The sequence below is a fragment of the Trinickia sp. EG282A genome, assembly GCF_040965455.1.
Lineage (GTDB): Bacteria > Pseudomonadota > Gammaproteobacteria > Burkholderiales > Burkholderiaceae > Trinickia > Trinickia symbiotica.
The window spans coordinates 742,615-789,601 of record NZ_JBFRCC010000005.1; the positions used below are offsets into that span (position 1 = coordinate 742,615).

At 63.2% G+C, this 46,987-nt stretch carries 43 protein-coding genes and 1 pseudogene (1 of these 44 cut by a window edge); 32 read left to right on the top strand and 12 right to left on the bottom strand.

Going from position 1 to position 46,987, the window contains the following annotated elements; translation table 11 throughout:
- Positions 1-742: the 5' portion of an ABC transporter substrate-binding protein gene (locus tag AB4Y31_RS26265; protein ID WP_018439548.1), read on the bottom strand. Its footprint begins 224 nt before the window's first position; 742 of the gene's 966 nt are visible here — the first part of the coding sequence; its start codon is at positions 740-742; its stop codon lies off the left edge, out of view.
- Between the two features lie 342 nt (positions 743-1,084).
- On the opposite strand from AB4Y31_RS26265, the gene AB4Y31_RS26270 reads away from it, so the two are divergent.
- On the top strand, positions 1,085-2,827 hold the full coding sequence (locus AB4Y31_RS26270) for an IlvD/Edd family dehydratase (RefSeq protein ID WP_368676540.1): 1,743 nt from the start codon (positions 1,085-1,087) through the stop codon (positions 2,825-2,827).
- A 22-nt stretch (positions 2,828-2,849) separates the two neighbouring features.
- Here AB4Y31_RS26270 and AB4Y31_RS26275 read toward each other — a convergent pair whose 3' ends face one another.
- Positions 2,850-3,578, bottom strand: coding sequence for a FadR/GntR family transcriptional regulator (locus tag AB4Y31_RS26275; RefSeq protein WP_018439550.1), 729 nt, complete (start codon positions 3,576-3,578; stop codon positions 2,850-2,852).
- Between the two features lie 376 nt (positions 3,579-3,954).
- Between AB4Y31_RS26275 and AB4Y31_RS26280 the strand changes: the two genes are divergently transcribed.
- From AB4Y31_RS26280 to AB4Y31_RS26295, 4 genes are all read left to right on the top strand, one after another.
- Positions 3,955-4,101, top strand: a complete 147-nt coding sequence (locus tag AB4Y31_RS26280; RefSeq protein ID WP_189595297.1) for a hypothetical protein — start codon at positions 3,955-3,957, stop codon at positions 4,099-4,101.
- Positions 4,102-4,130: 29 nt separating this feature from the next.
- Positions 4,131-4,712 carry a sigma-70 family RNA polymerase sigma factor gene (locus AB4Y31_RS26285; protein ID WP_368676541.1) on the top strand — a complete coding sequence of 194 codons (582 nt, stop codon included), beginning with the start codon at positions 4,131-4,133 and terminating at the stop codon, positions 4,710-4,712.
- Positions 4,712-5,524: an anti-sigma factor gene (locus AB4Y31_RS26290; RefSeq protein ID WP_368676542.1), complete on the top strand. Its 813-nt coding sequence runs from the start codon at positions 4,712-4,714 to the stop codon at positions 5,522-5,524. Before AB4Y31_RS26285 ends, AB4Y31_RS26290 begins: the two co-directional genes overlap by 1 nt.
- A gap of 180 nt (positions 5,525-5,704) precedes the next feature.
- Complete coding sequence (locus AB4Y31_RS26295) at positions 5,705-6,481, top strand: HAD family hydrolase (protein ID WP_368676543.1); 777 nt, start codon at positions 5,705-5,707, stop codon at positions 6,479-6,481.
- 49 nt (positions 6,482-6,530) lie between these two features.
- Here AB4Y31_RS26295 and AB4Y31_RS26300 read toward each other — a convergent pair whose 3' ends face one another.
- Positions 6,531-7,259, bottom strand: coding sequence for a LuxR family transcriptional regulator (locus tag AB4Y31_RS26300; RefSeq protein WP_368676544.1), 729 nt, complete (start codon positions 7,257-7,259; stop codon positions 6,531-6,533).
- A 413-nt stretch (positions 7,260-7,672) separates the two neighbouring features.
- Here AB4Y31_RS26300 and AB4Y31_RS26305 point away from each other — a divergent pair, with 413 nt between their 5' ends.
- The 4 genes from AB4Y31_RS26305 (at position 7,673) to AB4Y31_RS26320 (ending at position 13,150) form a co-directional block, all read left to right on the top strand.
- Positions 7,673-9,331 carry a methyl-accepting chemotaxis protein gene (locus AB4Y31_RS26305; protein ID WP_368676608.1) on the top strand — a complete coding sequence of 553 codons (1,659 nt, stop codon included), beginning with the start codon at positions 7,673-7,675 and terminating at the stop codon, positions 9,329-9,331.
- A 122-nt stretch (positions 9,332-9,453) separates the two neighbouring features.
- The gene (locus tag AB4Y31_RS26310) at positions 9,454-10,536 is read left to right on the top strand and encodes a TauD/TfdA family dioxygenase (protein WP_368676545.1); all 1,083 of its coding nucleotides are present in this window, start codon (positions 9,454-9,456) and stop codon (positions 10,534-10,536) included.
- A 117-nt stretch (positions 10,537-10,653) separates the two neighbouring features.
- A complete protein-coding gene (locus AB4Y31_RS26315) occupies positions 10,654-11,688 on the top strand; it encodes a LeuA family protein (protein WP_368676546.1) in 1,035 nt (344 codons plus the stop codon).
- Between the two features lie 22 nt (positions 11,689-11,710).
- Positions 11,711-13,150 (top strand): MFS transporter, encoded by a 1,440-nt coding sequence (locus tag AB4Y31_RS26320; protein WP_368676547.1) that lies wholly within the window; start codon positions 11,711-11,713, stop codon positions 13,148-13,150.
- A 277-nt stretch (positions 13,151-13,427) separates the two neighbouring features.
- Here AB4Y31_RS26320 and AB4Y31_RS26325 read toward each other — a convergent pair whose 3' ends face one another.
- Complete coding sequence (locus AB4Y31_RS26325; RefSeq protein ID WP_368676548.1) at positions 13,428-13,970, bottom strand: hypothetical protein; 543 nt, start codon at positions 13,968-13,970, stop codon at positions 13,428-13,430.
- 357 nt (positions 13,971-14,327) lie between these two features.
- On the opposite strand from AB4Y31_RS26325, the gene AB4Y31_RS26330 reads away from it, so the two are divergent.
- The 6 genes from AB4Y31_RS26330 to AB4Y31_RS26355 all read left to right on the top strand — a co-directional run bounded on the left by AB4Y31_RS26330 (position 14,328) and on the right by AB4Y31_RS26355 (position 22,478).
- Positions 14,328-15,017, top strand: coding sequence for a response regulator transcription factor (locus AB4Y31_RS26330; protein ID WP_368676549.1), 690 nt, complete (start codon positions 14,328-14,330; stop codon positions 15,015-15,017).
- A complete protein-coding gene (locus AB4Y31_RS26335; protein ID WP_368676550.1) occupies positions 15,007-16,338 on the top strand; it encodes a sensor histidine kinase in 1,332 nt (443 codons plus the stop codon). The genes AB4Y31_RS26330 and AB4Y31_RS26335 overlap by 11 nt, the downstream gene beginning before the upstream one ends.
- 85 nt (positions 16,339-16,423) lie before the next feature.
- Positions 16,424-16,717 (top strand): hypothetical protein, encoded by a 294-nt coding sequence (locus AB4Y31_RS26340; RefSeq protein WP_368676551.1) that lies wholly within the window; start codon positions 16,424-16,426, stop codon positions 16,715-16,717.
- Between the two features lie 114 nt (positions 16,718-16,831).
- Positions 16,832-18,220: a TolC family protein gene (locus AB4Y31_RS26345; protein ID WP_368676552.1), complete on the top strand. Its 1,389-nt coding sequence runs from the start codon at positions 16,832-16,834 to the stop codon at positions 18,218-18,220.
- Positions 18,217-19,284, top strand: a complete 1,068-nt coding sequence (locus AB4Y31_RS26350) for a metal transporter (RefSeq protein ID WP_368676553.1) — start codon at positions 18,217-18,219, stop codon at positions 19,282-19,284. Before AB4Y31_RS26345 ends, AB4Y31_RS26350 begins: the two co-directional genes overlap by 4 nt.
- Before the next feature lie 41 nt (positions 19,285-19,325).
- Positions 19,326-22,478, top strand: coding sequence for an efflux RND transporter permease subunit (locus AB4Y31_RS26355; protein WP_368676554.1), 3,153 nt, complete (start codon positions 19,326-19,328; stop codon positions 22,476-22,478).
- Between the two features lie 87 nt (positions 22,479-22,565).
- Here AB4Y31_RS26355 and AB4Y31_RS26360 read toward each other — a convergent pair whose 3' ends face one another.
- Positions 22,566-23,033: a winged helix-turn-helix transcriptional regulator gene (locus AB4Y31_RS26360; RefSeq protein ID WP_368676555.1), complete on the bottom strand. Its 468-nt coding sequence runs from the start codon at positions 23,031-23,033 to the stop codon at positions 22,566-22,568.
- 57 nt (positions 23,034-23,090) lie between these two features.
- Between AB4Y31_RS26360 and AB4Y31_RS26365 the strand changes: the two genes are divergently transcribed.
- From AB4Y31_RS26365 to AB4Y31_RS26385, 5 genes are all read left to right on the top strand, one after another.
- Entirely contained in the window at positions 23,091-23,975 is an 885-nt protein-coding gene (locus tag AB4Y31_RS26365; RefSeq protein ID WP_368676556.1) for an SDR family oxidoreductase, read from the top strand.
- 115 nt (positions 23,976-24,090) lie between these two features.
- Positions 24,091-24,951 carry an SDR family oxidoreductase gene (locus tag AB4Y31_RS26370; protein WP_018439571.1) on the top strand — a complete coding sequence of 287 codons (861 nt, stop codon included), beginning with the start codon at positions 24,091-24,093 and terminating at the stop codon, positions 24,949-24,951.
- 12 nt (positions 24,952-24,963) lie between these two features.
- On the top strand, positions 24,964-27,180 hold the full coding sequence (locus tag AB4Y31_RS26375; RefSeq protein WP_368676557.1) for a VTT domain-containing protein: 2,217 nt from the start codon (positions 24,964-24,966) through the stop codon (positions 27,178-27,180).
- A gap of 13 nt (positions 27,181-27,193) precedes the next feature.
- Positions 27,194-28,012 (top strand): endonuclease/exonuclease/phosphatase family protein, encoded by an 819-nt coding sequence (locus tag AB4Y31_RS26380; RefSeq protein WP_368676558.1) that lies wholly within the window; start codon positions 27,194-27,196, stop codon positions 28,010-28,012.
- Positions 27,999-28,493 (top strand): phage protein NinX family protein, encoded by a 495-nt coding sequence (locus AB4Y31_RS26385; protein WP_368676559.1) that lies wholly within the window; start codon positions 27,999-28,001, stop codon positions 28,491-28,493. The genes AB4Y31_RS26380 and AB4Y31_RS26385 overlap by 14 nt, the downstream gene beginning before the upstream one ends.
- A gap of 67 nt (positions 28,494-28,560) precedes the next feature.
- Here AB4Y31_RS26385 and AB4Y31_RS26390 read toward each other — a convergent pair whose 3' ends face one another.
- Together AB4Y31_RS26390 and AB4Y31_RS26395 are read right to left on the bottom strand one after the other, a co-directional pair.
- Entirely contained in the window at positions 28,561-28,812 is a 252-nt protein-coding gene (locus AB4Y31_RS26390; protein WP_368676560.1) for a hypothetical protein, read from the bottom strand.
- Positions 28,813-29,339: 527 nt separating this feature from the next.
- Entirely contained in the window at positions 29,340-30,656 is a 1,317-nt protein-coding gene (locus AB4Y31_RS26395; RefSeq protein WP_368676561.1) for an MFS transporter, read from the bottom strand.
- A gap of 120 nt (positions 30,657-30,776) precedes the next feature.
- Here AB4Y31_RS26395 and AB4Y31_RS26400 point away from each other — a divergent pair, with 120 nt between their 5' ends.
- The 9 genes and pseudogenes from AB4Y31_RS26400 to AB4Y31_RS26440 all read left to right on the top strand — a co-directional run bounded on the left by AB4Y31_RS26400 (position 30,777) and on the right by AB4Y31_RS26440 (position 37,891).
- Positions 30,777-31,127, top strand: coding sequence for a BON domain-containing protein (locus AB4Y31_RS26400; RefSeq protein ID WP_368676562.1), 351 nt, complete (start codon positions 30,777-30,779; stop codon positions 31,125-31,127).
- A gap of 18 nt (positions 31,128-31,145) precedes the next feature.
- A pseudogene (locus tag AB4Y31_RS26405) lies at positions 31,146-31,247 on the top strand (AraC family transcriptional regulator); the annotation flags it as partial.
- A 122-nt stretch (positions 31,248-31,369) separates the two neighbouring features.
- The gene (locus AB4Y31_RS26410; RefSeq protein WP_368676563.1) at positions 31,370-31,981 is read left to right on the top strand and encodes a hypothetical protein; all 612 of its coding nucleotides are present in this window, start codon (positions 31,370-31,372) and stop codon (positions 31,979-31,981) included.
- Positions 31,982-32,027: 46 nt separating this feature from the next.
- A complete protein-coding gene (locus AB4Y31_RS26415; protein ID WP_368676564.1) occupies positions 32,028-33,068 on the top strand; it encodes a patatin-like phospholipase family protein in 1,041 nt (346 codons plus the stop codon).
- A 22-nt stretch (positions 33,069-33,090) separates the two neighbouring features.
- Positions 33,091-34,020: an adenylate/guanylate cyclase domain-containing protein gene (locus AB4Y31_RS26420; protein WP_368676565.1), complete on the top strand. Its 930-nt coding sequence runs from the start codon at positions 33,091-33,093 to the stop codon at positions 34,018-34,020.
- 152 nt (positions 34,021-34,172) lie between these two features.
- Entirely contained in the window at positions 34,173-35,327 is a 1,155-nt protein-coding gene (locus tag AB4Y31_RS26425; protein ID WP_368676566.1) for a substrate-binding domain-containing protein, read from the top strand.
- Entirely contained in the window at positions 35,324-37,456 is a 2,133-nt protein-coding gene (locus tag AB4Y31_RS26430) for an ATP-binding protein (RefSeq protein WP_368676567.1), read from the top strand. The genes AB4Y31_RS26425 and AB4Y31_RS26430 overlap by 4 nt, the downstream gene beginning before the upstream one ends.
- 119 nt (positions 37,457-37,575) lie before the next feature.
- A complete protein-coding gene (locus AB4Y31_RS26435) occupies positions 37,576-37,698 on the top strand; it encodes a hypothetical protein (protein WP_018439583.1) in 123 nt (40 codons plus the stop codon).
- Position 37,699: 1 nt separating this feature from the next.
- Complete coding sequence (locus AB4Y31_RS26440; protein WP_018439584.1) at positions 37,700-37,891, top strand: hypothetical protein; 192 nt, start codon at positions 37,700-37,702, stop codon at positions 37,889-37,891.
- Positions 37,892-37,913: 22 nt separating this feature from the next.
- Here the strand turns inward: AB4Y31_RS26440 and AB4Y31_RS26445 are convergent, their stop codons facing one another.
- Positions 37,914-39,716 carry a PHA/PHB synthase family protein gene (locus AB4Y31_RS26445; protein WP_368676568.1) on the bottom strand — a complete coding sequence of 601 codons (1,803 nt, stop codon included), beginning with the start codon at positions 39,714-39,716 and terminating at the stop codon, positions 37,914-37,916.
- Between the two features lie 205 nt (positions 39,717-39,921).
- Here AB4Y31_RS26445 and AB4Y31_RS26450 point away from each other — a divergent pair, with 205 nt between their 5' ends.
- The gene (locus AB4Y31_RS26450; RefSeq protein WP_368676569.1) at positions 39,922-40,281 is read left to right on the top strand and encodes a cupin domain-containing protein; all 360 of its coding nucleotides are present in this window, start codon (positions 39,922-39,924) and stop codon (positions 40,279-40,281) included.
- Between the two features lie 19 nt (positions 40,282-40,300).
- On the opposite strand, the gene AB4Y31_RS26455 is transcribed toward AB4Y31_RS26450, so the two are convergent.
- Positions 40,301-41,593: an MFS transporter gene (locus tag AB4Y31_RS26455; protein ID WP_368676570.1), complete on the bottom strand. Its 1,293-nt coding sequence runs from the start codon at positions 41,591-41,593 to the stop codon at positions 40,301-40,303.
- Between the two features lie 157 nt (positions 41,594-41,750).
- On the opposite strand from AB4Y31_RS26455, the gene AB4Y31_RS26460 reads away from it, so the two are divergent.
- Positions 41,751-43,043 (top strand): NRAMP family divalent metal transporter, encoded by a 1,293-nt coding sequence (locus AB4Y31_RS26460; protein WP_368676571.1) that lies wholly within the window; start codon positions 41,751-41,753, stop codon positions 43,041-43,043.
- A 196-nt stretch (positions 43,044-43,239) separates the two neighbouring features.
- Positions 43,240-44,775, top strand: coding sequence for a methyl-accepting chemotaxis protein (locus AB4Y31_RS26465; RefSeq protein ID WP_368676572.1), 1,536 nt, complete (start codon positions 43,240-43,242; stop codon positions 44,773-44,775).
- A 195-nt stretch (positions 44,776-44,970) separates the two neighbouring features.
- Here the strand turns inward: AB4Y31_RS26465 and AB4Y31_RS26470 are convergent, their stop codons facing one another.
- The 3 genes from AB4Y31_RS26470 to AB4Y31_RS26480 all read right to left on the bottom strand — a co-directional run.
- A complete protein-coding gene (locus AB4Y31_RS26470) occupies positions 44,971-45,159 on the bottom strand; it encodes a CsbD family protein (protein ID WP_018439590.1) in 189 nt (62 codons plus the stop codon).
- 211 nt (positions 45,160-45,370) lie between these two features.
- On the bottom strand, positions 45,371-45,652 hold the full coding sequence (locus AB4Y31_RS26475) for a hypothetical protein (RefSeq protein WP_368676573.1): 282 nt from the start codon (positions 45,650-45,652) through the stop codon (positions 45,371-45,373).
- Positions 45,653-45,771: 119 nt separating this feature from the next.
- Positions 45,772-46,987: mannuronate-specific alginate lyase (locus AB4Y31_RS26480; protein ID WP_368676574.1), on the bottom strand; the 1,216-nt coding region annotated here is incomplete at its 5' end.

Sequence of the window (46,987 nt, forward strand, 5' to 3'; positions counted from 1 at the left end):
CCTTGCCCGGCTTCATGCCGGCTTCTTCCATCGCCTGGATTGCGCCGAGCGCCATATCGTCGTTATGCGCATAGACGACGTTGATCTGCTTGCCGTACGTCTTGGCGAACGCTTCCATCACTTGCTTGCCGCCGGCGAGGGTGAAGTCGCCGCTTTGCGAAGCGATGACCTTGAACTTCGGATCGTTCTTGATGATCTCCATCAGCCCGGCATGGCGGTCGTTCGCGGGGGCCGATCCGACGGTGCCTTGCAATTCCACGATATTGATCGGGCCCTTATCGTCCTTGTAGTGCTCCTCGAGCCAGCGTCCGCCGCGACGACCTTCCTCGAGGAAGTCCGAGCCGATCATCGTGACATAGAGCGAGGGGTCCTTCGCGTCGATCATCCGGTCCGTCAGCACGACGGGAATGTGCGCGCGCTTGGCTTCCTCGAGCACCGGCTCCCAGCCCGACTCCACGACGGGCGAGAACGCGATCACATCGACTTTCTGCGCGATGTACGAACGGATCGCCTTGATCTGGTTTTCCTGCTTTTGCTGCGCATCCGAGAACTTGAGCGTGATGCCCGCGTCCTTGGCCGCCGATTTGACGGAGACCGTGTTGGCCGTGCGCCACGCGCTTTCGGCGCCTACCTGAGCAAAACCGAGGACGATCTTCTTGTCCTCGGCGTGGCCGGCGGCGGCTGCCCCGACGAGGGTGACTGCGAGCAATGCTTGAAGCGCCTGGCGTAGGGTGCGTCTCATTTCAAGTCTCCGATAGCTCTGTTGGTTTGTCGTTGTTGCTACTGCTTGCTCTTGCTGCCCGACCCGAGCGCGTCCCACGAGAACGAACTCGGAAATAGCCAAACTATAGGCACACGCGACCCCGGCGGCGATTAGCGTTTTCCCCAGATCACGTGAGCAAATAGTAATGCTATTTCTCGGGGGTCGAAGCGCTGGAAATCCGCATGGAGCTGGCATTTTCCGTGCCGGTCAGACCCTGACTGCTGCTTCAGTGTTACGAAAAGTTTGCTTTTCTCAAATAGTGGTCAAGAGACGCTAGTCGATATATAGTAATACTACTTTAGGTCATCACCTGACGCCAACATGACTGACAAACCCCGCAAGCTGCGCTCCGCCGAATGGTTCGGCAGAGCCGACAAGAATGGCTTCATGTACCGAAGCTGGATGAAGAACCAGGGCATCCCCGATCACGAGTTCCAGGGCAAGCCGATCATCGGCATCTGCAACACCTGGTCCGAGCTCACCCCCTGCAATTCGCATTTCCGCAAGCTCGCCGAGCACGTCAAGCGCGGCGTCTTCGAAGCGGGCGGCTTCCCCGTGGAGTTTCCGGTGTTCTCCAACGGCGAATCGAACTTGCGCCCGACGGCGATGTTCACGCGCAATCTCGCGAGCATGGACGTCGAGGAAGCGATCCGCGGCAATCCGATCGACGCGGTCGTGTTGCTTGCGGGATGCGACAAGACCACGCCCGCGCTGCTGATGGGCGCGGCGAGCTGCGACGTGCCGGCCATCGTCGTCAGCGGCGGTCCGATGCTCAACGGCAAGCACGAGGGCCGCGACATCGGCTCGGGCACGATCGTCTGGCAACTGCACGAGCAGGTGAAGGCCGGCAAGATCACGTTGCACGAGTTCATGTCGGCCGAAGCCGGCATGTCGCGCTCGGTCGGCACCTGCAACACGATGGGGACCGCATCGACGATGGCTAGCATGGCCGAGGCGCTCGGCGTCACGCTGCCGCACAACGCGGCGATTCCCGCCGTCGACTCGCGCCGCTACGTGCTCGCGCATCTGTCGGGCATGCGTATCGTCGAAATGGCGCTCGAAGACCTGCGTCTTTCGAAGCTGCTGACGCGCGAGGCATTCGAGAACGCGATTCGCGTCAATGCCGCAATCGGGGGCTCGACGAACGCGGCCATCCACCTGAAGGCGATCGCGGGCCGCATCGGCGTGCCGCTCGAGCTCGACGACTGGACGCGCATCGGCCGCGGCACCCCGACGATCGTCGATCTGCAGCCGTCGGGCCGTTTTCTCATGGAAGAGTTCTATTACGCGGGCGGCTTGCCCGCCGTCGTGCGCCGCCTCGGCGAACAAGGCCTGGTGCCGTATCCCGACGCGTTGACGGCGAACGGGCGCTCGCTGTGGGACAACTGCAAAGAGGCACCGATCTACAACGACGAGGTGATCCGGCCGCTCGACAAGCCGCTCGTCGCCGACGGCGGGCTTTGCGTGCTGCGCGGCAATCTCGCGCCGCGCGGCGCGGTGCTTAAGCCTTCGGCGGCGACGCAGTCGCTCTTGCAACATCGCGGCCGCGCCGTCGTGTTCGAGAACTTCGACGACTACAAAGCGCGCATCGCGGATCCCGATCTGGACGTGACGGCCGACTCGATCCTCGTCATGAAGAACTGCGGGCCGAAGGGTTACCCGGGCATGGCGGAAGTGGGCAACATGGGGTTGCCGCCGAAGCTGCTCGCGCAGGGCGTCACCGATATGGTGCGGCTCTCCGATGCGCGGATGAGCGGCACGGCGTACGGCACCGTCGTGCTTCACGTCGCGCCGGAGGCCCGCGCGGGCGGCCCGCTCGCCGTGGTCCGCAACGGCGACTGGATCGAGCTCGATTGCGAGAACGGGCGGCTGCATCTCGAGATCGACGATCGGGAACTGGAAGCGCGTCTTGCCGAGTGGAGGGAAGGGCAGCGCCCGTTGGCGGCCGATGCGAGCGGCTACCGCAACCTCTATGTCGACCATGTCCTGCAAGCCGACGAGGGATGCGACTTCGACTTCCTGGTCGGCTGCCGCGGCGCCGAAGTGCCGCCGCATTCACACTAGAAGAAACAGGCCCTAGGCCGACTCAACGAGCGCTGCGCGTGGCGACTTCGAGAATCGTCTCGGCGTCGGCGCGCGCGTTCTCGAGTTGCACAAGGCTCGCCTGGCGAGCGCCGAGCGGATCGTGGTTCTCGATGGCCGTGAGAATGGCCTTGTGCCGCGGCAGCGAGAGCGCGTGCGTATCGGGGTGGCGGCTCGTCAGCTTGATCGACTCCGAGAGCGCCAGCGACATCATATTGCCGATGAAGGCGAGCATGTCGTTGTGCGTGGCGGCCATGATCGCCCGGTGAAACTCCAGGTCCGGCTCCAGCAATTCGGACGCCGTTTCCGCCCGTTCCATCCTATCGAAGGCGCTGCGCAGGCGCGCCAAATCCTCTTCCGTGCTTTCGGTCGCGGCAAGCGCGGCCGCCGCCGGCTCGATAATGCGCCGCACGGTCAGCAGCGAGCGGAAGAAATCCCCTTCGGGCGTGCTGCTGATCGTCCAGAAGAGCACATCGGGATCGAGCATGTGCCATTCTTCACGCGGCTTCACGACGCTGCCGACACGCGGCTTCGACGTGACGAGTCCTTTCGCGACGAGCACGCGCGTGGCCTCCCGCAAAACCGGCCGGCTCACGCCATACGATTCGCAGAGACCGGGCTCAGGGGGCAGGCGCTCTCCCGGCGCGAATTTGCCGCTGACGATCTCGATACCGAGTTCCTGCACGATTCGCGCGTGCATGCTCTTGCGATTCTTGAGATGCCGATAGTCCATAGTATTGAGAGTGCGGTTCGCTCGTCCGCTTGATGCGAACCTTGCGGCGCGCTGACGCCGGCGAGGTGTTCGCAGCATAGCACAGGGGTCCGGCACCGAGAGCGGCGCCAAAACCCGCAGTAGTGCATTCGGCGCTTCTCGAATAGCGATTTCAGGGTTTCACCTAGGCCCGTTTTTATTTCGTGCCGACAAAAAATGACCAAAGAATCCGCTCCGACGAAGGAATAAACGGCGGCGTTGCTCCGTTAAGTCGTGAGGAGACCATTGCGAAGTAGCGTTCAACCCTTGAAGCATCGATCTTCCTTCGACCTTGAACCTTCAACCGCCGGCCGATTACGCGCGCGAATCGCAATCGTTGGTCGGCAAGGAGATGCAAATGAAGTCGCACCGAATACTATCCGCCGTTTTTGTCGCGCTGATGTTGGCCGTGTCGACGTTGTCCGCAACGGGATGCTCGTCGACGGACGGCAATCCGCCGCAACAAGGCAACAACGGCGGCTCGAACAGCAGCGGCGGTTATTGAAATCACTCGCCATTGCGGGCAACGACGGAGTGAGTTTCGAAAACGACGTGGTTTTGGGGCTTCCGCGACTGCGCCGCTATGCGCGTGCGCTGACGGGAGACCCCGCATGGGCCGACGATCTCGTGCAGGATACGGCGGAGCGGGCGCTCGCGCGTCATCGGGCGTTCCGTGCCGGCAGCAACTTGCGCGCGTGGCTCTATACGATTCTGAGGAACATTTATATCGATCAATTACGGGCACGGCGTGAAATCGCCGTCGACGATGAAACAGCGCCGTGGCGAAGTCTCGAAGCGCCGCGCACCGAAGTTGACGGTCTCGTATTGCGCGACGTCCAGCATGCGCTTTATCACCTGCCGGTCGAGCAACGGGAGGTGCTCTTGCTGGTAGGCGTGGAGGAGTTGACCTATCAAGAAGCAGCGACGGTGCTCGGTGTGCCGATCGGTACAGTGATGTCGCGGCTTTCGCGTGCACGCGAGCACATGCGGACATTGCTCGCGGGGGAGACGGTCGCGGCTAAGGCCGCCGCGGCCAAGGCGGCCCCACCTAAGCCGGCCGCGCCTAAGGCGGCCCCGCCTAAGCCGGCCGCGCTCAAAGTAGTGAGAGACAAGTGATGAACGACTATCGCGATTCCGGCTCTTCGGAGCGCCTCGACTTGCAGACGCTGTCCGCATTCGTCGACGGCGAGCTGCCCGATGCGGCGCATGCCGCCGTCGGCGCCGAGCTCGAACGCGATCCCGAGTCGATGGCCCGCGTCGCGGACTGGCGGGCCCAGAAGGCGGCGCTGAAGGCTTTGTTCGGCGACGTCGAAAACGAGGCCCCGTCGGTAGTGGTGTTGCGTCGGCCTCATTCGCGGATGCAGCGCATGGCCGTGGCCGCCGGCTGGCTCTTCGTCGGCGTCGCGCTCGGCACGATAGCCGGCAATCTCCTGCCGCGCGCGCTCCACAGCGCGCACGAGCCGGCCACGTTCGCGCGTCGCGCCGACATCGCCTACGCCGTGTATGCGCCCGAAGTTCGGCATCCCGTCGAAGTCGGCGCGCAGGACGAGGCGCATCTCGCGAGCTGGCTCTCCAAACGGCTCGGTCGGTCGCTGTCGATTCCGTCGCTGCAAGAGTACGGCTACACGCTCGTCGGCGGACGATTGCTGCCGGGCGACAGCGGGCCTGCCGCGCAATTCATGTACGAGAGCCGGCAAGGGGCGCGGCTGACGCTTTACGTCGCCGCGATCCCGACCGATGAAACGGCGTTCCGCCTCTTGCGCGACGGCGATCGGCGAACGTTCTATTGGGTCAGCGACCATTTCGGCTATGCCCTGTCAGGGGCGATTTCCGAAGAGAAACTGCGATCGATCGCCATCGACGTCTGCAGCGAGCTGGGCGGCCGTCCCGAATCGTGGTCGGAGTCGTCGTCCGACTCGTCGCGATAGCGATCGCGCGCATTCAGCGTTTCTTAAGCAGAACCAAAGAATTCGTGAATTCACGACCCGTCTGCGCCTGCCTATTCTGGTGACTTTGAAGCGGAGCGGGACCAGCGAGCGAAGCGTGGCCATGCGGCCATGCGCGCGTGGCTGCTTGCGCTTCGCCGCGCCTGAGAACGGGAGGAGCGCATGGAAGCCTTGATTTTCGATGTCGACGGGACGCTCGCGGATACCGAGACCGCGCACCGCGAAGCCTTCAACGCCGCGTTTGCTGAGGTGGGGCTCGATTGGCATTGGGATGAAGCGCTCTACACCCGACTGCTGGATGTAGCCGGTGGCAAGGAACGCATTCTGCACTATTGGCGCTGCATCGAGCCTGAGGAAGCGAGCGGCCCCAAGGCGTGGGAAACGGTGGAAGCGCTTCACGCGGTCAAGACACGGCACTACGCGCAACGCGTGCGGGGGGGCACGTTGCCGTTGCGCCCTGGCGTCCAGCGCCTCATCGAAGAGGCGAACCGAACCGGGGTGCCGGTTGCAATCGCGACGACCACGACGCCGGCGAACCTCGATGTATTGCTGAGCGCACCGTTCGGCGGCGATTGGCGCAAGCGCTTTGCAGCGATCGGCGACGCGTCGACCACCCCGGTCAAGAAGCCCGCGCCCGACGTTTATTTGGCAGTCCTCAACGAATTGAATATCGAGGGCTCACGCTGCGTCGCGTTCGAAGATTCGGAAAACGGCTTGCATGCCGCCACGGCCGCTGGCGTACCGACGATCGTGACGCCCACGGCCTATACCCGCCATCACCGTTTCGATGAAGCGCTCGCGGTTCTCGCGCACCTGGGCGATCCGGAGATGCCCCTCGATGTCGTTCGCGGACACGATTGCCGGTGGATCGATTTGCCGACATTGCGGCGTTGGCATTCCGATGCCGCACACGCCAACGTCCACGCCCACGTCCGGTGATGCGAAAACCGCGCCGCACTGCCGGCTACGATGGCCGTCGGGCGGCGGCTCAGATCAGCTTTTGCGCGAGCGCACGAGCGGCGGCGACGTGACGGCTCGTGCAATCGAACTTACGCATGACGTTTCGGATGTGATGCGTCACGCCGTGCTCGGAGATGTTCAGAATGCAGCCGATCTCCCATGTGCTCTTTCCGGCTGCGATCCAGCGGAGGCACTCGCGTTCGCGCTTGGTCAGGTGGACCGTCGGCGCCGCCCGCGCTTTCACAGAGCGCGTCACGAAGTGGTGCAACTGCACCGAAAGCAGGCACAGATGCGGCAGCACCGAGAGGAGGTGCCGGCGTGCCGCGGGGACAGGCACGCGGCGCGAGTCGACGAATGCGCTCAAGCTGCCGAGCCCACCGTCCGGCGCATGAATAGGAATCGTCACGCCGCAGTCCATCCCGTGGCGGCGAGCCTCGGCGCGCAACGCCTGCGGCGCCTCGCCCGCATAGAGCGCATCGTCCCATAGGAGCGGCGCGATGCCGGTGAGCGCATGAGCGACCGTCGGATCGATGGCCCTGAAACCGTTTTCGGCATAGACCCTGTGCCACGTCTCGTCATAGCTCGAAATCGTGAGCTCACTCGCCTTCGCCTTACCCTCGGCCGCTCCGGTCCAGTACAAAAAGCCGTCCAGATTCAGCAACCGGCAGATTTCGGTGAGCCGCGTTTTTGCATCGGCCTCGTCTTCGCATGCTTCGAATGCCGTCAGGCACGCGACGCTCAACGTGTCGACATTCATGGATCGGGCCTGCATCGCAATCAGCCGTAAGGAAAGGAAATATTGGAAATTTGAGCCAGTGAAGCAAACGATGTTTGACAAAAATCAAAGAAGTAATCGAAATAGCGCATAACGGAACGCACAATTCGACTTTGCACCTTGGTCAGCATGTAAACGGCAAAAGCCGAGCGCACTTTAGTGCGCCCGGCGCAGTTGTTTTCGAGGCCCCCACGGGCTTTCAAACGCTGGTTCGCCGCATCAGACGGACGTGAGAGCTTCGTCGCGATTTTCCAGGCAGGTGAGTCTGTCCACTACTACATGGATATGTAGGTAGCCGAACTCAAGTTATTAAGGGAAGTTACCGATATCCATTAAGAAGCTCGATAGGGTCGATCGGGCGAGGACAAAATAGGTGGATAACGATGAAGCAGGAAATGAATCGAGGGCTCTCGATGAGAGCGCAATTGACGGCGGCAATCGGCGTCGCGTGCGGGGTCGCATTGGTGATCGCTGTCATCGCATTCGTCGGCATGCGCCTCGCCAATGAGCGGCTGCGATCGGTGTACGAAAACGACACGATGGCGCTGCAAAGTCTCTCGAAGCTCGAATATCGTCTTTTCGAGGCGGCCGCCGTCGCAACGAACGTTTCGATCGATACCGATCACTCGCGCGTAGGCGAGGGCGTCAAGCTCATCGACACTGATCTGACCGAGTTCGAGCCGTATTGGGAAAGCTACCAGAAGACCACCGCGGACGCCCACGAGCGCGAGGTCGCGCAAACGTTCCGCAGCGCATATGACGCGATGGTGGCGCAAGGGATACGCCCGATCGTGACCGCGCTGAAAGCAGGCGACGCGGCGAAGGCGGCCGATCTCGCGCATGTCACGCTTCCGCCGCTCGTGCTCAAAACGAAGCTGGCTTTGCGCGCGCTCAAGGTGCTTCAGCTCGATGCCGCCAAGACCGAATACGAGGAGGCGCGCGCCGAGGCGTCGACGCTGATCCAAGTGTTGTCGGTCGTGGCCTTCATCGGCATTGGTTTCGCGATCGCCTGCGGCATATGGATTCGCCGCAGGCTCTACGCCCAACTAGGCGGAGAGCCCGCCTACGCCCGGCACGTCGTCGCAACGATTGCGCAAGGCGATCTCAGCGTGCGCCTGGAGACGGCCGAAGGCGATTCGCGAAGCGTACTCGCCGCAATGGGACAGATGCGCGATGCGCTGCGCGACATGGTCGTTCGCATCAAGGAATCGGCGGACAGCATTTCGGTTGCGACGGAGCAGATCGCAAGCGGCAACGCCGATCTCTCCTCCCGCACCGAGCAGCAGGCGGCCTCGCTCGAGCAGACGGCGGCGAGCATGGAACAGTTCTCGGCAGCCGTGAAACAGAACGCCGACAATGCGCAGCAGGCGATGCAACTGGCCGTGGCCGCCTCGGATGTCACGAAGGAAGGGGGCAACGTGGTCGCCCAGGCGGTGCAGACCATGCAGGAGATCTCGAGCGAATCGCAGCAGATGGTCGACATCATCACGGTCATCGAGGGCATCGCGTTCCAGACGAATATCCTGGCGCTCAATGCCGCGGTCGAAGCGGCGCGCGCGGGTGAGCTCGGCCGCGGCTTCGCGGTCGTCGCGGGTGAGGTGCGCTCGCTCGCGCAGCGCAGCGCGACGGCCGCGAAGGAGATTCGAGACCTGATCCAGGGCTCGGTCGAAAAAATCGTGTCGGGCACGCGGCTCGTCGATCGCGCCGGCGAACTGATGCACGATGTCGAGCGCTCGAATGCGCGCGTGGTCTCGATCATGAGCGAGATCTCGACCGCTTCGAATCAGCAAAGCACGGGCGTCGAGCAGATCGGTCGTGCGGTCGCGCAGCTCGACGAAGTGACGCAGCACAATGCCGCGCTCGTCGAAGAGGCCGCCGGCGCGGCGCAAGCGCTCGAGCAGCAGGCTCGAGGGTTGACCGTGGCGGTCGGCTCGTTCCGCATCGAGCAGGGCTCGGCGATGTCCGGCGGCCGAGTTCAGTCGCGCGGCGTTTCTCCGGCCACGAGGATGGCCACGCCCAAGGCTGCAACGATGCAGCCGCTCTTATCGAAGTAGTCCTTCATTCGGTTTCCATGCGAGTGCCGCCGGTCGCCGGCCGCCGGCTGGCGGCTGGCGGCGCTCGCGCTGTTCCCGCGTCATCGATCGCATCTCTGAACCGTCACGTCACGGAGGAACCCATGCACGCATCGAATCTCCCTTGCGAACTGAAATCGCCCTCGGCTTGGAAAGGAACCGAGCTCGTCGGGCGCGACGATTGGCAATATCGGCTCACGGATGCCGAAGCCAACGAAGTCGAAGCGGCGTTTCAGCATTTTGCCGATCGACGTATCGGCCTTCTCGAGGCCGCGCAAAGCGATTTTCCGCTGCCCACGCTCGGCCCGAAGCTCGCCACGCTGCTCGACAAGCTCGAGCGCGGCTACGGGTTCCTCCTGATTCGCGGGCTGCCCGTCGCGAACAAGTCGCCCGAGCAAGCGCGCCTGATCGCCTGGGGCGTGGGAATGTATCTCGGGGTTGCACTGCCACAGAACGACGACGTGGAGATGATCGTCGATGTGCGCGATAAGGGCTATGACAGCGCGGTCACGTTGCGTGGCAACAGTTCGAAGGACGCGATCCGCTATCACGTCGATCCGTGCGACGTCGTCGGCTTGCTCTGCCGCCGCGGCGCGAAGGCGGGCGGACTGAGTCTCGTGACGAGCTCGCTCGCCGTGCACAACGAAATTGCGCGCCGCAGGCCCGACTTGCTGCAAGTCCTTTACCGCCCGTTCCCGTTCATCAAGCTCGCCAAGAGCGAAGCGGTGCCGTACTACCTCTCGCCGATCTATGGCTTCCGCGAAGGGCATTTCACGAGCCAGTTCTACGCGAAGCGGATCTATGCGGCTTCCGAGCTGCCGAACGCGCCTCGGCTCACCGACGCGCAGCGCGAAGCGATCGAGCTGATCGAGACGATCGCGGGCGACCCGGAGCTGACGCTGCCGATGACCCTCGAGGCTGGCGACCTGCAATTGCTGTCGAATCACGTGATTTACCACTCGCGCACGGAGTTTCACGATCACGAGGAAACAGACAGAAAGCGCCATCTGTACCGGCTCTGGTTCGCGACGCGCAATAGTCGGCCGCTGCCGGCCACGTTCGTCGATGCCTACAACGGTTCGACGGAGCCGGGTACCGTGCGAGGCGGATACATCGGCTGGAAATTTCCCGAGAAGGTCGGCCCGTATCAGCAGCGTCTCTCGGGCGAGCTCGGCGTTGCCGCCTAGCGCTTGAATGCGCGCAAGGGCGCAAACGATTGCGCGGCGTTGACAAACGTTCGTGAGGCCGCGATTTTTGTGGGCGCCCTTCGCGTTTTCCGTCATGGACCTCATCGGAGATCGACGATGAAGACGATCAAGACATTCGATACGACGTTGCGCGACGGCGAGCAGGGCATCGGCTTTCTGCTCGACCACGCGGACAAATGGCGTGTGTTCGAAGCCGTGGCTTCCATCGAGCCCGACTATGTCGAGCTCGGGTACCCCGCTTCCTCCGAGGCGGAGCACGCGTTCGTCGAGCGGGCGGCCATGCATCTGCGCCGGCACACTCGCTCGGAACCCGTGGCTTTCGCACGTCTTGCGCCAGGCGACGTCGATCGCGCCGCGGACAGTCTGCGGGCGAGCGGTGGCATCGTGCAATTGCTCGGGGTCGGCTCCGAGATCCATCTGCTGCGCAAGCGGCGCATCGACGAAGCCACCGCGCATATCGAGCTGATCGCGGCAATCGAGCGTGTGAAGTCCCGCGGCGAGCTCGCGCCGGCGGTCATCTTCGAAGATGCCTCGCGGGCCGATCCGGCTTTTCTGAAGCGGCAGATCGCTGTCGCGCTCGAGGCGGGTGCATCGATGATCACTTACGCCGATACGGTCGGCTACTGCACGCCCGCCGAGGTGGAAGCGGCCATACGCGGGCTCGTCGCGGAATTCGGCGAGAGTGTCAGCTGGGGCGTTCACTTCCATAACGATCTCGGGCTTGCCACCGCCAACACGCTCTTCGGCGTGCGCGCGGGCGCCGACGTCGTGCACGCGACGCTCGGCGGCATCGGCGAGCGCGCGGGCAATTGCGCGCTCGAAGAGATCTACGCGTGCCTGCTCTACAAAGGCGAGCAGTATGGCGCCGACGTCAAGCTCGACGCTCACGCGCTCGTCGCGGCTTGCGAGCAAGTGTTCCGCTATGCGGATAAGCCAATCCCGTCGAACAAGCCCGTCATCGGCGAGCATGTCTTCTCGACGGCGGCCGGCATTCACCAGGACGGCATCCTGAAAGACCCGCAGTGCTACGAGTATGTCGAAGCGGCGCGCTTCGGCAGATCGCGTCGTTTCGTGACTAACCGCTTGTCCAGCTCGAAGCTGACCGAAGCGGCTTTACACGAAGGAGCCTGACATCGCCAGCGAATCTTTGGCGGTGTCACCGCCACTCATCGATGAGAGTACGAGCCACGAGGCCGCCGACGGCCTGCGTGCGCCGCTGCGCTATTGGGCCGCGGCCGCGATCCTGATCGGCGCGTTCATGGCCACGCTCGACAGTTCGATCGTCAACATCGCGTTGCCGACGATCGCCGCTCGCTTGCATACGGATGCGGCCACCGCCACGTGGGCCGTCACGGCTTATCAGATGGCAAGTGCCGCGACGGTGCTGACATTTGCCGCGCTCGCGCAACGTCTGGAGCCCGCTGCGGTCTATGCACGCGGCCTTGCGGCGTTCGTGGCGGCGTCGCTCGCCTGCGCGCTCGCGCCGACGATCGGTTGGCTCGTCGCGTTCAGGACCGCGCAAGGGCTCGCCTGTGCCGCAATCGTCAGCGTGGGCATCGGGCTCTACCGAAGTGTCGTGCCCGCACGCTTGTTAGGCTCCGTGCTCGGCATCAATGCCCTCGTGGTGGCAGCCGGCGCGGCGGCGGGACCCGCCGTCGGCGGCATCTTGCTGACGGTGGCCGATTGGCGCGCGCTCTTCTATGTCAACGTGCCCTTGGGAGCCGCCGGCTGGGTCATCGCGCGCAAGGCGCTCGCCGCCGTGCGGACCGCCGCACCGCCCTCGCAAGGCGGCTTCGATTGGCCTGGCGCGGTCCTCGCCGCGGCCGCGATGAGCCTCGTCGTCGCGGGCGTGGATGGGCTGGGCCGGCGCTCGCACGTGGGGTCGATCGTGCTGTTTTCGTGCGGCGCCCTTTTGATCCTCGCTTTTGCACGAGTGCAGCAGGCCGCCGGGTCACGCGCCTTGCTTCCGCTGGATCTCTGCTCGCGGCGCTTTTCCACAGCGGCGATCACATCGATGCTCGCCTTCGTGGCTCAGGGCTCCGCGCTCGTCGCGCTGCCGTTTCTACTGCAGACTGGTTATGGCTACACGCCAGTGGAGTCGGGGCTGATCCTCCTCGCCTGGCCCCTCGCGGTGGCGGTCGCCGCGCCGCTGGCCGGGCGGCTCGCCGACCGAGCCGACGGCCGTCGTGTCGCAACGATGGGGCTCGCGCTATTCGCGCTCGGTCTATGTGCGCTTGCCATGCTGCCTGATGTCGGTGCGCATCCGGCTCACATGGCGATCATCTGGCGCGCCGCTCTTGCAGGGGCCGGCTTCGGATTGTTTCAGACGCCGAACAATCGCGAAATGCTGAGCGTCGTCGACAAGCCACGCACCGGCATCGCCTCGGGTGTGCTTGCGACGGCGCGCACGCTCGGGCAATCGATCGGCGCCGCGCTCGTCGCCGTCGTGCTGGTGAATTTCGCGCCGGCGGGAGAGGCAGTCGCGGAAGGCTCCTTGACGGGCTGGCCCATCGGCACGGCGTTGTGGATCGCCTTTGCTTCGGGGTGCGCGGCTGTTGCACTGAGCGCATCTCGGCAGATGCGCCGGCGATAGCCGGAGCCGCCGATATGGCTCGCCTGTGAGGTGCTGGGGAAGCGGTACTCGGCGCCGAGCTGAATGGCGAGGGACGGGAGCCTTGCAGCGAGCGCGGAAGCCTTGTACCATTGCATCGGTAACGTATAAACGGAGCGGCGAAAGTCGTGCGTTACTCCCGCCCCGAGAGGGGTCGCCACCCAAGTGTGGTGATAGCCAAGAGGTCCGATTAGTCTTTAGAAGAGGCTCCTTTCGAGGAGCCTTTTTTATTGCCTGGCGCATGCCGACGTGCCGGCCTTCATCGCGGCGGCTCCTTGATTGGCCGATTCGTCAGCGTGTTGTGCAGGATTACGTGCAGCCTGATCGGCTTTTTCTTCGGCCGATTACTCCTGTGAGCCGGGTCGCGCGTGTAGGCGCTCTGTACGAATAGATTGACCAGGCCGCGCTCGACCGCACGTGACGCGGCGAAGTAGACTTCGTATTCCTGCTTCGCTCCGCCGTCGTCGACGGCTTCCACCACGAAAAAGTTGCCTTTCCCAGTGTGATAGCAGGGGCGGGTAGCCAGCTCGGCAATGATCGTCGGCAACAGCATGGATAGCCCGTAACGCTGCGGGCAGAACACGCGTGTTTCGCGCGTATCTCGATAGGACATAGCCAGATCGACTACTTCGCCGGGTTTGGACGAGCGCGTGAAGCAGTGCAGGCCGAAGATGACTTGTACCGCGTATCTGCGCTCGGGATGCCCTGTAATCGCCGGCAGAATGAATTCGATCCTGCGAGGATGAAGGTGGGACAGGTCATAGCTGACGCCGGCGTACGAAAAGGCTTTCCATGCGATCATGTAGCGGTGGCCTCGTTCCAGCCGGCGACCGCCAGTCTTGCTCTAACGATGGTTGAATCCTCGGCTTTTGCGTCCACGATGGAACTCCAGTAACGCAGCGCAAGTGCCATCCGTCAGCACCCATGATCGTTTTCGGTTACGACTGATCGACCGCTACACTCCACATGCTGGTAGCCTATATCGGACGCGGCGTAAATGGCCGTGCATGGTTTTTATCGGGCACATTCGCCTACGCGTCGCGAACGGAGATGGCCAGTCCGGACAAACGCGGGCGTCGAAAATGGTGGGCAGTATGCGTTTTGGTGAGTGCAAGCCGCGGTTCTTTTGGCGTGCCTTTGCACGGACTTTCACGAAACGATGAAAGTACTCATTGTCGAGGACGATGCGGCGATCGCCGCCAATCTTTGCGACTACCTCGAAAGCCTCGGCTACGAGGTGGACGTTGCCGCGACTGGCAATGCGGGCCTGCGGTTCGCGCTCGCCGAGCCGTGGGACGCGATTCTGCTCGATCTCGCGCTGCCCGGAGTCGATGGGCTGACCCTGTGCCGCAAGCTGCGCCAGGAGGCCCATCGCGATACGCCCGTGCTGATGCTGACGGCGAAAGATCGACTCGACGACAAGCTCGCCGGATTCGAGCACGGCGCCGACGACTATCTCGTGAAGCCGTTTTCATTGAAGGAAGTCGGCGCGAGGCTCGGCGCGCTGATCAAGCGTTACCGCGGCCAGGTCGCGACGCGCGAACTGCGTTTCGCCGACGTTCGCCTCGACCTCGCGACGCTGACGGTCGAGCGGGCAGGTCGCGCGATCAAGCTTCAACCCAAGTGTCTGCAGATCCTGCGGATTCTGATGCAATCGCCGAATCGCGTATTCGGGCATGCGGAGCTCGAAGCCGAGGTTTGGGGCGAAACGCTGCCGGGCAGCGTCACGCTGCGCACTCATATTTATACGCTGCGCAAGGCCTTGACCCAGCCCGGCGAGGCCGAGCTCATCGAGACGGTTCACGGGCTCGGCTACCGGCTCGCCGCGGGCGGCAAACATGCGGCGTAGCCTGCGCTTAAAAGTCGCGCTCGTGTTCTCGGCGCTGACGATCGTGCTGCTCGCCGCGCAGGCGTTCGGTGTCAGAGTACTCGCCGAGGGGCAGGAGGAAAGGCTCATCGACGCGCTGATCCACGACGACATGGTCAGTGTGCTGCGGCGCTACCATGCCGATGAGACGCTCCTGCCGCCGTTCAACGCGGCACTGGGCGGTTACGTCTCCGCCGCCTACCGGCAACCGATCGCGATCACGCTTCCCGCGTATGTCGGCCGCCTATCGAACGGGATCCACGAGATCATCCTCGGCGGGCAAGAGATTCATGTGGCGATCGTTCCATTCGAGTCCACGCGGCTTTACCGCGTCTATGACTTCAGCGCGTACGAACAGCACTTCAAGGCAGTCATCAACGCGCTGATGGCCGGCACGGGGGTATTCGCGCTGTTGACGATCTGGCTTGCGTTCGGCCTCTCCGCGTTGCTCGTGCGTCAGGTTGCCGGGCTCGCTCGCCAGGTCAAATCGTTGCGACATGAAGGCTCGGCTCCGATCAATCCGGGCAAATACGACGAAGAGGAACTCGTCGACCTCGTCTATGCGTTCAACGATTACCACAGGCGCATGGAGGACGCGATCGATCGGGAGAAGGAGTTCACGAGCCACGTCAGCCACGAACTGCGCACACCGCTCACCACGATCAAGACGAGTTGCGAGTTGCTCGAGCAGGATCCGGCGATCGCGGGCAAATCGCGCGCCCGGCTCGGCCAGATCGATCGCGCCGCCGACGGCATGCGCGAACTCGTCAATGCCTTGCTGTTGCTTGCGCGTGAAGAATCGGCCACGCACTCGGAGCCGATCGCGCTCGCGCGCCTCGTCGAAGACGTTTTGCAACCGTTCGAAGACACGCTGCAAGCCAAAGACCTGGCAAGCGCCGTCGACATCGAGGATACGGTGACCGTCTACGCCAATTCGGCAGCGCTTGCCATCGTGCTCTCCAACCTCATCGATAACGCCGTGCGTTACACCAGCGAAGGGAAGATCCGCGTCGCCTGGGAAGGTGGGCGGCTGCTCGTCGAAGATACGGGCTGTGGAATCGCGGAGCACGCATTGCCACATGTATTCGAACGGTTCTACAGAGGCGGCGAGCCCGCCTCCGATGTTTGCGGTTTCGGCCTGGGACTGGCGATCGTCCGCAAGATTTGTGAAAGGTATGGCTGGGAAGTTTCGATCGAGAGCGAAACCGGACGCGGCACTCGCCTTTGGCTGCGCCTGCCCGTGAGCGGCAACGGCCGTTCCGAGAGGCCGGACGGGAAGGTGACGGGCGAGGGGGCTTCTTGACGAAAATTTCACAACGCGTTGCGTAGCATTGCGGTCAGGATGACGCTGACTTGGCGACATCCGAGGACCGACATGTAGGGTGTTGATGAATCCCCGGCTGCTTTTCTATATGGCCGTCTCGATCGCATTGACTGCGGGGGCAGGCTGGTACATTTCCCGCGCGCTCGATGCGGGCATCAACTCATATCTTTACATTTCGCTCGATGCCAATTCGGCAGTGCCTGGCGCGGCGGCTAATACGACGCAGGCGCAGCAGCTCGAAGGCCACGCGGCGCAGGCGAATGGCGCGCAAAGCGCCGCCGCGGTGAGCCCGGGCATTCAGCGAACGAATCGTATCGAAGCGGCGCCGACGGCGCAGCGCGATGCGCGGGATCCGTGAACGTGCAGGAACCGCGACCTTGCGCTTTATTGACGAAAACTTCACACGCGGTTCCGTAGTATCCACGCCAGAAGGCTGCCGGGTCCACTGGCAGCGGGACTGACGGAGTCCGCAATGCGCAAAGCGGCATTGATTGCGTTCGCCTGGCTCGCCGGTTGTGCGGCATATCATCCGCAGCCGATCGCGCCGATCGAGCTTGCCCGGCAATTCGAGCAGCGCTCGCTGACGAGCGAAGGCCTGCACGCCTACATCGCGCGTGAACTGAGCCACGATATCGCGCCGTGGCCTCCGACGCGGTGGGACAGCGAGACGCTCAGCCTGGCGGCGTGGTACTACAGCCCGACACTCGACATCGCGCGCGCACAGTGGGACACGGCCAAAGCGGGGATCGACGTCGCCAATGCGATTCCCAATCCCGTTCTTACGCTGCCGTTTCAATATGCGACGCCCAACCCCGGTCCGGGTGCGCCCTATACGACGGGTCCCGCACTCGATATTCCCATCGAGACCGCGCACAAGCGAGGCTATCGCGTCGATCAGGCATCGCACCTTTCCGAAGCCGCGCGTCTCACCATCGCCAACGAAGCATGGAAGGTTCGCTCGCAGGTGCGTGCCGCGCTGCTTGCGCTTTATGCGGCTCGCGCACGTATCGCGATACTGTCCCGGAAGGCCGAGGCCGAGCGGCGGATCGCCGAGATGAGCCGCAAGCGCCTCGCGCTCGGGCAGTTCTCGCGGCCCGAAGTCGATGCGGCGGTGCTGGCCGACACTCAGGCACAAAGCGATCTTGCCGCTGCAAGAAGCACCGAAGAGGATGCACGCGCGCAGCTCGCGGCGGCCATCGGCCTGCCGGTTGCCGCGCTCGACGGCCTCCAGTACGACCTCGATGAGTTCGGTGCGGCGCCGCCGGCACCGCCGGCCGCGGACGCGCAACGCGGTGCCATTTTCCATCGCGCCGACCTGCTCGCGTCGCTCGCCGATTACGCCGCGGCCGAATCGGCACTCCAGCTCGAAGTCGCGAAGCAGTACCCGGACATTCATCTCGGTCCTGGCTATTCATACGACACGGGCACCAACCGGATCGCGTTCGGTTTGGCCGGTATCACGTTGCCGATTTTCGATCGGAACGAAGGCGGCATTCGCGAAGCGGAGGCGAAGCGCAAAGAGGCGGCCGCACGCACGGCCGCGATGCAGGACGCCATCCTCGGCGATCTCGATCGCGCGCTCGCACGTTACCGCTCGAGCCTCGAGGCATTGCGCTTGTCCGACGCGCATCTGGCCGACGCACGCAAGCAAGTCCACAGCGAGGCCTCGGCCTTTGCCGCCGGCAATATCGACCGCCTGACGTACACACAGGCCGTGGCCGATTATCAAACGAGCGAAATCGCACGCTTGGACGCCGAGGTCGCCGTGCAGCAGGCGGCCGGGGCGCTCGAGGACGCGATGCAGCAGCCCTTCGGCCACGGCGCGGTGCGTCAATCCATGAGCCAAGCACAAGCGCGATGAAACCTCGATTGCTGCTTTTCATTGTCGTCTCGCTGGGTCTGGCCGGTGGCGCCGGCTGGTACATCCACCGGACGCTCGTCGCATCGGCTGTTCCTGGCCCCGCCGCGATGGCGCAGCCACCATTGCAGCCTGCCGTGCAGACGGTCAACGGCGAAACCGTGGTCGTCGTCAGCTTAGCCGCGCAGCGCGCGAGCCACATCATGGTTGCGCCGCTTGCCGCTGTCAGCGATCAGCGTGACATCAGCGCTTATGCGACGGTGATCGATCTGCAGCCGCTTTTCGACCTGCGCAATCGACTGGCTGCCGCGCGAGCGGACGTTGGCACATTCAGGGCGCAGGCGGCGAGTTCGCGCGCGCAATACGAGCGCAACCGCACGCTGTTTGCAGACGACCGCAACGTCTCTCAGAAGAGCCTCGAGGAGGCTCGCTCGGCGATGCAAATCGATGACGCGAAACTGCAGTCGGCCAAGGCGGCACTCGATGGGATCGATGCAGCGATGCGGCAGCAGTTCGGCGACGCGCTCACGAACGCCGCGACGATGCCGAAATCGGACCTGTTCGAACATTTGCAATCGGGCCAGGCCGTCGTCCTGCGTGTCACGTTGCCCGCGAACTTTGCCGAAGGCGCGCCGGCCGTAATCACGGTGCACGCCCCCGACGGGCAGCCCGTGCCGGCGCGGAAGCTATCGGCGTCGCCGTTCGCCGACCCGGCCGTGCAAGGCAACCCTTGGTTCTATGTCGCGGCGCGGGCGATGCCCGCCGGCTTGCATACGAGCGCGAAGATTCCTATGTCGAGCGCGGCGCGTTCGGGGCTCTTGATTCCCGAGCAGGCGGTAGTTTGGTACGGCGGACAGACTTGGGCGTATATCCGCACGTCTTCCGATCGCTTTACGCGCCGATACGTATCGGCCGGCGATGAGAGAAGTCGCGGTTTCATCGTGACTTCCGGGTTTCGCATCGGTGATGAAGTTGTCACGCAAGGTGCGCAATTGTTGCTCTCGGAGGAGCTAAAACCTCAGGGGCTCGGAACGGCCTGCAAGGATCCGCCCGAGTGTGACGACTAATCGTTGCCCACAGCCCCGTTCAACCCCGCCTCCCCGGATCCATGCTCCACTCGATCATCCGCTTCTCACTGCGCTTTCGCGGGGTCGTCTACGCGCTGGCTGTCATAGCAGCCGGCTACGGCGTATTCGCAATGACGCGCGCGAAGCTCGACGTGTTTCCCGAGTTCGCCCCGCCAATGAGCCTTGTGCAGACTGAAGCGCCGGGTCTGACGAGCGAGCAAGTCGAAAGCCTCGTGACTCAGCCGATCGAAAACGCGCTCGGGGGCATGCTCGGCCTTCAATCGATGCGATCGAGCTCGATGCAGGGTCTTTCCGCCATTACGCTCGTCTTCACCGACCGCTCCGACGTAATGCAAGTGCGTCAACACGTAACCGAGCGTATCAATGGGCTCTCCGCCACCCTCCCTGCGGGCGTTCGTCCGCCAAGGCTGCTGCCGCTCACCACGACGACGAGCGTCGTGCGCATCATCGGCCTCACGTCGAAGACGCGTTCGCAGATGGACCTCTACGACATCGCTCAGTGGACGGTCGCGCCGCAACTGCTCAACGTCCCCGGGGTGGCTGACGTCATCGTGTTCGGCGGCGAGGCGCGCCAGATGCAGGTTCAGGTGGACCCGGCGAAGCTGATGCGCTACGGATTGTCGATGCAAGACGTGATTGCCGCGGCACGGCAGTCCACCGGTGTGCGCGGCGCGGGATTCGTCGAGAACGACAACCAGCGCATCGCCATCAACGCCGACGGTCAAATTGCCACGCCGGGCACGCTCGCCGGGGTGGTGCTGCGCACGAGTAATGGAGCGGCCGTTCGCCTGGGCGACGTGGCCAACATCGCTTGGGGCAACGCACCGCCTGTCGGGGCAGCGTCGATCATGGGTACGCCCGGCGTCATGCTGGAGCTCGAAAGTCAGTATGGGACCAACACGATGGCCGTCACCCGCGACATCGAAAAGAAATTGGCTGCGCTCGAGCCGGTGCTCGCGAGACAAGGTGTTGACGTGAGCGCGAACGTTTTCCGGCCGGCCAATTTCATCGAAATGGCGATCGGCCATCTGCGCACGACGCTCGTGGTCGGCGCCGTCCTTGTCATCGCGGTTCTGTTCCTCTTCTTACTCAACGTGCGCACCGCGGTGATTTCCGCGGTGGCGATTCCGCTTTCGCTGCTCATCGCGATCATCGTGCTCGTCTCGTTCGGCGTGAGCATGAATACGATGACGCTCGGGGGCCTGGCCATCGCACTGGGCGAGGTTGTCGACGATGCGATCGTCGACGTGGAAAACATTTATCGCCGCTTGCGCGAAAACCGCGCATTGCCGAAGCCGCTGCTCGTGTACCAAGTCGTATTGCGCGCCTCGCTCGAGGTTCGCGGCGCGGTGGTGTTCGCGACCTTCATCGTGATGCTGATCTTCCTGCCCGTGCTTACGCTTTCCGGGGTGGGAGGGAAGCTCTTTGCGCCGCTTGGCATTGCATACATCCTCGCCGTATTGGCCTCGCTCGCCGTGGCGCTGACGCTTACCCCCGCGATGGCCCTGGGCCTCCTTGCACGCGCGCCGCTGCCCGAGCATGAACCGCGCATGATCGCGCGTCTGAAGTCGTACTACATCGCACTGTTGGCGAGGATCGAGGTGCATGCGAAGGCCGTCATCGCGGTAGTGGCGCTCGTGTGCGTCGTGGCGCTGGCATCGCTGCCGTTCCTGAGCGGGAACTTCATCCCGCAATTGCGCGAGGGGAACTACACCGTGCATATGGGGCTTCGACCCGGTACCTCGCTTGCCGAGTCGATGCGCGTCGGCGCGCTCGTATCCAAGGCATTGATGCAAGTGCCTGGCGTACGACTCGTGGCCCAAAGAGCGGGGCGCGCGAATGGTGTCGTCGATCCGACTGGCGTGCAGCTCTCCGAATTCGAGGTCGATCTCGAGCCGATGAGCGCATCGGAGCAACGTTGGGCCCTCTATCGGATTCGGCAGGCCCTCGCGCGCTTTCCGGGGCTCACGACATCCGTCAATACCTTTCTCGTCGAACGTATCGACGAGACCATTTCAGGCGTGACGGCTCCCGTCGTGGTGAACGTGTTCGGCAACGATCTCGATGTCATCGATCGCACCGCGCAGAAAATTGCTCGCCTGATCGGGACGATTCACGGCGTGGCAAGCGTTCAGGTCGCTTCGCCCCCAGGCATCCCCGAACTGGATGTGAAGCTCAAGCCCGACGAGCTGAGCCGCTTGGGCTTCAGGCCCGTCGAAGTGCTCGATGCGATCCAGGCGGCGTACGAGGGTGTCACCGTATCGCAGATCTACGAGGGCAGCCGCACTTACGACGTGACGGTATCGCTTGCCCCGGCCGCGCGCCGGACGCTCGGCGAGATCGGCCAGCTAATGGTGCGCAATACCGACGGGCTTGCGGTTCCGCTCGGCTCGCTCGCGACGATTCGCCAAGTTTCCGGCCGCTATCAGATCACGCACGCCGGAGGCCAACGCGTGCAGACGGTATCGGTCAATCTGGGCAATCGCCCGATCAGCGACTTCGTGAAAGAAGCACAAGCACGGCTCGCCCGCGACATCACGATGCCTGCCGGCACCTATGCGGTATTCGGTGGGCAAAGCGAGGCTCGCGCGCAGTCGCAGCGCGATCTGATCGCCTATGGCTCGATTTCGCTGATCGGCATTACGCTGCTGCTTTTCCTCGCATTGAGGAGCCGCCGCGGCGTATTGCTGGTCATGGTCAATTTGCCGTTTGCGCTCGTGGGCGGCGTGCTGAGCGTCGTGCTGACCGGCGCCAATCTGTCGCTCGGAAGCATGGTCGGCTTCGTCACACTCTTCGGCATATCGTTGCGCAACTCGATCATGCTGATCAGCCACTACGAGCACCTCGTGCGTGTCGATGGGCTGCCATGGCAGGTCGATACCGCTGTGCGCGGCGCATCCGAACGACTGGTGCCGATCCTGATGACCGCGCTCGTTACCGCACTGGCGCTGCTGCCGCTCGCGCTCACGAGCGGCGCGGCCGGCAATGAAATCGAGGGGCCAATGGCGATCGTCATTCTGGGCGGCTTGATTACCTCCACCGCGCTGAATCTGATCGTGCTGCCGACGCTCGCGCTGCGCTATGGGCGCTTCGAGTGCGATGAGCTCGACGAGCCCTTTATTCCATCCCGAGATAAGGATCTCGCCGCAGATTCGCCGGGCAGAGAATCCTGAACTCGGCGGCATGGCATCGATCGACATCGTCACAAGTGCCGTACGCATCGCGCGCGCGGGGATTCAACTAACGCCGGGCGACGCCTCTTACGCTGCTTCCTTGTCGTGATCAAACCGCACGCGAGCCGCCGTAACTTGAGCATGATTCTCGTCGGCCCACTCGATCAGGACCTTCAACGCCTTGAACATCGAACGACCGAGGTCGGTCAGGCTGTATTCGACGCCCGGTGGCTTCGTCGGGAAGACCTCTCGATGCACGTAGCCGTCGCGCTGCAACTCGTGAAGCGTCTGCGTGAGCATTCGCTGCGAAATGTCGGGTACCAACCGGCGAAGCTCACCGAATCGACAGGGGTGCTCGGCCAGCGCCATCATCAGCAACGAACTCCATCGGCCATTGATGACGTCGATGACGTCGCGCACCGGGCAATTCGTGATAGAGCCATATTTGTTGCGGACGTCGTCCAGCTTGGTTTTGAGAGCGCTGGCCCGCGCTTTGGTGGTTCCCATTTGGTAACTATCTCCTGAAAAACTGCCTTCTTTACGGAAGAGGGCCAAGGGCTGATTATCGAGTCACTCTCAAAATGAGAGTAACACTGAGAATGAGGCTAGTCCATGAACGATACGATTTTCGTCACCGGCGCATCCGGTCAACTGGGTCGGCTGGTGATCAAACACCTGCTTGCGCGCGGCGTGACGCACAACCGCATCATCGCTGGGACTCGCAGCCGCGAAAAGCTCGCCGAGCTTGCGGCAGCGGGCATCGAGGTTCGCGATGCGGACTTCGAAGACCCACAAGGCCTGACCGAGGCTTTCAAAGGCGCCGGTACCGTTCTCATCATTTCAACGGACGCCCTCGATGATGCCGGCACAAGACTCAAGCAGCATCGCAATGCGGTCTCGTCAGCCGTCGCGGCAGGGGTCGAGCGTCTCGCTTACACCTCGATGCCCAATCCGGACAGCTCGCTTCTGATCTTCGCACCGGATCATCTGGAAACCGAGCGGGCCATCAAGGCCACCGGTCTGCCGCACGTGATTTTCCGAAATAGCTGGTATCAGGAGAATCTGCACATGTCGCTGCCGGGTGCCCTTAAGAGTGGCCAATGGCATTCCGCATCTGAAGGTGGAAGGACGTCGTACGCCGCACGGGAGGACATCGCTGAAGCGATTGCCGCAGCACTGACTGTTTCAACGCCTGAAAGTCGGACCTATACGCTCACAGGTCCGGAGGCGCTGTCCAACGAAGAAATCGCCGATCTCGCTCGCCAGGCCACAGGGCAGCCCCTTGCCGTTGTCCATGTGACTGACGAACAGTTCGCCGCGGGGCTGAAAGCGGCGGGGGTTCCTGGCCAATTTATTCCTGTATTGGTCTCTGCTGAGGCGGAAATTCGAGCCGGCAATCTTTCTATCGTTACCGACCATCTCGAATCGCTCATCGCTCGCCCTGCGAAGCGCGTTGCCGAGCATCTGGAAGAGGCCAAGGCCAGCTATACGGCTTAAACGCTCGAGCGTCCGGTTCATCCCATCGATTCCATATGGCGCAAAGCGAGGCACGCGCGTTGCTGCGTTGTCGAGGTTCACTCAGTTTCGCTTTTACGACTGAAAAGGAGCCGAAATGACAAGCAAGCCGACACCGCCGATGCCCGAGCAGCAGCAAGGGAATGTGCCGGGCAAGACGGCGCCGATGAATCCAAAGCCCGATCACGGCGAGCAGAGCTATCGCGGGCATGACCGGCTCGCAGGCAAGGCAGCGATCATAACGGGCGGCGACAGCGGGATCGGACGCGCGGTCGCCATCGCATTCGCCCGGGAGGGCGCCGATGTCCTGATTTCCTATTTCGATGAGCACGAGGACGCACGCGAAACGGCGTCGTGGGTCGAGAAGGCCGGCCGCAAGGCGGTGCTCGTGGCCGGCGATCTTGCCGACCGCAAGCATTGCGGCGAGGTAGTCGCCCGTGCGATCGCGGAATTCGGCCGAGTCGACGTACTCGTCAACAACGCGGCCTACCAGATGGACCACGAATCGGTCGAGGAAATCACCGACGATGAATGGGATCGCACCTTCGATATCAATATCGGCGCAATGTTCCGTCTCGTGAAGGCGGCGCTGCCGCATATGAAGCCAGGTAGCGCGATCATCAATACGACCTCGGTCAATGCGGACAAGCCGCGGCCCACACTACTGCCGTATGCGACGACTAAGGGTGCGATTCAGAATTTCACGGGCGGGCTCGCCGGGTTGCTCGCCGAACGCGGAATCCGCTCGAACTGCGTCGCGCCGGGGCCGATTTGGACGCCGCTGATCCCAGCGACGCTGCCGCCAGATAACGTGCGGCAGTTCGGGCAGCAGACGCCCATGAAGCGCCCGGGCCAGCCGGCCGAGTTGGCGCCGGTGTACGTGCTGCTGGCGAGCGATGAAGCTAGCTACGTTTCGGGAGCAACGGTCGCGGTGACGGGCGGCGTGCCGATCCTTTGACGAGGGGCGCCGATGACAGCCGACGTCGCCACGCAACCATCGAGGCATTCTCCGCCGGGTAGCGCCGAACGCTCGGCCTTGCCATCGGCGCAGGCCGCGCCGGTGGCGCGCCACGGTCTGCTCGAAGCGGGGCGCAATTGCGAGGCGATCCGCCATGCGGACCGTTTCAGTCTGCTCGTCGACGCCCACGATTATTTCGCAGTCCTACGCGATGCGCTCACGCGTGCGCAACGCACCGTATTCATCGTCGGCTGGGACATCAACAGCCGCGTCAAGCTCGTGCCCGAGGGCGCGAACGACGGCTTTCCCGAGCTGCTCGGCGAATTCCTGCAGGCGCTCTCGGCCGCTCGACGCCGGCTGCGCATTTACGTGCTCGCGTGGGATTTCGCGATGATTTACGCGTTCGAGCGCGAGTGGATGCCCGTTTATCAGACGGGCTGGCGCTCGCAGCGAGGGCTGGTCTTCCGGCTGGACGGGGTGCATCCGCGCGGGGCGTCGCATCATCAGAAGTTCGTCGTCATCGACGACCGGCTCGCGTTCGTCGGCGGCATCGATCTCACCCGCTCGCGTTGGGATACGTCCGAGCATGCGCCCGACGATCCGCGCCGGCGCGACCCGAACGGCACCACCTATGGGCCGTTTCACGACATTCAGACGATGTTCGATGGGGACGCCGCGCGCGCTATCGGTGAGCTGGCGCGCGAGCGCTGGCAACGCGCCTGCGGCAAGCGCATCGCGATCCGAGCCGAGCGCGCGCTCGAAGATTCCGCCGATCCGTGGCCGCGCTCCGCACCCGTCGATCTGCGCGACGTACCGCTCGGCATCTCGCTGACGGAACCGCCGTACCGCTCATACGGCCCGCGCCAGCAGGTGCGCGCGCTCATCGCCGACATGATCGCCGCGTCCCGGCATCACATCTACATCGAAAACCAGTACTTCACCGCGGCGGTCGTGCGCGAGGCGTTGCGTGCGCGGCTCGGCGACCCGCAAGGGCCCGACGTCGCCGTCGTAGCGCCGCGCATGCAGAGCGGCTGGCTTGTCGAAGCGACGATGGGCGTACTGCGCGCCCGCCTGCACGGCGTATTGAACGAGGCGGACGAGTACGATCACTACAGGCTCTATTGCCCACATATCGAAGGACTCGGCGATCGCTGCCTGAATGTACACAGCAAGGTCATGGTCGTCGACGACACGCTGATTACAGTCGGCAGCGCGAACCTCAACAACCGGTCGATGGTGCTCGACACGGAGTGCAACATTGTCATCGATGCGAATGGCGACCCGCGCATTCGCTCGGTGATCGCCGGCTGGCGCAATCGGCTGCTCGCCGAACACCTAGGGGTGCCGGCGTCCGCTGTTTCGCAGGCACTCGAGCGAACGGGGCGCCTGAATGCCGCGATCGGTAGCCTGATGCGCAACGAAGGGCGCACGTTGCAGCATTTTGCGCCCGCGACGAACAGCGACCTCGACAAGGTGATCCCCGTGAATGCCTGGCTCGATCCCGAGGAACCGCTCGAGCCAGACGCGCTGGTGCGCGAATTCATCCCGCGAGAGCAGGGCAAGTCGCTGACCGCGCGGCTGCTATTGCTCGGCGCACTGGTGCTCGTCATCGCTATCTTTGCGGCTTTATGGCATTTCACTTCGCTCGGCGACAATTTGAACCTTGCGTCGCTGTCGCATTTCGCCAAGCGAATCGATGGGCTACCGTTCGCGCCAGCGATCGTGCTGGCCGCTTACGTCATCGCCGCTATCCTCGCGGTGCCGATCACCCTGCTGATCGCGGCGACCGGTCTTGCGTACGGAGCGTGGCCCGGCGTTTTCTATTCGCTCGCCGGCACACTGCTCGCGGCGGTGGCGACTTACGGCATCGGCATGTCGCTCGGCCGCGATGCGGTGCGGCGCCTGGCCGGCGTACGCGCCAACCGGCTCAGCGAACGAATCGGCAGGCGCGGCATCGTCACGATGATGGCGCTGCGGCTGCTCCCGATCGCGCCGTTCGCGATCGTCAATCTGGTGGCCGGCGCGTCGCACATCAGTCTCCGCGACTACTTGATCGGCACGCTGCTTGGCATGGCGCCCGGCATCGTGCTGACCGTCACGTTCGCTCATCAACTGCTCGCGGCGATTCGTCACCCGAGCATCGGCGCGATGGCGACGCTGGCGGCCATCGGTGTCGCGCTCGTGGGCGTGTCGGTGGCGCTGCAACGCTGGCTGGGGCAGCGCAAATGACCAGAGGGACGGTATGAGTACGAGCCTCGACTCGGTCCGTCGTGCGACGGGCGATGCCGCCGAACGCGAGACCGCTGCCCGCGCATCGGCATCCGCTTGCTCGCTGCGGATTGCAACCTATAACATCCACGGCGGCCTGCGCATGCGCAAGACGCGATCCGCGCGGGATGCGGGCGAGCCGATCGCACGCGTGATCGCCGAGATCGACGCCGACATCGTCGCCCTTCAGGAAGTACCGCTCGGCGGCTCGGATACGCCCGACGTCCTTTCGTATCTGCGCGACACCACGGGCATGCACGCAGTCGAGGGGCCCACGCTCGACACGCCGCGGCACCGCTATGGCAATGCCGTCCTATCCCGCCTGCCGATACGCAACGCGCGCGTCCTCGATCTTTCCTTCCGCCGGCGTGAGCCCCGCGGCGCACTCGATGCGGACATCGAATGCGGCTCGACGCTATTGCGAATCGTCGCGACGCATCTCGGCCTGTCGGCCGGGGAACGCAGCATGCAGGTCCGTAGCCTTCTCGCCGCGTTCGATACGGCCGCGCTTCCGGTCATTCTGCTCGGCGACATCAACGAATGGTTCGTGCACGGGCGCGCGTTGCGTGCGCTCGTCACGCATTTCCGGCGCGCGCCGGCGCCGCGCACTTTTCCGACATTCTGGCCGGTATTCGCGCTCGATCGAATCTGGGTGCACCCGGGCGAATGGCTCGGCGCGGTCAGCGTGCATCGCAGCGCGCTGGCCCGCGGCGCATCCGATCACTATCCGCTCGTTGCGCGGATCGAGGTGCCGAGGTCTGAATTCGATGGAGGCAGCCATGAAAGTCAGTGAACTCGACGGGCGCGCGCTCGACTACTGGTGCGCTCGGGCGCTCGTCGACGATGACGAGGAAATCCGTTTCGCCGAGGTCGAGCCCGGCATCGTCGTGACGCTTGCGCACGGCGAGTTCCGCAAGCTGAATGAGCGCTTCATGCCGACCGACGAGTGGCGCGATGCGGGCGACATACTGGAGCGGATCCGAGATTTGCAACTGAAGGCACAGGAAGGCAGGGTGCTTTGCATCGCGCGCTTCGGCGATCGACTCGATCCATCCGAAGCTGAAGGCGCGAATATTCGCCTCGCGCTTTCGCGAGCGTTCGTGCGCGCGCGCTTCGGCGATTCGGTCGATGATCATTATCCGCGCGAGCCTCATGCGGTCCGTCGCGGCGTAGTGACGCCGTTGGCGACGGGCGCGGTCCCGCCATCGCCTGCCGACGACCGGGGGGCCGCCGGCGACGAGACGGGGGACATACGGTCGGTGCCACGAATGTGAACTGCTTCGCTCCCCAACGATCGTCGACTTTCATACAGGGGGCTCTTGCCCCCCGGCGACGAGGCCGCTAGTTGCCGAAGTAGATTTCGCAGGAAGGCCGGAACGCGCAATCGGAACGCGAGCCGGGCGTCATCGGGCTGCCATACTCGCTTCGCGTCCCGGGAACGCCTCCGACCGCCGAGTCCTTATCGCTTTGCTGCGGCGACGCGGTGACTTGTTGTGGGTCGCTCTGCTGCTGATCGTTCGGCATGGACTGTGCGCCCGCGGCGCCCGCGGCCAAAAGGCAAACGATACCGACGGCTACGAATCGACGTTGCATGATCTCCTCCGTTACACCCTCTGTCTTTGCTGAGGACGAGCGCGTCTCTCAAGAGACGACGTCGTCTCGCGTATGCTTGCCGCGACCCAAGGATTCCTCGATGGACGCGGGCGTCGAGAAGGGCGATCGGATAGTGAATGTGCTCGCCGCAGCGCGCTGTCGGCGAGGCCGGAATGTTTTTCGTGGAGGAATTACTTTGTCAAGCGAAATGCATGACGCCTGACTCGGCGGGCCGGCATACAACCTGGGTATGCCTAAAGCCACCTGGAGGGACCTTGTGGGTCGAGAGCGCTTGAGGGCCGCTGTTCGTCCGTTATAGCGCAATTTCATCGAAACGCCACAAGGAAAATCTAGCCGATTCGCACTGGCGGATATCGCCAATGTTGGCTTGCCACGGCACTGAATTCGCGCGGCCTCTAATTCTAGAAACGAAGAATTTTCATTGGCAATTTGATGTTAACCATTGCCGCGACGCCGATATTCCCATTCGGTCCGCGCGATTGTGTGTCCTCGGGCGCCCTGCCATTTCAATCAGGCGGTGTCGGATCCGCAAGCCTGATGCGCGAAACGAACCCTGCGGCCAGCAGGAACCATCCCGCCGCGATAGCGAACGACACGATGTACGCGGAGCCGGCACCGGCGAGCGTCCTGACCCACGAAAGCATCCAACCGGTCACGGCGGGTCCGACGATCTGCGGAAGCACCATCGACACATTCCAGATGCCCATGTCCTTGCCGGCCGAGGCGCCGTCGGGCAAGACCTCGAGGGCCAGCGCCCAATCGACGGACTGGTAGGTGCCATATGCCGCGCTGAACACGAGCGCCACCGGCACGACCATCGCGAGGCTGGGCCGCAGCGCGAGCAGCATGTAGCCGATCACCGCGCCGGCCATGATCCAACTCGTCGCGCGCACCACCGCGACGGTCCCGTGGCGATCCGCGAGCCGGGCACCGAGCAGACTCGTCGGGATGGCGAGTACGGTGCCCGCGCCGAGCAGCACATTGAGCACGTTCACGGGCCGACTTACGCCTATGACGTCCTGCAGGTAATACAACATGAATGTGAAGACGGACCACACGCCCATATTGGAAAAGAAACGCGTGATAAGTACCCAATAGAAATTTCGATGCAAGCGCGGATCGAGATAGAACGAGCGCGCGAATGCGCGCGCATCGAAACGCTCGCGCGGCGTATGAACGGCCGGCTCGCGCGCGCCGCGTATCGTCAGCCAGAGGCAAGCGAACGTCAACCCAATGAACGTGGCGACGACGGGATAAAGTCGATGGGGTGAATAGAGCGCGATGAGCAATGCGTTGCCACCCACGATGCCGATCACCGTCATCACGTTGAGCCACGCGCTCGCCCGGTTCCTCTCCGTTTTGGGCACCACATCGGGTACCAGCCCGGCATAGGGACCCGAGACCCAGTTCCACCAGAATTGCAGATGCAGGAACGCGATCGAGTAGACGACGATGCTGCCTCGATAGCCGAACGAGGCGAGCCATAAAAGGGCGAGCGCGATGCCGAGCGTGCCGATGATGAGATATGGCCGCCTGCGGCCCTTGCGCGAGACGCATCGATCCGAGAGAGCGCCGGCGATCGGGGAAACGACGAGCGCCACCAGAGCGCCGGCCGCAATCACCGATCCGGCCGCGCCTTCCTTCATCACGGCGTGCGGTCCGAGCAGCCACGCAATCTGATCGGGCACGAGCACCGGTACGACGGTCATCCACTGAGCGAAGAGTGCAAACCACAGCGACGCGATTTGCAGGTGATCGAACGTCGACAAGGCGCGCGGCGCGCGTGCGACGCGTGCGTCCGATGCTGAGCCGGCCCAGCTCATAGATGCCTCGTCAAGTTTTCGGCAAATAGCGCCGACAAACGATGATATTTGTCTTTGGCGGATTGGAAAAGGCGTCTACAACGTACCAGGGAACGGCGGTCCAATCACAGGAGAACACAAATGAAACAGGTCTGGTCCTCGCTTGCCGTAATCGTCCTCGCCGCGAGCAGCGTTGCATACGCTCAAGACACGAATAGCGACGCGGCTCCGGTTGCGAAACACCGCGCTCATTTGTCCAAAGCGGAGCGAGCCGCGGACCGCAAGCTCGCCACCGCCGTGCGCAGGGCGATCGAGAAGGGCGGCGACGTCGATGTTTCGCACCTTACCGTGACCGCGCGATCGGGAAAAGTCACGCTGAGCGGGTATGTGCCTGACAGCGGACAGGCAGACGCGGCCAAGCAAAAAGCACAAGGCGTGCAGGGCGTGACGGAGGTCGCGAGCCGATTGGGTCTCGGCGAGCCCGGCCGTTGAGCCAATCTCGTCACTGCCGATGCGGCGGTGACGGCCCTGCATTACTTTGCGCCCGTCGGCGAGAAAGAGGCGTACGTGGAAAATGCGATGAGGAGAATCGCGCCCTACCTGCCGCGATGATGCGTTCCGCAAATCCCGCGGATTGCTTATGATAGAAACGGTCACCGTCAGGCGGTCTTCGCCAAATTGGCGAGTCTTCGGCTGTGAGTTGCCGGCGGTTGCGCCTCGCACAAGGGGTAGCAATGAACGAGACGGCGCGTTTCGTTGCGGTATGGTCACGTTGCGGCGGCGCCGACGGAGAATCCGTCTACGAGTGCCTGGTCGAACGTTACGCCGAACCCTCGCGCCACTATCACACGCTGCACCACATCCGCCGATGCCTGCGCGACCTCGATTGGACGCGCGCTGTCGTCCCCGATCCCGACGCCGTCGAACTCGCCCTATGGTGCCATGACGTCATTTATGTCCCGGGCGCACCCGACAATGAGCAATGCAGTGCCGATTGGTTTCGGGCGAAGGCGCAGGGCCGCATCGCGGCTTGCGAGCACGTGAGCGACATCATTCTGTCCACGACGCATCGACGAATACCCGCCGATCGCGACGCGTGTTTCACTGTCGATATCGACCTGGCCGATCTCGCCAGCGACCGCGCGGGCTTCATTCGAGATGACGCCTCGCTCAGGGCCGAGCGTCCTGATCTCGACGATGCCGCGTACGACCGGGCCGTTCGAGCGTTCCTGAACGAGTTGCTGGCTCGCGAGCACGTCTACCATACGGACGTATTCCGATCTCGTTGCGAAGCGCAGGCCCGCTCGAACCTCGCCTGGCGGCTAGCCCAGCGCGCCCTCGAGTGAGCGCGCCGCTGGCTCCAGCAGCGCTCGATAGGCCAGGAGCAGCCCGATGGACACGGAAAATCCCACTGCCGGCAAGACGTCGACGCGGCGAATCAACGTCGCATTGCAAGGCGGCGGCAGCCACGGCGCTTTCAGCTGGGGCGTTCTCGATCGACTGCTCGAGGACGATCGCATCGAAATCGACGGGATCAGCGGCACGAGCGCGGGTGCGATGAACGCGACGGTTCTGGCCTATGGTCTCGTGAGCGGAGGACAGGAAGGCGCGCGCCGCGCGCTGGCGTCATTCTGGCGCAATGTCTCGGAACGGGCTTGGGCGAGCCCTCTGTGCAATCCCTGGATGAAATGGACGGCCGGCGGCCACCTGGAGTTTTCGCCTGCCTGGCTCGCTTTCGACTTTCTCACGCGCATTTTCTCGCCGTATCAGCTCAACCCGGCCAACCTCAATCCGTTGCGCGACGTGCTGGAAGAAACGGTTGATTTCGACTTACTGAGGCGCAATACGAGCGTGAAACTCTTCTTGTGCGCGACGAACGTGTTGAGCGGCCGGATTCGCGTGTTTGCCACGAAGGACGTGACCGTGCACGCCGTGCTGGCCTCGAGCTGCCTGCCGCAGCTTTTCCAGGCTGTGCAGATCGACGGCGAGTACTACTGGGACGGCGGGTACATGGGTAATCCTCCGATCTATCCGCTCATCTACGAGACGGATACGTGCGATGTGCTGATCATCCGCGTCAATCCGATCCGCATCGGCAAGGTGCCGACGACGGCTTATGAAATCCTCGATCGCGTCAATACGCTGAGCTTCAATTCGTCGTTGATGCGCGAGATGCGCGCGGTCGATTTCGTGACCCGACTCATCGACGAAGGAGCGCTGGACAGCTCGCGCTATCGCCGCATGCTGATCCACAGCATCGATGGCGAAGCGGAAATGTCGCGGTATGGCGCGGCGAGCAAATTCAATGCAGACTGGGCTTTCCTCTCCGAGCTGTTCGAGCTCGGACGGGCCCGCGCCGATGCCTGGCTGCAAGCGAATTTCGATGCTCTGGGACAGCGCTCGTCGACGAACATCGCCGATACCTTTCTCTGAGGCGCGACCTGGCGAATTGCCCATGAACGATCAGCCGAAAAAGGCCACCTCTTGCGAGTCGGTGATGTTCGCGGACGTCAGCGGCAGTACCGTCCTCTACGAGACCGTCGGCGATATGGCCGCCTTCGAGGCGATCGCGCGCTGCATTGCGCTGATGAAATCGCAGGCGGAGGCGTCCGGGGGACGAATCGTCAAGACGATCGGCGACGAAGTCATGGTGGTGTTTCCAAACGCGGAGCACGCAATGCAGGCCGCCATCGACATGCAACTTGCTGTCGCCGAGTTGCCCTCGATCGCAGGACTATCGATGTCCTTGCGCATCGGGCTGCATCACGGTTCGCTTTTGCCAGACGATTCGGGCGATGTCTTCGGCGACACTGTGAATATCGCCGCGCGGTTGAGGGAGCTCGCGTCTGCCGGGCAGATTCTCACCAGTAAGGAAACCGTCGACCTGCTTTCGACGAGATGGCGCCAGATGGTGCGCCAACTTTACTCAATACAAGTGCGCGGAAAAAGACAACCGACCGAGCTCTACGAAGCGATTTGGCAACTGAGCGCCGACTTGACCGTTGCGGGCAGCGACGCGCAGTCCTCAGCCGAGTCGTCGTTACTGACGCTGCGCCATGGAGACCGGTGCATCGAAATGAGCCAATTCTCTACGCCCGGCCTGTTGACGATCGGACGCGGCGCGAACATGAGCATCGTTGTACACGACCGGCACGCGTCGAGGATACATGCATCGATCGAACGTCGCGACGGCCGGTACGTGTTGATCGATTGCAGCTCGAACGGCACGCGCATCACCATCGACGGCGGCCACGAGTTGCTCCTTCGCCGCGACGAAGTCACGCTATGGGGGCACGGCTGGATCTCGTTCGGGCCGTCCGCGACCGAGGAGTCCGAACGCGTCGAGTTCCACTGCGCGCGCTGTACCACACTGGGATTCAAATGATGAGTGCCGCACTTTAAGGATCTGGCGGATGCTCAGGGTTATTCCCCGTCATGACGGGCCAATGAAATGTGGGCGTTAGGCTACTATCTTGTGTTCACAAGTTCACCCCTAAAGCGCCATATGGATCCGTTTTCAATGGCCGATCTATCCCGATGAGAACGCTGGGCAAAAGCATCAAGGGCTTGCTTCTGGCATGGACGCTCGTATGTTTGCCGGCGATTGCAGCGGCGCAGGCTTTGTCGACTGCCGCGCCAGGCGCGTCGGGCAGCGCGACGAATAAATATCTGGCCGAAGCCGAGCGAGTCGTCGATGCCGCGTCGCGGCCCGCGGCGCCCTGGGACGGGCCACGCACCGGGCCGCGCGCTCAACCTGGGAAACACATCGCCGTCGTCGCCGAGGATTTGCGCAACGGAGGCATCCTCGGGGTCGTCGACGGCGTGCTCGAGGCCGCGAAGGTCATCGGCTGGAGCGTCAAGATATTCGATGCGGGCGGTATGCGGGATCTGCGGCTGAAGATGCTTGGGAACGCTCTGGCAAGTCGTCCGGACGGTCTCATCATCGTCGGCGGCGATGCTCGTGCGCTGCTGCCCGGGCTGCAACCGTTCGCCGAACGACACCTCCCGATCGTCGGCTGGCACGTCGCGGCGAAGGCTGGACCGGTACCCGGCACGCCGGTGGCGATGAATGTCTCGACAGACCCGCTCGAGGTTGCCCGTGTCACCGCGCTGGCGGCCATCGTGCAGTCGCACGGAAACGCGGGAGTCGTCGTCTTCACCGATACGAATTTTCAGGTGGCCCAAAGCAAGGCCAATGCAATGGCCGCCGTCGTGCGCGCGTGCAGCGGCTGCAAGCTGCTCGAAGTGCGCGACGTTGCGATCTCGCGCGCCGGGGAGTTGATGCCGGACACAACTCGTGCATTGCTCAAGGACTATGGCAAACGCTGGTCGTACGCGCTCGCAATCAACGACATCTATTTCGACTACGCCGCCCCCGTCCTCACGCAGGCAGGACTCCCTAACTCCGCCCTGTCGATGCTCTCGGCCGGCGACGGTAGTGAGTCGGCGTTTCTGCGCATCCGCACGGGTACGTTTCAGACGGGCACGGTGGCCGAACCGCTGAATCTGCACGGCTGGCAGCTCGTGGACGAGATGAACAGGCTCCTTGCCGGGGAAGGCGTCACGGGTTATGTGTTTCCAGTGCATCTCGTGACGGCGGGCAATGTCACTGCCGACGGCGGCGATCGCCTCGTCTACGACCCCGACAACGGATACCGCGATATCTATCGCCACATCTGGCAACGCCCGTGAAGCTACCGCTCCCTCAATCGCTCACCGCGCAATTCGCGCTCGTGGTTTCCTGCCTGGCCGCCTTGGTCGTGGCGGTCGGGGCCACGACCATTTACTCGTTGACCGGCTCGTCCTACACACTGCGCGAGTTGGCCGAGGAGCGGTTGGCGCTTCAGGAAGATGCCCATGACCTGACGCAGCATACGCTCAAGATCGAACGTATGACGTTTGAGTTGGCCGGCAACGATACGGTCGACGCCCTGCGCGAGACGCATCGCAAAATCATGGACGAGCTGACATCGTTCGATCGCCTGATCGATCGTCTTGCCTCCGCGACGACGAGCGACGGCATCGGTATCGACGCGCTTGCGTTGCATCGCGCGAGTCAGCATTTCCGCACCACGGTCAACATCGAGGCACAGTTGCGCGAGACCGCGCTGGGCACGCAAGGCGCGACGGCGTCCGCCCGCTCGGCCCCGGCTGACGCGCCATTGGCCGGCCTCGACGACGATCTGCGCCGCCAGGCCGACGCGTTGTCCGCTGCTGCGCGAAAACAGTCGGACTATTTCACGCGCGCCTACCGCGAAGCGGTCCAGGATCTGGCCGAGCATTCGGACCGCACGCGCCGTTGGGTCATCGGTGAAGTCGCGGTAAGTCTGCTGCTCGCATGGCTGATCGCGCACGTGTTTTTTGGACGCCACGTCGTGACACGGCTGCGCCGAGTCAGTCATGCAGTGCTGCACGGGGATACCGACAGCTCGGGAGCCGGCGTTCCCGTGCGCGGCAGCGACGAGCTTGCCGACATGGCGCGCGCTGTCGAGCAGTTTCTCGAGGACCGGCGCCAACGCAAGCAAGCGGAGGCCGCGCTGAAGGAGCTCAACGCCGAGCTGGAGGCGCGCGTCGCACAACGCACCGCCGAGCTCAGCGCGGCACTGGCCGACCTGAAGGCGGAGATCGTCGAACGCCAGCACGCGGAGGAAGCCGTGCGCGCGAGCGAGCACTTCCTCGACAGCATCATCGAAAACATCCCCGATACCGTTTTCGTCAAAGACGCGGCGACGTTGTGCTTCGTGCGCTTCAACAAGGCGGGCGAGGAACTGCTGGGCTATCGCCGCGAGGAACTTATCGGGAAGTCCGCCCACGATCTGTTTCCGGCGGACGAGGCCGATTTCTTCGCGATGAAAGACCGGGCCGTCCTCGAGTCGCGGCAGATGGTCGACGTGCCGGAGGAGTCGGTTCATACACGCCACGGGCCGCGCTGGGTGCACACGATGAAGATTCCGATCCTCGACTTGCACGGTGAGCCGCAATTCCTGCTCGGCATCTCTCGCGACATCACCGAGCAAAAGCGTGCGGCAGCGGAACTGCGCGAAAGCGAGCGGCGCTATCGGGAAGCACAGACGGCACTCGCACACGCGAACCGCGTCACGACCTTGGGGCAGCTCGCGGCCTCGATCAGCCATGAAATCAAGCAACCCATCGCGGCGGTCGGCGCTAATGCTCAGGCCGGGCGGCTGTGGCTGGGCGCACACCCGCCGAATCTCCCGGAAGCGCGCCATGCGTTCGAGCGGATCTTCAAGGATGCGAAGCGCGCCAGCGAAGTCATGAACCGCATTCATGGCCTCGTCAAGAACGCGCCTCCGTCGAAGGAACGTCTGCAAATCAATGACGCAATTGGCGAAGTCATCGCGCTCACGCGTGGCGAGGTCGTCAAGCATCGCGTCTCTACGCGGTTGCAGCTGGCGGAGAACTTGCCGCCCATCGAAGGGGATCGAGTCGAGCTGCAACAGGTATTGATGAATCTGATCATCAACGCGGTCGAGGCCATGAGCGAGATCGACGATGGCCCGCGAGACATGGTCATCAGCACCGGAACGGACGACTCCGGCGGCGTCCTCATCTCAGTGTCCGATTCCGGCCCTGGCCTCGCGATCGACAACCCCGAGCGATTGTTCGAGCCGTTCTGCACGTCCAAGGCAGGCGGGTTGGGGATCGGTCTGTCGATCTGCCGCTCGATCGTCGAAGCGCACGGGGGACGGCTTTGGGCGAGCCCGAACGCTCCACGTGGCGCCGTGTTTCAGTTCACCGTACCGATCCATCGAAGCAGCACATCGCAAGTCGGCGCGTCGGTTCCCTATACGGACGTATGAGTGCGGTATGCAGATGGAGGTCTCCCGGCGACCGTTCGTAGAATCGCTTTCTCTCAACAGTCGGACTATCTTGCTCCCATCGCGGTACTTCATTGCATGACTATTAAACGGGGGAGACGATGAGCACGAACGCAAGAGATCTGGTCGAACTGCGCCGGGATGACCCGAACTCCGCGGAACTGAGAAAGATCGCGGCGAACATCATTGCAGCGGGCATCAAGGACCAGCGTGAGGGCTGCTGACATGAAGCAGCAGTGGCATTCCCGCCCGCTCGAGGTCCGTGTTTTCGATCGCTGCGATGAATGCGGCGAACTCAAGGAAGACGTCCAAGAGCGTGTGAATCACTGGCCGAAATTTGCCGTTGTTTGCTGTGCGACCTGTTTCGCCGATCTAAGCGGCGATTTCAGTGATCCCACGGCCGATTTTGTTTTATGAATGGGGGGCGGGGCGCCAACCTTCAGCTTTCGAGCACATAGGTCCCGGGCGCATCGCACAGAACGGCGCCGGCCCCGATGGGTGGGGGGGCGATCTGACCGTCAGAGCGGTCCGCAAGCCATTGCTGCCAGCACGGCCACCATGACCCTTGCTCGACCGGCGCCACGTCGAACCATTCGGCCGGCCCGATGTAATGCTCGCCCTTGTGCCTGATCCGGAAGCGGAAACGCCGCGCACGGCCAGGCTCGGACACGATACCGGCGTTGTGACCGCCCGACGCGAGCACGAAGCCGATCTCGGTATGAGTCAACAAGTGAAGCTTGAACACAGAGCGCCACGGCGAGACATGGTCGCGCTCGGTGCCGACCACGAACATCGGCATGCTCAACGCGCCCAGGTGTATCGGTTTTCCGTGCACGCAGTATCTGCCTTCGGCAAGGTCGTTGTGCAGATAGAAGTGCGTCAGCGTTTCGAGATGTAGGCGGTACGGCAATCGCGTCGTGTCCGCGCTCCAAGCCATCAAATCGGAAGGCTGGGTGCGCGTGCCGAGCAGGTACTCGCGCACGAGGCGCGACCAGACCAGATCGTGAGAGCGCAGCATCTGAAAGGCCGCCGCCATCTGCTCTCCGTCCAGATAACCCTGCTCCCACATGAGCGCCTCGAGATACGCGAGCCTGCTCGCGTCGATGAAGAGACCCAATTCGCCCGGCTCGCTGAAATCCGTCTGAGCAGCGAGCAGCGTGATCGTCTTCAGCTCAGGCGCATCCCCGCGGCGCGTCCGCGCATGCGCAGCGGCCGCGAGTGCCAGCAGCGTGCCGCCAAGGCAATAGCCGGCCGCATGCACCGGCCCGTTCGCTATGCGACGCACCTGCGCGAGCGCCTCGTAGAGCCCTTTCTCGAGGTAATCGATCAGCCCGAGATCCCGCGCTTCGCCATGAGGGTTGCGCCAGGAAACCATGAAGACCGTGTGTCCTCGCTCGACAAGGTAGCGGACGAGCGAATTGTGCGGCGACAGATCGAGCACGTAGTACTTGAGGATCCACGAGGGCACGATGAGAACGGGCTCACACCATACGGTCGGTGTTTGCGGCTCGTACTGGATCAATTCGATCAGCTGATTGCGATAGACGACCTTGCCCGGCGTGGCGGCCACGATATGCCCGAGTTGGTTGGGGGCAAACCGGCGACTGGAACTACCGGGCACGCGGCCTTCGAGCAGGTCCTCCTGGTCTTCGAGCCAGTTGCGCGCACCGTCCGCAAAGTTGCGTCCCCCCGTTTCCGTGATTGCGCGCAGCACCTGCGGATTGAGCCACCAGCAATTGGAAGGCGAGAGCATGTCCGTGAATTGCCGCGCGGCGAACTGCATGATCTGCTCGTTGCGCGGTGAAACACCGCGCACGCCGGTCGTCGCTTGTTGCCAGAACGAGTCGAACTGGCCGAACGCGTCGCGCAACAGGTTGAAAGGCCAGAGGCTCCAGCCTGGGTCGTCGACGCGCGGGTCGCCGTTGCCATGGTGTTCGGGCGGCACCCCCATCAGCAAGGATTGCCAGTACGCCAGCAGGTCGCTCGCGAGCAAGTATTGCTTGCCTGGAGAGCAGGCGAAATGGAGCAGCCACTCGAGCCATGCGAGCATCATCGCGGTAGGCGAACCGCCTCCCGACGTGCGGGCGAATGCGGCGTAAACCGCTCGGTCGAGCCGCGTTGCCGCGGCATCCAACGACGCCTGCTGCGATCCGTCCTCCAAGCCGAGCCGCGCCGCCGTTCGGGCCGGGCGTGCCATCGGAACGGGGAGGGTGGACGGGGAAGGGATCTCGATGCCTTTCATGAGAGACAGGAACGCATTTTTCGTGCCCCGGGAGCATGGCCCATACTAGGCCGTGGCCGGCCCACGTCAGTGCGGGTAGGTCGCGTACCACTGCGATCGAGCGCTGGCGCTCGGCGATGCGGGGCCCGGCGCTTCCAGCGCTCCGCCGAATAGCGAAAGGCGTGATAGTGTAATCGGGTCGCGTTCCGGCCGAAGGTACAACAAGATGACGATCGATCAACCCCTTGTGCCCCGTTTTCTAATCAGCGATTCGGACAGCATCCCGTGGTCGCCGTCCAGGTTCGCCGACGGCGTCGAAGTCAAGAACCTCGGAAAAGCGGACGGGCTCGGGATGCAACTGGTTCGCTTTGCGCCCGGTGCCGTCTTTCCGGACCATCTTCATACCGGCCCGGAGCTCCTCTACATACTGGAAGGTGAGGTCATTCGAAACGGAGTGCCGTTGCGAGGAGGGTTCGTCGGCATCGCGGAAAAGGGAACGATCGATCGCGGGTTCCGCAGCGATACGGGATGCATATTTCTGCTCGTGTATGACCTTGAGCAGCAGTTCGACTCCATCGGGCCGTAGTCGGTTGAGCGGTGGTCGGTCAGGCCGTGGTCGCCTCGGTTTGCACGTTGACATGGTCCCGCCGGCCCGCGGCATAACCGCACCAGGCTGACAGCGCGCAGATCGCGACGCACAGCGCGGCCAGACTGTAGAGCGAGCCTGTTGCGTGCAGCAACGAGCCGGCGATGAACGGGCCGCACGACGCGATCAAATAGCCGATTCCTTGAGCCATGCTCGAGAGCTGCGCGGCCACGTGCGAATCGCCCGAACGCAGTCCAATGACCGTGAGGGCGAGCGTAAACGCGCTCCCTTGCGCGACGCCGAGCAAGAGCGCCCAGGCCCACGTCGTCGATAGTGGCGCGAAGAAACAACCGACGAGGCTCACGCCGGTCATCGCCAATGCGATGACATTGATCGCGCGCTGGTCCGCAAGGCGTGCAACGAGAAAGGGCAGCAGCAGGGACGCCGCCGCCTGAGCGATCACGCTGAGCGAGAGCAGGAGGCCCGCATCGACCGCGCTCATTCCGCGCATGCGTAACACCGTGGCCAGCCACCCGAACACGATGTATGCGAGCGACGATTGCGATCCCATGAAGAGGGTGACTTGCCACGCGAGCCGACTTCTCAACAAGCCGCGAACGATCCGCGTGCTCCGTTCAGCGCGAGTGCCTACCGGAGGGAGCTGTCCGAGCCATATCAGCACGGCCAATGCAACCGGCAACGCCCAGAGCGCCAACGCCCACGCCCATGCATTGCCGTTGCCGTCGCCGCCGAAGAGATGTCCCAGGGCATCGGCGGCAGGCGCCGTGACAGCGGCAGCGGAGGCGGCGCCGGCGCACATCGCGGCGCTATAGACTCCCGTCATCAGCGCGACGTGGTGCGGGAAGTCCCGCTTTACGACGCCCGGCATCAGCACATTCATCAAGCCGATCGAAAAGCAGGCGACGATCTGGCCGACATACAACACCTGCCAGGAAGGTACGACACGCAATGCGGTACCGGCGGTGAGCAGGACCAGCAGCGCAAGCAACGCCCGTTCGCTGCCCACGCGCCGAGAGAGCATCGGCGCTAGCGGACCGAACAAGCCAAAGCATAGCGACGGAAGCGTGGTCAGCATGCTCGCGCCGGCAGGACTCAGGTGCGTCGCTCGGACTGCGTCGAGGAGGATCGGGCCGACGCTCGTAATCGGCGTGCGCAGCGAAAAGGCGATCAACGCGAGGCTCGCGGCCAATGCGAGGGTGTGAGTGCGGGAGTGAGGGGAGGCCGTCACATCTGTCAGGGTCGTGGCAGTACCGCGATCTTCGATCGACGTGGTTGGGGTTTCGGAGGTCAATTGATAATCGTCTGAAGTCTCGGGCGCTTTCACCGATGAGCTGCGTCGAACCTGCAGCCGAATTCAATGAGTGTTGAACAGGAGTCATTGTACTCGCGCACTCAGGAATGGCAGGTCCGCTAATTGCAGAGGCCATCTCCAGGAGGGGACCCATCCCATGAATCGGAACAAGCTTCTGGAGCCCGAGCACACCGTCCGCGATCCCGTCGAACGATCGTGGATACGACGGCTTGGTCCCGGTCTGATAACGGGCGCAGCGGACGACGACCCTTCCGGGATAGGCACCTACTCGCAGGCCGGTGCCCAGTTCGGGTTCGACCTGCTATGGACTCTCCTGCTGACGTACCCTCTGATGACGGCGATCCAGCTCGTGAGCGCACGTATCGGTCGGGTAACGGGAAGGGGCCTCGCGGCCAACATGCGCGAGCACTATCCGAAGTGGCTGCTCTACGGGGCGGTCTTGCTGCTGATGGCCGCCAACGTCATCAATATCGCCGCTGATCTGTCGGCGATGGGGGCGGCCGTCGGATTGCTGGTGCATGGCCCCGAGCAGCTTTACGTCGTCGTTCTTGGTGGCGTCTCGCTCGTGCTTCAGATCTTCGTTCCTTATGACCGGTATGCACGTTTTCTCAAGGGAACGGCGCTGGCGCTGCTCGCGTATGTCGCCGTCGCGCTGATTGTGCCAATCCCGTGGAGCGAGGTCGCGCGTGCCGTTGCACTGCCTCGCATCTCGCTGACGTCGGACTACCTCACCACGGTCATCGCGGTGTTCGGCACGACCATCAGCCCGTATCTTTTCTTCTGGCAGGCGTCTCAAGAACTCGAGGAGATGCATTCCAAGACTGGTCAACGACCGTTGCGCTGGGTGCCTCAGCAGGCGCCGAGGCAACTGCACAGAATCAGTTTCGATACATGGATCGGCATGGGCGTGTCCAACGTCATCGCTTTCTTCATCATGCTGACGGCGGCCGCGACGCTTCATCTCCATCACATCGACGTGAAAACGTCCGCGGACGCCGCACGGGCGCTCGAGCCGATTGCCGGGCGGTTTGCCTATGTCGTTTTCGCACTCGGCATCGTCGGCACGGGAATGCTGGCGCTTCCCGTTCTGGCCGGCTCGGCCGCCTATGCCGCAGCCGGCAGCTTCCAGTGGCGCAGCAGTCTTTCACTGCATCTGATGCTGGCTCGCCAGTTCTATGCCGTCATTGCCTGCGCGATCGTCGGCGGTGTCGCGATCACTTTCATGCACTTCGATCCCGTCAGGGCGCTTTACTGGAGCGCCGTCATCAACGGTCTTACAGCGGTGCCGATCATGGTTATCCTGATGCTCATGGCGCGCAGCCGCCGCATCATGGGCCAATTCGCGGTAAGCGGATTTCTCGCGTGGGGAGGGTGGCTGGCGACGCTTGCCATGGGCATCGCGGCAATTGGAGTTTTCCTGCCGGGCTAGTGCCTTTGCACAAGTGCACTCCCGATCGAGCGCCTCGCGTTTGCGAAAATTTTCCACCGACGCGGCTGCGGCGTGGCAATCCCGCAACGCGCGGTTGCCGAACGTTTCGTGGGTTAGTACCTACCGGATGTCGCTCAAGTCAGTATCGCGACGTGTCGATATATGTACTGACTAGTTAACGGAGCGAGGCGCTCGCATGAAGCTTTCCACGAAATTGTTGATGCTCGTTGTCGCGGCGCTGGTCGGGGTCGTGCTGCTTGCCGCGATAGCACTGCAGACGCTGCGAAGCGCGCTGATAGATAGTCGTCGCGAAGAGATCGTTATTCTCCTGACGAAAGCCGAGCATCTCGTCAATTCGTACAGAGAGCTGCAGGCGCGCGGAACGCTTACCCGAGATCAGGCACAGCAGCAAGCCAAGGAAGCGCTGGCGCAGCTCAATGCGAACACGAAGAGCTACTACTGGGTCACGACTTCCGACGGCATCAATCTGGTACATCCGAACGCGAAATTCATCGGCACGAAGGCGAAAGGCAACAGAACGACAAGCGGCATGACGGACAGCGAGGCATACCGGACTGGGATGGCGCAAGCGCATTTCGCACTCGTCGACGTTCTGATCAAGCGCAGCCCCGATGCGGACGTCGAGCCGAAGCTGCAAGGCGTCGTCGCGATTCCGGACTGGGACTGGTGGATCGGCACCGGCTTCTTCTACGACGACATCAATGCGGCTTTCATGAAGCTCGCCACCGTGCTCAGCGTCTGCGCAGTGGGCATCGGTGCTGCGCTCGCGGCAATTGCCTGGGCAGTCATGCGCAGCGTCAGACGCACGCTCGGCGGGGACCCGGCGCAAGCGACCAACGTCGCCGCCCAAATCGCGGCAGGCAATCTCAACGTGCCGTTCGACGCCGAGCAGGCCGGAGCCGGCAGCCTGCTCGCCGCGCTCGGCGAGATGAAGGCGCGACTCGCCGCGATGATCGCCGAGATCCAGTCGGCGGGCCAATCGATTGCACACGGCGCGGGCGAAATCGCCCAGGGCAATCTCGACTTGTCGCAACGCACGGAGCAGCAGGCAGCGTCACTGCAGGAAACCGCGGCAAGCATGGAGCAGATCACCGCTACCGTGAAGCAGAACGCCGACAACGCGCGGCAGGCGAATTCGCTCGTTGCGACCGCAAAAGATGCAACCGAACGCGGCGGAGCGGCCGTGCACCAAGTCGTCGCCACCATGCAAGAGATCTCCGGGCAGTCGGTGCGCATTGCGGACATCACCTCGGTAATCGAAAGCATCGCGTTCCAGACGAACATTCTCGCGTTGAATGCGGCGGTCGAGGCGGCGCGGGCAGGGGAGGACGGGCGCGGGTTCGCGGTGGTCGCGTCCGAGGTCCGCTCGCTCGCGCAACGGAGCGCGGCCGCGGCGAAAGACATCAAGGAATTGATTCAGGTCTCGGTCGGGAAAGTCAGCGACGGTAGCCGGCTCGTCGAGGTGGCAGGCGAGCGGATGACGGAAATCGTGCGATCGATCGGTCAGGTTGCCGACATCATGGGTGAAATCTCGGCCGCGTCCGATGAGCAAAGCACGGGAATCGAGCAGGTGAGTCGCGCCGTCACGCAGATGGACGAAGTCACGCAACAAAACGCCGCGCTGGTCGAACAAGCCGCGGCTGCCGCGTCGTCGCTTGACGAACAGGCGACGCGTCTGCGCTCGGCCGTCGCGGTGTTCCGGCTCGCGTAATGGCGAGACGGCCAAGGCGACCCGGATCGAACACCCGCATTCCTCTATTAGTTGTTCGGAGGTCCGGATTTCATCATCTGGTGTGTCAGCTTAAGTCACTTTGCAGAAATTGCGCGCGCGGCGTGCGATGCGACCGGAGGCCTCGGGGCCTGCCGATCGCATCGCTGCAAGCGGGAAATAGGGATGTCACATCGGTTAATGATGCCCGCGACGCTCGTCCTTCGTGTCCTCCTTCACATTGCCGTATTGCTTGCGGACTTCACCCGCGCCTTGCTGCAGGTCACCCTTCGCTTCCTGGCTGGCGTCGCCTGTGGCCTTGCCGACCGATTCGTTCACTTTGCCCTTTGCCTTCTCAGCGACACCCTTCACCTGATCCTTGTTCATATGAACCTCCGTTGGCTTGGCCGCATTCGCTGCGGTGGCAATACGGGTGCAACGCGCATGCCTGGAACGGAGGCACGGCACGCCGTCCCGCGAGGCGTTGCGTAACTGTGGTTTTCCGCAACGCCTCAGCCCTTCCTGTGTCGTCGGGACGCTGACGGTCCGTCGTCGCGGCATGCCTTAGGCGCGACGTACTAGCCACCCGACGTTCGTTTTACTGCGGAATTTTGCCGGTAGCGTTGCCCGAAGAAGCACCGCCCTGTGGCGACATGCCCTGTTCCCGCCTCTGCATCAGCGTGCCCTGAGCGGACGATGCTTTGTCGTTCGGGTCCGCATAGCGAACCGTTGCGCCTGGCGCCTGCTGCCCCGATTGGGAATTCTGGCCGCTGTTCTGATCCTGTCCGGACTGCGTGTCGTTGTTCTGGGCCATTGCCAGAGGGCCGGCGATAAGCAGTGGCGCGCCGACGGCGATAATAAATGGCCTGATGAATTTCATGGATGCCTCCCTGTTGATGCTGGTCGTCCGGTCGGCAGGAAAGTCATCGACGATCCCCGCCGCCTGTCAACTGCTCGGCAAGGGACGTGCCACACCCCAGCGCAGCTGCCGGCCGATTCCTAGGGCAGAGGCGCTCCCCAGATTGCCGTGACATTTCCGCCAAGGCGCCATTCGTCGAACGGTCTGCGTGGCGCGATGATGGCTCGCAGACGGCTGTCCCCGAACCGCGCGTAGTACGGCTCGACCCAGGACAGCTCATCGCGGAACGTCCACGGGAAGAGATCCTGTTTGATCGGCGTGATCTTCGTAAAACTCTCAGGGTCGTTTACCGCGTCGATTACAAGATTGGCGAGGCGGCCGATCGCACCATCATTCTCCCGATACAGATCGACATTGCGGCTGCGCGCCAATTCAGCAGCGAACACGAGTGGAATCAGTGCGAACGTGTGATAGTGCAGCGCCCGGTTGCCACGCTTCACCTCGCGGGCGAGTGCGCCGTCGGGCTCGATGTCGCGGATGCCCTCGCGAATACGCAGGAGGCCGGAATCGAAGAGGCTCGAGTTGCCTGTCACTGTGCCGATCGCGATCAGATTCAGGCCCGCCCAGTAGACGAGGTTGTTATGCAGATGGTTGATCGCTTCGGCATCGCGCGTCGCGATAGCGATTCGTTCGAGCCATGGATCGATCGCGGCGAAGCGCGCCCGGTTCTCGTCACGGAAGCCTCGCGGCATGTGCAAGATCACCATTGCGAAATCCGTTCCTGCCCAGGAACGCTCGTAATAGCCCTGATAGCCGGAAATGTGACCCATCAACGCGTCGGATCGCGCCCAACTGTCCAGCAGGCTCAACGCACAGGACCAGTCGCCTTTGCCTGCCGCCGTATTGAGACGCGAAACGAAGTTGCGCATTGGCTTGACCGCCTCGGCGTAACCCGAGGCGTCGTCATAGTAGCCGGGGGGATCGATGGTTTGGACAGCCGCCGGTATGTCGCAGGCGCGGACCGAAGGTGCAGTCACAAGAACAGCGATCGCGGCGAGCACGGGGGCGAGCAGCATTCGAACTGGCTTTGGGAGCATCCGGACCTCGAGGGGAACGTTGACGGCGAAAGATAGCAGATGCCGTCTGGAATGCCTCGCGCAACGTTGGATGTCTGCCGCTCTTAAACACGAATGTGATTTGACATAATCTAAATTATCAACCGAGCCGGTTGTAGCGGCTAAGTTGTAATGTCCGCTTTTAGCTAAGTTCAAATGTCCGCTTTTGGGCGCAGCGTAAGCTGGCCGGCAGCCGATTCCGGCGCCGGAGGCTTCGATGGCTGCGACAGAACGGATAACA

Excerpts from the sequence above, each read along its gene's own strand:
- AB4Y31_RS26290 (WP_368676542.1), top strand. The coding sequence starts at position 4,712 with ATGAACGACTATCGCGATTCCGGCTCTTCGGAGCGCCTCGACTTGCAG.
- AB4Y31_RS26415 (WP_368676564.1), top strand. The coding sequence starts at position 32,028 with ATGGACACGGAAAATCCCACTGCCGGCAAGACGTCGACGCGGCGAATC.
- AB4Y31_RS26315 (WP_368676546.1), top strand. The coding sequence starts at position 10,654 with ATGAAGACGATCAAGACATTCGATACGACGTTGCGCGACGGCGAGCAG.
- AB4Y31_RS26345 (WP_368676552.1), top strand. The coding sequence starts at position 16,832 with ATGCGCAAAGCGGCATTGATTGCGTTCGCCTGGCTCGCCGGTTGTGCG.
- AB4Y31_RS26340 (WP_368676551.1), top strand. The coding sequence starts at position 16,424 with ATGAATCCCCGGCTGCTTTTCTATATGGCCGTCTCGATCGCATTGACT.
- AB4Y31_RS26295 (WP_368676543.1), top strand. The coding sequence starts at position 5,705 with ATGGAAGCCTTGATTTTCGATGTCGACGGGACGCTCGCGGATACCGAG.
- AB4Y31_RS26365 (WP_368676556.1), top strand. The coding sequence starts at position 23,091 with ATGAACGATACGATTTTCGTCACCGGCGCATCCGGTCAACTGGGTCGG.
- AB4Y31_RS26355 (WP_368676554.1), top strand. The coding sequence starts at position 19,326 with ATGCTCCACTCGATCATCCGCTTCTCACTGCGCTTTCGCGGGGTCGTC.
- AB4Y31_RS26440 (WP_018439584.1), top strand. The coding sequence starts at position 37,700 with ATGAAGCAGCAGTGGCATTCCCGCCCGCTCGAGGTCCGTGTTTTCGAT.
- AB4Y31_RS26390 (WP_368676560.1), bottom strand. The coding sequence starts at position 28,812 with ATGCAACGTCGATTCGTAGCCGTCGGTATCGTTTGCCTTTTGGCCGCG.
- AB4Y31_RS26475 (WP_368676573.1), bottom strand. The coding sequence starts at position 45,652 with ATGAAATTCATCAGGCCATTTATTATCGCCGTCGGCGCGCCACTGCTT.
- AB4Y31_RS26305 (WP_368676608.1), top strand. The coding sequence starts at position 7,673 with ATGAATCGAGGGCTCTCGATGAGAGCGCAATTGACGGCGGCAATCGGC.
- AB4Y31_RS26330 (WP_368676549.1), top strand. The coding sequence starts at position 14,328 with ATGAAAGTACTCATTGTCGAGGACGATGCGGCGATCGCCGCCAATCTT.
- AB4Y31_RS26425 (WP_368676566.1), top strand. The coding sequence starts at position 34,173 with ATGAGAACGCTGGGCAAAAGCATCAAGGGCTTGCTTCTGGCATGGACG.
- AB4Y31_RS26385 (WP_368676559.1), top strand. The coding sequence starts at position 27,999 with ATGAAAGTCAGTGAACTCGACGGGCGCGCGCTCGACTACTGGTGCGCT.
- AB4Y31_RS26270 (WP_368676540.1), top strand. The coding sequence starts at position 1,085 with ATGACTGACAAACCCCGCAAGCTGCGCTCCGCCGAATGGTTCGGCAGA.
- AB4Y31_RS26460 (WP_368676571.1), top strand. The coding sequence starts at position 41,751 with ATGAATCGGAACAAGCTTCTGGAGCCCGAGCACACCGTCCGCGATCCC.
- AB4Y31_RS26375 (WP_368676557.1), top strand. The coding sequence starts at position 24,964 with ATGACAGCCGACGTCGCCACGCAACCATCGAGGCATTCTCCGCCGGGT.
- AB4Y31_RS26325 (WP_368676548.1), bottom strand. The coding sequence starts at position 13,970 with ATGATCGCATGGAAAGCCTTTTCGTACGCCGGCGTCAGCTATGACCTG.
- AB4Y31_RS26300 (WP_368676544.1), bottom strand. The coding sequence starts at position 7,259 with ATGAATGTCGACACGTTGAGCGTCGCGTGCCTGACGGCATTCGAAGCA.
- AB4Y31_RS26275 (WP_018439550.1), bottom strand. The coding sequence starts at position 3,578 with ATGGACTATCGGCATCTCAAGAATCGCAAGAGCATGCACGCGCGAATC.
- AB4Y31_RS26280 (WP_189595297.1), top strand. The coding sequence starts at position 3,955 with ATGAAGTCGCACCGAATACTATCCGCCGTTTTTGTCGCGCTGATGTTG.
- AB4Y31_RS26370 (WP_018439571.1), top strand. The coding sequence starts at position 24,091 with ATGACAAGCAAGCCGACACCGCCGATGCCCGAGCAGCAGCAAGGGAAT.
- AB4Y31_RS26450 (WP_368676569.1), top strand. The coding sequence starts at position 39,922 with ATGACGATCGATCAACCCCTTGTGCCCCGTTTTCTAATCAGCGATTCG.
- AB4Y31_RS26380 (WP_368676558.1), top strand. The coding sequence starts at position 27,194 with ATGAGTACGAGCCTCGACTCGGTCCGTCGTGCGACGGGCGATGCCGCC.
- AB4Y31_RS26350 (WP_368676553.1), top strand. The coding sequence starts at position 18,217 with ATGAAACCTCGATTGCTGCTTTTCATTGTCGTCTCGCTGGGTCTGGCC.
- AB4Y31_RS26445 (WP_368676568.1), bottom strand. The coding sequence starts at position 39,716 with ATGAAAGGCATCGAGATCCCTTCCCCGTCCACCCTCCCCGTTCCGATG.
- AB4Y31_RS26400 (WP_368676562.1), top strand. The coding sequence starts at position 30,777 with ATGAAACAGGTCTGGTCCTCGCTTGCCGTAATCGTCCTCGCCGCGAGC.
- AB4Y31_RS26420 (WP_368676565.1), top strand. The coding sequence starts at position 33,091 with ATGAACGATCAGCCGAAAAAGGCCACCTCTTGCGAGTCGGTGATGTTC.
- AB4Y31_RS26410 (WP_368676563.1), top strand. The coding sequence starts at position 31,370 with ATGAACGAGACGGCGCGTTTCGTTGCGGTATGGTCACGTTGCGGCGGC.
- AB4Y31_RS26395 (WP_368676561.1), bottom strand. The coding sequence starts at position 30,656 with ATGAGCTGGGCCGGCTCAGCATCGGACGCACGCGTCGCACGCGCGCCG.
- AB4Y31_RS26335 (WP_368676550.1), top strand. The coding sequence starts at position 15,007 with ATGCGGCGTAGCCTGCGCTTAAAAGTCGCGCTCGTGTTCTCGGCGCTG.
- AB4Y31_RS26310 (WP_368676545.1), top strand. The coding sequence starts at position 9,454 with ATGCACGCATCGAATCTCCCTTGCGAACTGAAATCGCCCTCGGCTTGG.
- AB4Y31_RS26435 (WP_018439583.1), top strand. The coding sequence starts at position 37,576 with ATGAGCACGAACGCAAGAGATCTGGTCGAACTGCGCCGGGATGACCCG.
- AB4Y31_RS26470 (WP_018439590.1), bottom strand. The coding sequence starts at position 45,159 with ATGAACAAGGATCAGGTGAAGGGTGTCGCTGAGAAGGCAAAGGGCAAA.
- AB4Y31_RS26465 (WP_368676572.1), top strand. The coding sequence starts at position 43,240 with ATGAAGCTTTCCACGAAATTGTTGATGCTCGTTGTCGCGGCGCTGGTC.